Origin of the sequence: Brevibacillus parabrevis, from assembly GCF_003710905.1 — a bacterium.
Taxonomy (GTDB): domain Bacteria; phylum Bacillota; class Bacilli; order Brevibacillales; family Brevibacillaceae; genus Brevibacillus; species Brevibacillus parabrevis.
Window position 1 is genome coordinate 395639 of record NZ_RHHV01000012.1, and the last position, 56861, is coordinate 452499.

At 50.1% G+C, this 56861-nt stretch carries 64 protein-coding genes (2 of these 64 running past the window's edge); 62 read left to right on the forward strand and 2 right to left on the reverse strand.

The genetic code is table 11. From position 1 onward, the window contains the following. From rimM to EDM60_RS17865, 12 genes are all read left to right on the forward strand, one after another. Positions 1-442: the 3' portion of a ribosome maturation factor RimM gene (rimM, locus tag EDM60_RS17810; protein ID WP_063227667.1), read on the forward strand. The gene continues 77 nt to the left of window position 1, outside the view; only the last 442 of its 519 coding nucleotides appear in the window; the start codon falls outside the window, past its left edge; it ends in the stop codon at positions 440-442. Positions 443-454: 12 nt separating this feature from the next. Next, on the forward strand, positions 455-1213 hold the full coding sequence (trmD, locus tag EDM60_RS17815) for a tRNA (guanosine(37)-N1)-methyltransferase TrmD (protein WP_122965168.1): 759 nt from the start codon (positions 455-457) through the stop codon (positions 1211-1213). A 159-nt stretch (positions 1214-1372) separates the two neighbouring features. Next, a complete protein-coding gene (rplS, locus tag EDM60_RS17820; RefSeq protein ID WP_049738740.1) occupies positions 1373-1720 on the forward strand; it encodes a 50S ribosomal protein L19 in 348 nt (115 codons plus the stop codon). 91 nt (positions 1721-1811) lie between these two features. Next, the gene (gene lepB, locus EDM60_RS17825; RefSeq protein ID WP_122965169.1) at positions 1812-2375 is read left to right on the forward strand and encodes a signal peptidase I; all 564 of its coding nucleotides are present in this window, start codon (positions 1812-1814) and stop codon (positions 2373-2375) included. Positions 2376-2404: 29 nt separating this feature from the next. After that, a complete protein-coding gene (ylqF, locus tag EDM60_RS17830) occupies positions 2405-3304 on the forward strand; it encodes a ribosome biogenesis GTPase YlqF (RefSeq protein WP_063227664.1) in 900 nt (299 codons plus the stop codon). 67 nt (positions 3305-3371) lie between these two features. Next, positions 3372-4148, forward strand: coding sequence for a ribonuclease HII (locus EDM60_RS17835; protein WP_122965170.1), 777 nt, complete (start codon positions 3372-3374; stop codon positions 4146-4148). Positions 4149-4183: 35 nt separating this feature from the next. Then, positions 4184-6115, forward strand: coding sequence for a hypothetical protein (locus EDM60_RS17840; RefSeq protein ID WP_122965171.1), 1932 nt, complete (start codon positions 4184-4186; stop codon positions 6113-6115). Then, positions 6112-6402 (forward strand): EscU/YscU/HrcU family type III secretion system export apparatus switch protein, encoded by a 291-nt coding sequence (locus tag EDM60_RS17845; protein WP_122965172.1) that lies wholly within the window; start codon positions 6112-6114, stop codon positions 6400-6402. The genes EDM60_RS17840 and EDM60_RS17845 overlap by 4 nt, the downstream gene beginning before the upstream one ends. Continuing rightward, on the forward strand, positions 6399-6776 hold the full coding sequence (locus EDM60_RS17850; RefSeq protein ID WP_122965173.1) for a YraN family protein: 378 nt from the start codon (positions 6399-6401) through the stop codon (positions 6774-6776). The genes EDM60_RS17845 and EDM60_RS17850 overlap by 4 nt, the downstream gene beginning before the upstream one ends. Before the next feature lie 340 nt (positions 6777-7116). Then, positions 7117-8475, forward strand: coding sequence for an Ig-like domain-containing protein (locus tag EDM60_RS17855; protein WP_122965174.1), 1359 nt, complete (start codon positions 7117-7119; stop codon positions 8473-8475). Positions 8476-8569: 94 nt separating this feature from the next. Beyond that, a complete protein-coding gene (locus EDM60_RS17860) occupies positions 8570-9343 on the forward strand; it encodes a nucleotidyltransferase domain-containing protein (RefSeq protein WP_122965175.1) in 774 nt (257 codons plus the stop codon). A gap of 141 nt (positions 9344-9484) precedes the next feature. Further along, a complete protein-coding gene (locus tag EDM60_RS17865; RefSeq protein WP_122965176.1) occupies positions 9485-9676 on the forward strand; it encodes a hypothetical protein in 192 nt (63 codons plus the stop codon). Between the two features lie 115 nt (positions 9677-9791). Here the strand turns inward: EDM60_RS17865 and EDM60_RS28410 are convergent, their stop codons facing one another. Next, positions 9792-9980: a hypothetical protein gene (locus EDM60_RS28410; protein ID WP_141254105.1), complete on the reverse strand. Its 189-nt coding sequence runs from the start codon at positions 9978-9980 to the stop codon at positions 9792-9794. A gap of 356 nt (positions 9981-10336) precedes the next feature. Between EDM60_RS28410 and EDM60_RS17875 the strand changes: the two genes are divergently transcribed. Beyond that, positions 10337-11884, forward strand: coding sequence for a YifB family Mg chelatase-like AAA ATPase (locus tag EDM60_RS17875; RefSeq protein WP_122965178.1), 1548 nt, complete (start codon positions 10337-10339; stop codon positions 11882-11884). Between the two features lie 235 nt (positions 11885-12119). On the opposite strand, the gene EDM60_RS17880 is transcribed toward EDM60_RS17875, so the two are convergent. Next, positions 12120-12428 (reverse strand): protease inhibitor I42 family protein, encoded by a 309-nt coding sequence (locus EDM60_RS17880; RefSeq protein ID WP_122965179.1) that lies wholly within the window; start codon positions 12426-12428, stop codon positions 12120-12122. A gap of 449 nt (positions 12429-12877) precedes the next feature. Between EDM60_RS17880 and EDM60_RS17885 the strand changes: the two genes are divergently transcribed. The 49 genes from EDM60_RS17885 to EDM60_RS18125 form a co-directional block, all read left to right on the forward strand. Next, entirely contained in the window at positions 12878-13600 is a 723-nt protein-coding gene (locus EDM60_RS17885; protein ID WP_122965180.1) for an EAL domain-containing protein, read from the forward strand. A gap of 15 nt (positions 13601-13615) precedes the next feature. Then, the gene (locus EDM60_RS17890) at positions 13616-13987 is read left to right on the forward strand and encodes a hypothetical protein (protein WP_229049700.1); all 372 of its coding nucleotides are present in this window, start codon (positions 13616-13618) and stop codon (positions 13985-13987) included. Continuing rightward, entirely contained in the window at positions 13984-14796 is an 813-nt protein-coding gene (locus EDM60_RS17895; RefSeq protein WP_122965181.1) for a GGDEF domain-containing protein, read from the forward strand. The genes EDM60_RS17890 and EDM60_RS17895 overlap by 4 nt, the downstream gene beginning before the upstream one ends. A 116-nt stretch (positions 14797-14912) precedes the next feature. Beyond that, entirely contained in the window at positions 14913-15227 is a 315-nt protein-coding gene (locus EDM60_RS17900; protein WP_063227651.1) for a YbjQ family protein, read from the forward strand. Between the two features lie 135 nt (positions 15228-15362). Further along, entirely contained in the window at positions 15363-15719 is a 357-nt protein-coding gene (locus tag EDM60_RS17905) for an SCP2 sterol-binding domain-containing protein (protein WP_122965182.1), read from the forward strand. A gap of 139 nt (positions 15720-15858) precedes the next feature. Beyond that, entirely contained in the window at positions 15859-16752 is an 894-nt protein-coding gene (locus tag EDM60_RS17910; protein ID WP_122965183.1) for an AlbA family DNA-binding domain-containing protein, read from the forward strand. Between the two features lie 38 nt (positions 16753-16790). After that, entirely contained in the window at positions 16791-17846 is a 1056-nt protein-coding gene (locus tag EDM60_RS17915; RefSeq protein WP_122965184.1) for a hypothetical protein, read from the forward strand. Between the two features lie 188 nt (positions 17847-18034). Next, the gene (sucC, locus tag EDM60_RS17920; RefSeq protein ID WP_063227647.1) at positions 18035-19195 is read left to right on the forward strand and encodes an ADP-forming succinate--CoA ligase subunit beta; all 1161 of its coding nucleotides are present in this window, start codon (positions 18035-18037) and stop codon (positions 19193-19195) included. 44 nt (positions 19196-19239) lie between these two features. Continuing rightward, positions 19240-20142 carry a succinate--CoA ligase subunit alpha gene (sucD, locus tag EDM60_RS17925; RefSeq protein ID WP_122965185.1) on the forward strand — a complete coding sequence of 301 codons (903 nt, stop codon included), beginning with the start codon at positions 19240-19242 and terminating at the stop codon, positions 20140-20142. Positions 20143-20274: 132 nt separating this feature from the next. Beyond that, on the forward strand, positions 20275-21390 hold the full coding sequence (dprA, locus tag EDM60_RS17930; protein ID WP_122965186.1) for a DNA-processing protein DprA: 1116 nt from the start codon (positions 20275-20277) through the stop codon (positions 21388-21390). Between the two features lie 109 nt (positions 21391-21499). Continuing rightward, the gene (gene topA, locus EDM60_RS17935; protein ID WP_122965187.1) at positions 21500-23578 is read left to right on the forward strand and encodes a type I DNA topoisomerase; all 2079 of its coding nucleotides are present in this window, start codon (positions 21500-21502) and stop codon (positions 23576-23578) included. 39 nt (positions 23579-23617) lie between these two features. Next, positions 23618-24922, forward strand: a complete 1305-nt coding sequence (gene trmFO, locus EDM60_RS17940) for an FADH(2)-oxidizing methylenetetrahydrofolate--tRNA-(uracil(54)-C(5))-methyltransferase TrmFO (protein ID WP_122965188.1) — start codon at positions 23618-23620, stop codon at positions 24920-24922. A 73-nt stretch (positions 24923-24995) separates the two neighbouring features. Continuing rightward, entirely contained in the window at positions 24996-25937 is a 942-nt protein-coding gene (xerC, locus tag EDM60_RS17945) for a tyrosine recombinase XerC (protein ID WP_122965189.1), read from the forward strand. A 15-nt stretch (positions 25938-25952) separates the two neighbouring features. Continuing rightward, positions 25953-26495, forward strand: a complete 543-nt coding sequence (gene hslV / locus EDM60_RS17950) for an ATP-dependent protease subunit HslV (protein ID WP_122965190.1) — start codon at positions 25953-25955, stop codon at positions 26493-26495. Positions 26496-26514: 19 nt separating this feature from the next. After that, complete coding sequence (gene hslU / locus EDM60_RS17955) at positions 26515-27912, forward strand: ATP-dependent protease ATPase subunit HslU (protein ID WP_063227640.1); 1398 nt, start codon at positions 26515-26517, stop codon at positions 27910-27912. A 40-nt stretch (positions 27913-27952) separates the two neighbouring features. After that, entirely contained in the window at positions 27953-28732 is a 780-nt protein-coding gene (gene codY / locus EDM60_RS17960) for a GTP-sensing pleiotropic transcriptional regulator CodY (protein ID WP_005834266.1), read from the forward strand. A 373-nt stretch (positions 28733-29105) separates the two neighbouring features. After that, positions 29106-29519: a flagellar basal body rod protein FlgB gene (flgB, locus tag EDM60_RS17965; RefSeq protein WP_122965191.1), complete on the forward strand. Its 414-nt coding sequence runs from the start codon at positions 29106-29108 to the stop codon at positions 29517-29519. Positions 29520-29521: 2 nt separating this feature from the next. After that, on the forward strand, positions 29522-29980 hold the full coding sequence (gene flgC, locus EDM60_RS17970; RefSeq protein WP_122965192.1) for a flagellar basal body rod protein FlgC: 459 nt from the start codon (positions 29522-29524) through the stop codon (positions 29978-29980). Between the two features lie 19 nt (positions 29981-29999). Beyond that, the gene (gene fliE / locus EDM60_RS17975) at positions 30000-30299 is read left to right on the forward strand and encodes a flagellar hook-basal body complex protein FliE (protein WP_063227636.1); all 300 of its coding nucleotides are present in this window, start codon (positions 30000-30002) and stop codon (positions 30297-30299) included. Positions 30300-30328: 29 nt separating this feature from the next. Then, entirely contained in the window at positions 30329-31915 is a 1587-nt protein-coding gene (fliF, locus tag EDM60_RS17980; protein ID WP_122965193.1) for a flagellar basal-body MS-ring/collar protein FliF, read from the forward strand. Between the two features lie 12 nt (positions 31916-31927). Beyond that, on the forward strand, positions 31928-32941 hold the full coding sequence (fliG, locus tag EDM60_RS17985) for a flagellar motor switch protein FliG (RefSeq protein ID WP_122965194.1): 1014 nt from the start codon (positions 31928-31930) through the stop codon (positions 32939-32941). Beyond that, positions 32925-33743, forward strand: coding sequence for a FliH/SctL family protein (locus tag EDM60_RS17990; protein ID WP_122965195.1), 819 nt, complete (start codon positions 32925-32927; stop codon positions 33741-33743). Before fliG ends, EDM60_RS17990 begins: the two co-directional genes overlap by 17 nt. Continuing rightward, a complete protein-coding gene (gene fliI, locus EDM60_RS17995) occupies positions 33740-35059 on the forward strand; it encodes a flagellar protein export ATPase FliI (protein WP_122965196.1) in 1320 nt (439 codons plus the stop codon). Before EDM60_RS17990 ends, fliI begins: the two co-directional genes overlap by 4 nt. 1 nt (position 35060) lies before the next feature. Beyond that, positions 35061-35507 carry a flagellar export protein FliJ gene (gene fliJ / locus EDM60_RS18000; protein ID WP_122965197.1) on the forward strand — a complete coding sequence of 149 codons (447 nt, stop codon included), beginning with the start codon at positions 35061-35063 and terminating at the stop codon, positions 35505-35507. A gap of 12 nt (positions 35508-35519) precedes the next feature. After that, positions 35520-36428: a MotE family protein gene (locus EDM60_RS18005; protein WP_122965198.1), complete on the forward strand. Its 909-nt coding sequence runs from the start codon at positions 35520-35522 to the stop codon at positions 36426-36428. A gap of 63 nt (positions 36429-36491) precedes the next feature. After that, entirely contained in the window at positions 36492-37724 is a 1233-nt protein-coding gene (locus EDM60_RS18010; protein ID WP_122965199.1) for a flagellar hook-length control protein FliK, read from the forward strand. A gap of 24 nt (positions 37725-37748) precedes the next feature. Beyond that, entirely contained in the window at positions 37749-38144 is a 396-nt protein-coding gene (locus EDM60_RS18015) for a TIGR02530 family flagellar biosynthesis protein (RefSeq protein WP_063227628.1), read from the forward strand. Between the two features lie 98 nt (positions 38145-38242). Continuing rightward, positions 38243-39061: a flagellar basal body rod protein FlgG gene (flgG, locus tag EDM60_RS18020; protein ID WP_122965200.1), complete on the forward strand. Its 819-nt coding sequence runs from the start codon at positions 38243-38245 to the stop codon at positions 39059-39061. Positions 39062-39131: 70 nt separating this feature from the next. Beyond that, complete coding sequence (locus EDM60_RS18025) at positions 39132-39353, forward strand: flagellar FlbD family protein (RefSeq protein WP_122965201.1); 222 nt, start codon at positions 39132-39134, stop codon at positions 39351-39353. Between the two features lie 14 nt (positions 39354-39367). Continuing rightward, positions 39368-39823: a flagellar basal body-associated FliL family protein gene (locus EDM60_RS18030; RefSeq protein WP_122965202.1), complete on the forward strand. Its 456-nt coding sequence runs from the start codon at positions 39368-39370 to the stop codon at positions 39821-39823. A gap of 42 nt (positions 39824-39865) precedes the next feature. Next, complete coding sequence (gene fliM, locus EDM60_RS18035) at positions 39866-40861, forward strand: flagellar motor switch protein FliM (RefSeq protein ID WP_063227624.1); 996 nt, start codon at positions 39866-39868, stop codon at positions 40859-40861. Beyond that, positions 40854-42218 carry a flagellar motor switch phosphatase FliY gene (gene fliY / locus EDM60_RS18040; protein WP_122965203.1) on the forward strand — a complete coding sequence of 455 codons (1365 nt, stop codon included), beginning with the start codon at positions 40854-40856 and terminating at the stop codon, positions 42216-42218. Before fliM ends, fliY begins: the two co-directional genes overlap by 8 nt. A gap of 38 nt (positions 42219-42256) precedes the next feature. Continuing rightward, the gene (locus EDM60_RS18045; protein WP_005834238.1) at positions 42257-42619 is read left to right on the forward strand and encodes a response regulator; all 363 of its coding nucleotides are present in this window, start codon (positions 42257-42259) and stop codon (positions 42617-42619) included. Between the two features lie 23 nt (positions 42620-42642). Next, on the forward strand, positions 42643-43299 hold the full coding sequence (locus EDM60_RS18050; RefSeq protein ID WP_229049699.1) for a flagellar biosynthetic protein FliO: 657 nt from the start codon (positions 42643-42645) through the stop codon (positions 43297-43299). Next, positions 43296-44057: a flagellar type III secretion system pore protein FliP gene (gene fliP, locus EDM60_RS18055; protein WP_122965205.1), complete on the forward strand. Its 762-nt coding sequence runs from the start codon at positions 43296-43298 to the stop codon at positions 44055-44057. The genes EDM60_RS18050 and fliP overlap by 4 nt, the downstream gene beginning before the upstream one ends. A gap of 30 nt (positions 44058-44087) precedes the next feature. Continuing rightward, the gene (gene fliQ / locus EDM60_RS18060) at positions 44088-44357 is read left to right on the forward strand and encodes a flagellar biosynthesis protein FliQ (protein ID WP_063227620.1); all 270 of its coding nucleotides are present in this window, start codon (positions 44088-44090) and stop codon (positions 44355-44357) included. A gap of 3 nt (positions 44358-44360) precedes the next feature. Further along, positions 44361-45143, forward strand: coding sequence for a flagellar biosynthetic protein FliR (fliR, locus tag EDM60_RS18065; RefSeq protein WP_122965206.1), 783 nt, complete (start codon positions 44361-44363; stop codon positions 45141-45143). After that, a complete protein-coding gene (gene flhB / locus EDM60_RS18070; protein ID WP_122965207.1) occupies positions 45140-46237 on the forward strand; it encodes a flagellar biosynthesis protein FlhB in 1098 nt (365 codons plus the stop codon). The genes fliR and flhB overlap by 4 nt, the downstream gene beginning before the upstream one ends. Before the next feature lie 19 nt (positions 46238-46256). Then, positions 46257-48299, forward strand: a complete 2043-nt coding sequence (gene flhA, locus EDM60_RS18075) for a flagellar biosynthesis protein FlhA (RefSeq protein ID WP_122965208.1) — start codon at positions 46257-46259, stop codon at positions 48297-48299. Continuing rightward, positions 48296-49645, forward strand: coding sequence for a flagellar biosynthesis GTPase FlhF (flhF, locus tag EDM60_RS18080; RefSeq protein WP_122965209.1), 1350 nt, complete (start codon positions 48296-48298; stop codon positions 49643-49645). Before flhA ends, flhF begins: the two co-directional genes overlap by 4 nt. Before the next feature lie 4 nt (positions 49646-49649). Then, the gene (locus EDM60_RS18085) at positions 49650-50516 is read left to right on the forward strand and encodes a MinD/ParA family protein (RefSeq protein ID WP_122965210.1); all 867 of its coding nucleotides are present in this window, start codon (positions 49650-49652) and stop codon (positions 50514-50516) included. Positions 50517-50547: 31 nt separating this feature from the next. Then, a complete protein-coding gene (locus EDM60_RS18090) occupies positions 50548-51660 on the forward strand; it encodes a protein-glutamate methylesterase/protein-glutamine glutaminase (protein WP_122965211.1) in 1113 nt (370 codons plus the stop codon). Between the two features lie 20 nt (positions 51661-51680). Continuing rightward, positions 51681-53723, forward strand: a complete 2043-nt coding sequence (locus tag EDM60_RS18095; RefSeq protein WP_122965212.1) for a chemotaxis protein CheA — start codon at positions 51681-51683, stop codon at positions 53721-53723. A gap of 16 nt (positions 53724-53739) precedes the next feature. Continuing rightward, a complete protein-coding gene (locus tag EDM60_RS18100; RefSeq protein WP_063227612.1) occupies positions 53740-54216 on the forward strand; it encodes a chemotaxis protein CheW in 477 nt (158 codons plus the stop codon). A 5-nt stretch (positions 54217-54221) separates the two neighbouring features. Continuing rightward, entirely contained in the window at positions 54222-54848 is a 627-nt protein-coding gene (locus EDM60_RS18105) for a chemotaxis protein CheC (RefSeq protein ID WP_122965213.1), read from the forward strand. After that, positions 54835-55320 (forward strand): chemotaxis protein CheD, encoded by a 486-nt coding sequence (locus EDM60_RS18110; RefSeq protein ID WP_063227610.1) that lies wholly within the window; start codon positions 54835-54837, stop codon positions 55318-55320. Before EDM60_RS18105 ends, EDM60_RS18110 begins: the two co-directional genes overlap by 14 nt. A 2-nt stretch (positions 55321-55322) precedes the next feature. Then, positions 55323-55712: a hypothetical protein gene (locus tag EDM60_RS18115; RefSeq protein ID WP_122965214.1), complete on the forward strand. Its 390-nt coding sequence runs from the start codon at positions 55323-55325 to the stop codon at positions 55710-55712. Positions 55713-55728: 16 nt separating this feature from the next. Next, positions 55729-56517, forward strand: coding sequence for a FliA/WhiG family RNA polymerase sigma factor (locus EDM60_RS18120; protein WP_063227608.1), 789 nt, complete (start codon positions 55729-55731; stop codon positions 56515-56517). A 36-nt stretch (positions 56518-56553) separates the two neighbouring features. After that, a protein-coding gene (locus EDM60_RS18125; protein WP_122965215.1) for a FapA family protein crosses the window boundary here: on the forward strand, positions 56554-56861 show its 5' portion. Its footprint extends 1108 nt past the window's final position; only the first 308 of its 1416 coding nucleotides appear in the window; its start codon is at positions 56554-56556; its stop codon lies off the right edge, out of view.

Genomic DNA, 56861 nt, shown 5'->3' on the forward strand with positions numbered 1-56861 from the left:
AACAACTGATTTCCCTGATCAACGGTTTCGCAAAGGAAACGAGCTGTTTTTGTTCCATGCCTCTCTCTCTGCGCCGTTGAAACTGAAAATCGAGACCCGTCGCGCCCATAAAGACTTTGAGATTTTGAGTTTCCAAGGCTACTCCCACATTAACGATATCGAAAAATACAAGGGCGGAGAGCTGAAGATCCCGGAAGAAGCTTTGATGGAGCTGGAAGATGACGAGTTTTACATCCATCAGCTGATCGGTTGCGAGGTTGTCACGGACGAAGGGGAAGCGCTCGGCAAAATCGTCGATGTGATGCAGCCGGGAGCCAACGATGTGTGGGTCGTAAAAGGGCAGCGTGGCGAGATTTTGCTGCCGTTTATCGATGAGTGCATCAAAGAAGTGGACATTGCAAACAAACGCGTGGTCTGCCATCTGATGGAAGGCTTGTTGTAGGAGGTACTTCGGATGCGGATCGACATTTTTACGCTGTTTCCCGAAATGTTTGCGGGCGTCTTGTCCAGCAGCATTTTGGGAAAAGCTCGCGAGAAGGAACTGGTTGACTTTCAGGTCACCAACTTTCGCGATTTTTCCGAGAGCAAGCACGGTACAGTCGACGATACGCCGTACGGCGGCGGCGGGGGAATGGTGCTCAAGCCTGAGCCGTTGTTTCGGGCGGTAGAGGCTCTGCCAGGGGGCAAGAAGCCGCGCGTCATCCTCATGTGCCCGCAAGGTGTGACGTACAACCAGAGCCTCGCTGAGGAGCTGGCGCAGGAGGAGCATCTTGTGTTCATTTGCGGTCATTACGAAGGATATGATGAACGCATTCGCGAGCATCTGGTCACGGATGAGATTTCGATTGGCGATTATGTGCTGACAGGCGGCGAGCTGGCAGCAATGGTGGTGATCGACAGTGTCGTTCGCTTGCAGCCGGGCGCTCTCGGCAACCAGACGTCTGCTGTCGAGGATTCGTTTTCCACCGGGCTGCTCGAATATCCGCACTACACGCGGCCAGCCGAGTTTCGCGGCTGGAAGGTGCCAGATATATTGCTGTCCGGTCATCACGCCAACATCGAGCGCTGGCGCTTGAAGGAATCACTGCGCAGAACGAAGGCGCGCCGACCCGACTTGCTTTCGAAGCTTGAGCTGACTGGTGAAATGAAAAAGCTTTTAGCCGAGCTGGAGCGGGAACAGGGGCAGGAGAAAAGCGCAGAGGAAAAAAGTTAGAACGGGCCTTGTAGTTTAGCGCCTACTGTGTTAATATACTTCTTGTGGCAATTTTGCCCGCTGACTAAGGCGGTCCGCTACTCGTGACTCGGCTCCACTGGATGACCGAGACCATTTGGCAAGACGAGTAAGAACGTCTATCGGAAGGAGGGAATTTAAATGAACCAAGTTATCCGTGAATTGGAAAAAGAGCAATTGAAACAGGATATTCCTGCGTTCCGACCTGGTGACACTGTTCGTGTACACGTTAAGGTTATCGAGGGTCAGCGTGAGCGTATTCAGCTGTTCGAAGGCGTAGTTATTCGCCGTCGCGGTACAGGTGTCAGCGAAACATTTACTGCTCGTAAGATTTCTTACGGCGTAGGTGTTGAGCGTACGTTCCCAGTACACACGCCTAAGATCGACAAGATCGAAATCGTGCGTCATGGTAAAGTACGTCGTGCGAAACTGTACTATCTGCGCGATCGCGTAGGTAAAGCAGCTCGTATTAAAGAAATTCGTCGATAAGCGAAACGCTTAAAAAGGGGACTGGTCTGCTTGCCAGGCCTCTTTTTTCCATTTACAGGGTTGGACGAGCTATCTTGGGAGGGCGTAAGTGATGAGCGAAGAAGTAGCCTCCAGTCGCACGAAGAAAAATGAGCTATGGGAATGGACGAAGGCGCTCGGGATTGCCTTGATTCTCGCCTTTCTCATTCGTACCTTTTTGTTCGCTCCGTTTATTGTCGAGGGCGAGTCCATGGAAACGACGTTACATAACAGCGAGAAACTGGTCGTAAACAAGGCCATCTACTATTTGCAAGAGCCGAAGCCGGGAGATATTATCGTGTTTCATGCAGAGAAGACGCGCGATTACATCAAACGCGTCATCGCTGTAGCGGGCGATACCGTCGAAGTGAAAGGCGATCAGCTGTACATAAACGGCAAATTGGTTGAAGAACCATATCTTGCACAACATAAAGAACAAGCGAAACAACAGGGCGAGCCGTTTTTCACAAACGATTTTTCCCCTGTAGCGATACCTGCGGGTCACATTTTTGTGATGGGCGACAATCGGCTCAACAGCCATGACAGCAGGGCGATTGGTCCTGTCGCTGTCAGCACGGTAGTGGGCAGAGCGGAGTTTACGTTTTGGCCGTTCGCAAGTATTCGCATGACGAGATAAAAGCATAGCTTCAAGGTAGGTGAGACAACATGACGATCCAATGGTTTCCCGGGCATATGGCGAAGGCTCGCCGGCAAGTTACGGAAAAGCTGAAATTGATTGATGTGGTTATCGAGCTTCTGGATGCGCGGCTGCCTCTTTCCAGTCGGAATCCGATGATTGATGAGATTGTCAGTGACAAGCCGCGATTGATTTTGCTGAACAAGGCCGATTTGGCGGATGAAAAAGCTACAGACGAATGGATTTCTTACTTCCGCAAGCAAGGCATCCGCACGTTGCCGATCGACGCTTTGAGCGGAAAAGGCGTGAACAAGCTGCCAGAGCTGTGCAAGGAGCTGGCGGCCGAGATGCTGGCGAAGCGCAGTGAACGCGGCATGCAGGGACGCGCGATTCGCATCATGATTTTAGGAATCCCCAACGTAGGAAAATCTTCGTTGATCAACCGACTGTCCAAGCGTTCTGTAGCGGCGACCGGCGATCGTCCGGCTGTCACGAAGGCGCAGCAGTGGGTGAAGATGGGCGACACGCTGGAACTTCTCGATACACCGGGAATTTTGTGGCCCAAGTTCGAAGATCAGATGGTCGGACTGCGGTTGGCAGCAAGTGGCGCGATCAAGGACGAGCTGATCGACTTCACAGAAGTAGCTCTGTTCGTCATCGCCTATATGATGCATTATTATCCAGAGCGTTTGCTTGAGCGCTTCAAGCTGAAGGAACTGCCGGAAGACCGCGTCTCCATGCTGGAGGAAGTCGGAAAAAAACGCGGTTGCCTTATCTCTGGCGGCAACATCGACTACGATAAAGCAGCCGAAATCTTTTTGCGAGAGCTGCGCTCAGGGAAGCTCGGCCCGATTTCCGTGGAACGTCCGATCGATTGGGAGATGGACGAGCCGATCGGAAAGCCGCTGTCACTGACGGATCACGATTGACGTACACGAAAACCTGTCTATCCATAGATGATAGACGGTTTTTTTCGTAAGAAGGAGAAATGAGTCAATGAACCTGGCAGATATGTCGATAAAAGAAATACGAATGGCGATCGAAAAGTTGGACGAGATATCCAATGATTTTTTACAATGTTTACAAGCAGATAAACGGGCAGGTGTTCAGGCGCTGGCCAAGCAGGCAGAAGCGGCGATGGCGCGTCGGGCCAAGCTCGCGCAAATGTGGACAGAGATGACGGCATACGAGCGTGCGCTGCACGAAAAAGGATATTCACACGTGTTTGGAGTGGATGAGGTGGGCAGAGGGCCGCTGGCAGGACCTGTCGTCGCAAGCTGCGTTTGCTTGCCGCCCGATTTTTATTTGCCAGGCTTGAACGATTCCAAAAAAGTTCCGGTAGCTACGCGCGAAGCTTTTTACGAAGTGATCATGCGGGATGCCGTGGCGGTCGGAATCGGTATTGTCGATGCCGCCCGCATTGATGCCATCAATATTTTGGCCGCTACGAAGGAAGCGATGAAGGCCGCAATCGAGGATGCCGGAGTACCTGCTGACGTGCTGTTGATCGATGCTGTACAACTGAATGATGTCGCGTGCAAGCAAATTCCGATCATTGGCGGAGATGCGAAAAGCGTCTCGATTGCAGCAGCCTCCATCGTGGCGAAAGTGACCAGAGACAGAATGATGGCGGAATACGCCAAACAGTATCCGCAGTATGGCTTCGACAAAAATGCCGGCTACGGCACAGCGGAGCATTTGGCTGCGATTGCTACATACGGGCCAACCCCTCTTCACCGCGTGACATTTACCGGGGTGAAAGAGCACGCCTAACGACTACCGAGCGCTTTCCAGAGGAGGAGAAGTGTATGTTTTCCCCGTCGCAACTTATATCATCCCTTGTGCAAAAGACTCCTTCCGCCACAGTCAAGCCGGTGGAGCTGACGCCAGGACAAGTATTCAAAGGAACCGTCGTCAAGCATTATCCCGATCAAATGGCGCTGGTTCAGATCGGTGGAATGCAGGTCCAGGCAAAGCTGGAAGCGAATCTCGAAGCGGGTCAAAAGGCATGGCTGCAAGTACAGCCTTCAACAGGGGTCGTAACCTTGAAGGTACTGGATACGCCTGTTGAGGCACCTGGCAAGGAAGCTTCTCTGGAGAACTTGATGCGGTCGCTCGGGATTACGGAGACAAAAGAGAGCAAAGCGATTGTCCAAGCGCTGGTAAATGCCAATTTGCCTGTCACCAAGGAAGTCGTTCAGGCATTTTCGCAAGTGACGCAGCGCATCGGGATGGATGACAGTACAGTAGATGCGTTTCTTTTGGCAATGAAACGAAATTTGCCGCTCACACCAGATTCGGTTGCGGGTTTGAAGGCTTTTATGTCCGGCAAACCGCTGGGGCAGACGATCCAAAATTTTTTGCAGCAAGCCGCGATGTTTTTGGGCGAGGAGGCAAGTGGCGAGCACAAACTGCCGGGCCAGACGGCTCCTATGGGGCAGGCTCACTCAGCAGGAGTGACGAGTGCGGATATTCGTCAAGTGGTCAGCCAGTTGAAGGAAAAGCTGACGGCGCTGCCTTTGCTGGTAGCGGCTGGAGAGAACGGAGAGGCTGGGGCTGGCTCCAAACCAGTGACGCAGGGTGGAGTAGCGAGCACGGGCGGACAGCAGGCTGCCGGAAGCAATGCCAGTCAAAATGCGCCACAGACCATTATCGCGAATCCGCAGACAAAAGCGCCCACTGGCGGCTCTGCTCCAGTTGCAAGCGCACTGAATACAGCGCCAGGACAAGCTTTGACAGGGCAAGGGGCTGATCGTGCCGTTGCCCAAACCAATTTGCCCGGCGCTACGCAAGCTCTCGTGGCAGGGGAGAAGACGGTTGCTCCCGACATTTCTCCTGCTGTTCGACAAACGACTGCTGCTGTAGCCCCATCCGTACAACCGGAAACTCCGAACACTGGAGGCACGGCACTGGCTGGAGCGACTGGCAACAGTCAGATGTCTGGTGCGCCACATGTACAAGCGGCGAATCCGGGACAAACGGCCGGACTTTCTCCTGTTGACAAGCAAGCCGCTGCGACGGCAAGCGGTCAGTCGACCTCTGCGCTTGTCCAGCCAGCCGTGGCGGCAAATGCATCCGGTGCAGCATCCTCCAATCCGCTCGTGGAACTGTTCCGACACCTCGGGATTAACCACGAACGCGGGCTGATGGGTCAGGCACTGGGCCAACAGCAGACAGATGCAGGGACGCACAAGCAGATCGAGACAGTGAAATCGTTGCTTTTGCAGATCAACCAGGCTCCCGCACAGTCAGTGCCCGCTGCGCTTCGCGAGGCAGCTGATCAATTGTTGCAACAAGTAACCGGACAACAACTGATGATGGTTCAGCCAAGCAACCAGGCACTGTCCCAGATCGTGCTGCAAATTCCGATTCGCCAGGCAGAAGGGGAAGAGACCGCTTTTGTCCAAATCGAATCGAAGAAGCAGGGAAGTGGAAAGCTGGACCCGGAAAATTGCCGACTGTTTTTCCACCTGGAGCTGAAAGGCATGGGAACGACGATGATTGACGTCGGGATCGTCAATCGGATTGTGAACCTGCAAATCTTCAATGACTCCCCTTGGCTGGAGGCACTGGCTCAAGGCACAAAGGATCGGTTTGCCCAACAGTTGAACGATGTAGGCTATCATCTGTCCGCCATGCGAATCCAGCCTGTTCCTGACAGGCAAAGCAAGCCAGCAGGAAGCAGTCAGGCGCAAGGGGCCCTATTTGCCGACTACAGAGGGATGGATGTGCGCATATGAACCAATCCCCCAACCATGAAAACAAACGGAAACAGGCCGTCGCTCTCAAATACCAGGCAGGTGTAATGGAAGCGCCTAAAGTAGTGGCAAAAGGAAAGGGCTTCGTTGCCGAAAACATCCTGAAAACAGCCAAAGAGAACGATATCCCGATCCAGGAGGACCCTTCCCTGGTAGAAGTGCTGGGAAAGCTTGATCTCGATCAGCAAATCCCTCCCGAGCTGTATCAGGTTGTAGCGGAGATTCTAGCCTTTGTGTATCGGCTTGACAAGGGAGGCGCAAAAGGATGAGCGATCGCCGCAGGCTTCTCGGACAAAAAGGCGAGCAGCTGGCGATGCGTTATCTGGCGCAAAAAGGGTATCGGATCGTCGAGCAAAATACCCGGACGAAACAAGGCGAGATCGACCTGATTGTCCAAGACGACAAGACGCTCGTCTTTGTAGAGGTGCGCACGCGGAGCAGCTGGGCCTTTGGAACTGCGGCTGAGTCCGTGACGTGGAAAAAGAAGCAAAAGCTGCGACAGCTGGCGATGGCGTACATACAGGCCCAGCAGCAGCCGATCGCTTCTTTCCGCTTTGATGTCGTCGCCATTTTTCACCCTGGCGGCAACGACCGAAGCGAGCCGTCAGAGCCGGTAATTGAGCATTTTATGAATGCCTTTTAAAAAACGGGCTCCGGGCCACCCTGTTTTATGGGGATATGTCTACAGCAACCGTTGCATTGCCAGCGTACTATGTACTGTACTCGACGCGATGAAACTCCTCCAAGCATCATCATTCGCCTTCCAGGCATAGGCTGGAAGGCATTTTTTCTTTTCGCGGGCAAATGGCTCATCGAAAATGTGCCGATACATATAGGGAGCAACGACTTCTCCACAGACCCCTCGTCAAATAAAAGTTTTTTTGAAAAACAAATGTTTTTCTAAAAAACGTATGATTTTGATGTGACATTTTTCCAACTCGTGCGTCTTATTTGATGAAGGAAACAAAGTGGAGGGTAAAAAGATGAAAATGAAAACAATGAAAAACATTTCTCTCGCTGTAGCGACCATTTTTACGGTTCAGCTGTCTGTGACAGGCATCGCTTCCGCACAAGTATCGGCTCCGCAAGCTGTGAACAACAGTAGCTATGTGGCAAAAGCATCGGAAAAAGGCTTTGAGGCAAGCTCGTATTATGCAGAAGTGACTATCGGTCAACCATACAAGCTGAAGCTGACTTACAATGGACAACCACTGGACGGAGCGCTTGTTGCTTGGACAACTTCGAACAGCAAGCTTGCGACAGTCCATAATGGCATCGTGTCCGGCTACAAAGAAGGAACGGTTATCATTACAGGACGATACAATGGCGAATCCATTCGTATCCGTGCGTCGGTATCCAAAGAGCCAACATTGGATGCTTCCAGCTCATCTGTCAGCATTCGTAAAGGACAACAACAAACCATCACTTTAAAATACAACAACAAAACCATTGACGGAATCGATGCAAGCTGGTCTTCTTCCAACGAATCTGTGGCAACCGTAAAAAGAGGCGTTGTTACCGCAAAAGCAAGCGGAACGACAGTCATCACTGCCACCTATAAAGGAAAAAGCGTCGACATTAGCGTAAAAGTAACGGCGAATCAATCTGGCAAGCTGGAAGCCAGCGAGTCCAAAATTTCATTGAAAAAAGGCGAGCGTCAATCGATCAAGCTTACTTATGAGGATGAAAAGCTGGCTGGCTCCAAAGCGGAATGGAAGTCTTCCAAGACCTCTGTAGCTACGGTTGACGACGATGGCGTAATCACAGCCAAAGGCAAAGGAACAGCAACCGTTACAGCAGAATACAAGGGCTATAAAATCGAGATTGAAGTAAAAGTTGACAGTGGCGACGAGTCTGGCGACCTGGAAGCTAGCGAAACCAAGCTCAAAATGAAAAAAGGCGAAGAGGAAACCATTACTCTCCGCTATGACGGCGAAAAAATCAAAGGAAACAAAGCTGAGTGGAAATCTTCCAAATCCTCTGTAGCTTCTGTTGATGATGATGGCACGATCACTGCTAAAAACAAAGGAACAGCGACTATCACTGCGAGCTACAAAGGCGAAGAAGTGAAAATCGAGGTTACCGTTGGCACAAAAAGCGGCAGCGATTTGCTGGAGGCAGACGACACCAGCTTGAGCCTGAAAAAAGGCGACAAAGAAACGATTACGCTGAAATATGACGGCAAAAAGCTCGTTGGTTCGAAAGCTAGCTGGAGCACTTCCAAGTCTTCGGTAGCTACTGTATCCAATAGCGGAAAAGTAACAGCGAAAGCAAAAGGAACAGCAACCATTACTGCTTCGTACAAAGGCGAAGAAGTTGAAATTAAAGTAACTGTAAAATAACAGCCAAAAAAAGCTCGCTGGATCAAAGCTTGACGATTCAGCGGGCTTTTTGCATCATCATATCTAAATGAAGAGCAAATAGGGGGGAAGGACGATGAAGGAAGTCATCCAGCGAAAGCTGGCGGAGATGGAAAGAGAACATGCGCTGAAAATATTGTTTGCTGTCGAGTCCGGGAGCCGGGCCTGGGGTTTCCCGTCGCAGGATAGCGACTATGACGTGCGCTTTGTCTATATTCACAGGCCGGAGTGGTATTTATCGATCGACGACAAACGAGATGTTCTGGAGCTGCCGATTGATGAAGTCTTGGATATAAACGGCTGGGACATTCGAAAAGCGCTCAAGCTGTTTCGCAAATCGAATCCGGCGTTGCAAGAATGGCTCGCTTCCGAAATCGTTTATCAGGATGACCTCGGTTTCCGTGATGAGCTTATTCGTCTGAGCAGCGATTTGTTTTCACCGAAGACAGCCATGCACCATTACTTGAGCATGGCGAGCGGGAATTACCGAAAAGATTTGCAAGGCGATCATGTAAAAAGCAAAAAATATTTTTACGTGCTGCGTCCGCTCCTCGCTTGCGAATGGATCAAACAAAACAAAACGAATCCGCCGCTCCTGTTTCAACAGTTGGTATCCGAGATGGTGAGCGATTCGGCCTTGAAGCGGGAAATCGATGAGTTATTGCGCAGAAAAATGGCGGGAGATGAGCTTCGGATGGAACCGCGAATCGACGTCATTCACGAGTATATTGAGGGCAGCTTGGAGAGACTGACGAAAGATGCCAAGGAGTTTACAGACCGTCGGCAAGACTATACGCCTGTGCTCGATAGTGTGTTTCGGCGCTATTTGCAAACAGCTTGGCAAACGTAGTGAGAACGTCCAATGACGTCAGGGGAGCAGCACGTTCCATCCATTGTCGCTGTCGATACTCCGCCATTTATTTGGTATAATGCCGTTGTATATACGTTCTTGGCGCTACTATCATTTTTATCGTAAAGTGAGGATTTTCACATGAAGAAAAAGCTTGTACTTGTATTGGACGTGGAGAAAGCGGAAAAAATCGATATGCAACAGCTTGCCGACTCGATGTCGCAAGCGATTCAAAACGTGGACGGCATCGTGCTGCACGATCTCGTGATGTTTGACAACGACGAGAACAACGCGGACAAGCTGATTGCCAACATGAAAAAAGAGCTTTCCTGAGAGGCGCGGTCAACTCTCACAACGCAATGCGTTCCAACGATAATGAATCGAATTTGCAATTATGGGTTAGCCAAAAAGACTTGCCGATCAGGGGCAGGTCTTTTTTGGGTCTGTTTCAAGTTTCCTCATGTGAGTGCGCTCCTCGTGCCTTCCTATAAATTGGTTCGCCTTCGGTGTTTTTATCAGGTAGTGAAGCAGCCATTTGTACACTGATTTCCGTGTCAGCCATCCAATAGACTTGCATACCTTCAAAGGCTCTTCTAAGCAGTGAGGCAGCCATTTTTGCTCTGATCTCCATGCCCATCGATAAACTTGCTCCCCTTGGGTGTCTTTACCAAGGTAGTGAGGTAGCCGTTCATACACTGATCTCCGTGTCTATCAATAGACATGTCCACCTTCACTGTCTCTTCTAAGTAGTGAAACAACCATTTTGCACTAATCTGCGTGCCCACCAATAAGCTTGCTCGCCTTCGCTTTCTATTCCAAGCAGTGAAACAGCCATTTTGCACTAATCTGCGTGCCCACCAATAAGCTTGCTCATCTTCGCTTTCTATTCCAAGCAGTAAAACAGCCATTATGCACTAATCTCCATGCCCCACCAATAAACTTGCCCACCCCCACTTTCTTTTCCTACTCTTAAAAGGGAAGGGGGAGAGAAACATGTACGCATGCAGTTATTCTGGAACGGTTTTCGGAATTGATGGAATGGTGGTAACGGTAGAAACGGATATCGCCAACGGATTGCCGCAGTTCGATCTGGTCGGGCTTGGCGGATCAGCGGTTAAGGAAGCGCGCGATCGTGTGCGCGCTGCTTTGCGAAATGCAGGCTATGAGTATCCGATGCAGCGAATTACCGTCAATCTGGCACCAGCGGATCAGCGCAAGGAAGGCTCAGGCTTCGATCTTGCCATCGCGCTGGGAATTTTGCTTGCATCGAAACAATTGGCAACCAGACCAGAACGTATTCTCGTCCTCGGAGAGCTGGCACTCGACGGCTCTTTGCGCCCTGTCTCCGGCGTTCTTCCTATCCTGCTGGAAGCGAAAAAGACAGGCTTTACCCACGTCATCCTGCCGCAGACCAACGCGGCAGAAGCACGGCTTGTCGATATGATCGTCTTGCCAGCTGGCAATTTAACGGAAGCTGTCCATTACTGGAAAGAAGGACTCCAGCCGCAAAATCGGCAAGAAACAGCAAAGCAACCAGCAGCCTTCCGCAACATTTCCCACTCCAATCAAACTCCCGATTTATCCCATGTTTACGGTCAGCAATTCGTCAAACGCGGCTTGGAAATTGCGGCAGCAGGCTTTCATAACGTGATTTTGGTCGGTCCACCTGGCTGTGGCAAGACACTGCTGGCCAACTGCTTGCCGGGCATCATGCCCAAGATGACGATGGATGAATCGTACGAGGTGACGAAAATATACAGTATCGCAGGCCATCTTACGCGCGAGGGCGGACTGATTGAAGAACGGCCGTTTCGCGCTCCCCACCATACGATTACAGCAACAGCTTTGATTGGCGGCGGGGCGCAAATCCCCCGACCCGGTGAATGCAGCCTGTCTCACGGCGGAATCTTGTTTCTGGATGAAATGCCGGAGTTCTCCCGGCATGTCCTCGAAGTGCTGCGCCAGCCATTGGAAGCGGGCAAGGTTACGATTGGACGAGCCAAGCAGGTGTTTACGTTTCCGGCCCAATTTTTGTTGATCGGCTCATGCAATCCTTGTCCATGCGGATTTTTTGCTGCCAGGGAAAAACAAGTATGCTCTTGTTCGCCCCAGCAAATACACAAGTATCGTTCCAAGCTGTCAGGGCCGTTGCTCGACCGGATTGATTTGCACATAGAGGTGCCGCGTGTACCTGTTCAACTGCTGCACAATCGAAAAGCCGAAGAAACGTCGAAAGATATTCGAGCCAGAGTTGAACAGGCGCGCGCCATTCAGTGCGAAAGGTATCGGCACCGACCGGGAAATCCTTTTAACAGCATGATGAATGCGGAAGAACTGCGGAATTTTGCCAGACTGGACAAAGAAGGCCAAGAGATGTTGCAGCTCGCTTTTGAGACATTGGGATTAAGTGCGAGAGCCTACGACAGAATCGTCAAAGTAGCGCGAACGATCGCTGACCTGGATGGTTCCTCACACATTGATGCAGCGCATGTCGCGGAGGCGATCCGGTACAGGGCGCTGGACAGGGGAGTGCCGCTTTAACCTGCTAGAGCGGACTGTTTGACTGGCATGGCTGTTTTTAAAAAAAGAGGCAAGAGCAGAAACCGAAGCTGAAACTGTAACCCTAACCCTAACCCTAACCCTAACTGTAACGCAGGAAGCAGGAAGCGAGACTATTCAACATGCTAATAACACCAGTCCTATAGAACGCGCGTGCGTGTTTATCAAGTGTCAGTTTCGGCCCCAGTGCCCAGCCCTAGCCCCAGCCCCAGACACTCTAAACAATCGTCACGATATAAAAGACAAAGCTCGCGCAATCTGACTGATCCCAAGGCCGGCAATATTTAAAGGAAAGAGTAGTCACGCCGCGGTTGATTGCCCGAAACGCAAAGCGTTGATGACCGCCTTGCCCGATTCGTGCCGCTTGGGCAGGAGGGACAAATTCAGTGGATTGGAAAACGAGAAAGCGCTCGTCTACAGGATTGGATAGCGCCCACTGGTAACCAGTCGTAGGATTCGCCTCAAGTGCTATGGGAAACACATGCCCACTTTGGACTTGCAAAGTGAAGGTAGAGCTTAATGCCATGATCCATCGTCCTTTCCGGAAGAAAAAGTCTCCTGATACTGTATGTAAAAAGGAAGCAAATGCCCACATGTGCAAAGCATAGTATGAGTGAAAAATAATTGATACATATAGAAAAAAACGAAGGAAAGCATTGTGAAAAAAGGAACACGTCATACCGGAGCACATTTTTTTCGGCCGAATTAGTATGATTTGGAAAGGGATTTGCAAAATAATGGCGAATGTATAGGAATAAAGACACATAATGTCGAATGTTTTAGGGATTTTGTAATCTCTTTTGCCTAGTTTTTTCGTCAAAGGATTTCCAGAGTGTCGAGAGGCATTTTTACGGTCCAGACTGTTTGTTGAACTTCCCAGCACTTCCAAATGGTTTGGGCGTACATCCTATGCACCTCACACTTGGAAAGCTTTTCTCTGTGTACATATTTGCTAGGAAAGGGAAAGGAAAATTGATGGAGAGCATTGCGGAACTATTTGAGAAAAGAGAGTATTACCACGCCTTTCAACCGATATGCCAATTTCCGGAAAAAAACCGGATAGGGTATGAAGTGCTCTTGCGCAGCAAAGCGGGGCAGAACCCGGAGTTGTTGTTTTCTACGGCAAAGGAAAAACGAAAGCTGCCGGAATTGGACACCCAATCATTTCGGCATGCGCTCTCGACTTTTTTTCGTTCTTCCATGGAACACAATCATGAACTCCTGTTTGTGAACATTTTTCCCACCACAATTGTGGAGGACTCGTTTCCAGCGTTCATCGAGGAGATCAGACAAGCTTTTTTTCCGTATTTGACGCGAATCGTGCTGGAGATCAACGAGTCCATCATGGAGGGAGAATGCTGGCACGAACCTGTTTTTACGCGGCGCATCAGTGAATTGAAAGCAATGGGTTTTTTGATCGCTTTGGATGATGTAGGCGATGCAGCAAATATTTTTCACAAGATTACCGATCTTTCGCCGGATTTCATCAAAATCGATCGCTTTTATTCCAAGGAGCTTTCGACTTCGCAAGAAAAACAAAAAGTCGTAAAGCTGTTTGTCGAATTTTGCAAGCATGAACCTCAACTCATTCTCGAAGGAGTTGAAGAAGAAGAAGATTTTGCTTGCGCCTCTTCATTGGGAATTGCAATGGGTCAGGGATACCTTTTTGGCAAGCCCGGCCGTTTGCAGGAGGATTAAGAGGGGGGAGCAGAATTGGAGGAATTACTAATGTTTGGTGATAGTAGTGTATATTCGAGGAAAGCGACCCTTTCCTTAAAAATATCTGAATTTGAAGTCCCTCCCATGCAGGATTTGCTGATTATCGGGAGGAAAGCGCCAATCGGGCCGGAAGCAGTGCGGAGAATGGCAGAAGCCTTGTCGCCGGAGCAGTTTACTTTGCTGAAGATCGATCATCCCAAGATCGAAGCTGTCTTGTTGAGAAACTCGCTCTTGCAAATGATGGACGAAAAATTGCTAATGAAAATTATTTTGGAAGAATCAGAGCGGATGATCAGTGAATCCATGGTTTTGCGATCTGAGCTGAAAATTGCATTGTCGGTACAACGCGAGGTGGATTTGCTATGAACATCTCAGAGATCATGATTCCAACGATTCATTCCATTTCCTCTGACAAATCCGTCTCCCACGCAGCAAGGCTTATGAGCCAGTACCAGATGGATTCGCTCGTCGTCATTGACCATGGAGAGCTCGTAGGATTAGTGACTTCCAGAGATGTCCTCACTGCTCATCCGAATCGAATTGTCGCTGATGCTATGTGTAATCAAATGCATTATTTGCTGGCAGACCAAAATATTTGGGAAGCCCATCATTATTTTCTCAATGAAAATGTCAAATTGGCGATTGTCCTCGACGAAGAGCAGGTAAGCGGGATGATTACCAAGGAAACAGTAGAAATGAAAATAGCGGAATACAAGGACCCGCTCTCTGGCTTGTATCGGGCACCTTATATCCAGTTTATCGGGGAAAGCTATTTGCGTAAGCAGATTCCGTTTCATTTGCTGTTTATCGATTTGAATGACTTTGGCAGAATCAATAAGCAATACGGTCATCCGTTCGGTGATGATGTCATCCGGACCTATTCCGCTGTGCTTTCCTCGATTGCCGAGGATCAGGGAGACCATTTGTGCCGTTACGCAGGGGATGAATTTGTCCTGATCTCCACTGCACCAATCGCGTTGATCGAGCAGTACATCGATTTGATCTCCCGGCCGACAAACGTGCTGGACATCACGGTTTCCGCAGCCGTTGGGCATGTGAATGGATGTGAAGATCCTGATTTTTTCAAACGATCCTGGAGAGAACTGATCGCCCAGGCAAGCCTTGAGTCTTCTGCTATCAAAGCACAGAAGACTGCTTCGGCGCTTCCTTCGTAACAGAAGCGCCGGATAAGAGAACAGGATTGTGCATACACTTGGTGAAACCAACTCTGTTTTTATTCGTATTTCTTAATGACATAACGAGACGAGTTCGGTCAGGGGAGGCTCTTTACATGATTGTTACTACAACCAACACTGTGCAAGGAAGAGAAATCGAAGCGTATCTGGACATTGTCAGCGGAGAGGTCATTATGGGAGCGAACGTAGTCCGCGACTTTTTGGCAGGGATTACGGACATCATCGGTGGCAGAAGCGGATCGTACGAGAGTAAGCTGGCGGAAGGCCGGGAAATGGCTTTGAAAGAAATGAAGGACAAAGCTCGCGCACTGGGCGCAAACGCAGTAGTTGGCGTCGATCTCGATTTTGAAACACTCCGTGAAGGCATGATGATGGTCATAGCGACCGGAACAGCAGTACGTGTAAAATAAGCCGGCAGATGCCCGGCTTTCTTTTTTTGCGCTGTATGTGGTAAAAAGGCAGAAGCTGCTGGCCTGAGCCATGCTACGGACTGTTTAAAATGGCAGAGATGAGGTAAGCTGGACTAAGAGACTGAGGTGATAAATGTGTCTGTAGAAGCAACACTGGTCGAGCTTGCGCAAAAAATCAAGGCGAATCCCAAACCGATTCGCGGCTTTTTCGCCGTGTATCATTTTGTGCTTGGCGGGGAAGAGAACGGGACGTATGAAATCAAATTCGGCAACGATGAAGCGACCTATCGGCTAGGGATTACTGAGCAGGCAGGCTGCACGCTGGAGTTGTCCGGCGAAAATTTCATCAAGCTGGTACAGGGAACGCTTAATCCGGCTGCGGCCCTCGTCACGGGCAAATTGAAAATCAAAGGGGACATGGGGCTGTCTTTAAAGCTGCAGACTTTGCTGTACAGCTACCAGACATCCTCTCTAAGAGCAGGAAACGAGTGAACAGACAAACCAATCCGGCGGTGCTGTTAGCCGCCCGTCACAAGTCAGTCACGGAAAAAAACTGGTCAAATTCCGAATAGTTGCGTTAAAATATGACCAAACAATGACAAGTATTCCAAAGAAAAGAACGAGGGAAACCATGCGCCATATTTGTTCCTTAATTGCAATCGTACACGGACTGGATGGACAATCTGTGCGTTTTGACTTGTATCAGGAGATGAGAAGAGGGACAACCGAACGAGAGCTGCTCAGACAGCATGCCAAGCTCCCTCGGCACTATTTCGACTATTTGTTTCACTCCGGTGTGCTGGAGGTCGAGAACGATCCTCCTTACCAGCCCAGCGTGACAAAGCCTGCTTCCATCGGAATGAACATACGATCTTTGGGTGGAAATGTATTGTTTGACATGTGCTTCGCTCCCCAGACGTATAAATTATGGCAGAATACAGATGCGAGTCTGGAAGACCTGTCTTTGCCTGCTGATATCTTCGAAGAATACGTATACCGTTTGGGAGCGATCAGCCGATTTCGTTATCTTGGACGCATCGATGATCCGGTTGTAGCAACTTCTCTTGGCGAAAACGACATGATCGAGTTCAAGCGCGACTTTTTGCTGTCCAAAGGCGGAATTATTAAAACAGTTGTGGCATTTGCCAATTCGAACAACGGCAATCTTTTTTTGGGAATTACCGATGAAGGCAGCATTTGCGGCATTGATCACGAGATTGAGCAATACGGAGACCCGGATAAATACCTTTTGGCCATTACTCAGTACATTCAGGACAAGACGTCGCCATTTTTAACACCTTTCCCTAAAATCTCCCTGAAAAAAGTCGACGGAAAGCATGTTGTCGCTATTTTTGTGGAGGTTTCCTCCGAGCTGATTTGCGGGCTGGACAAAAACAGCGAGAAATACGTTGTGATCCGCACGAACAATCGCTCGGTTGTGGTAAAAGACCCGCATCAGATTGGCGAAATTTACGTCAAACGAAAACTTGGCAGTGAGATCAGCCGACGACTGGGACTTCTCTAGATTCATCGGGCAGGGCTGATACTCGAAGGAGGTTGCTGATGGTATCGTCTTTGCGTGCTTATTTGTTAGTCGTGATGGTTGCAAGCATGTTTGTTTCCGGTTGTGCGCAGTCTGACAAAGTTCCAGCTGACATGAACGATCGCATCGAGACGGAGCTAGGCGCCGTAGAAAAGGCGACAGTCATGTCCACAGACGGCCAGGAAGTCATGCTGGATTTGCCTACCTTCATGAAAGAACTGTCTAATCAAGGCAAGGATTTGCAGCTCTCAGAAGAAGCTTTGAAGCAGGAAGACGTGCGTTTTACGCTTGTATTGTACCGGAAGCAGTTAGCTCCGCTAGTGGTGGCGGTAGGAGAAGGAGCCAGCCAGTTTGGCGAAAATACATATCGGGGAGCAGGCGCTGTCGCTTTTTATCAATGGATTCAGAAGCTGACAGGAAAAGGCTTGCTGTCGCAAAAAATTGATACCGTGTTGCTCTCGGCTGACGATTTGGGCAAGACGAGGGCGCTTGGCGAAGCAGAAGCGGACCTGATCCGCAAGGTGCTGGCAACGGCCACGCCTGAGCCGGGGGCAGCGAACAAGCAATACGCGCTCTATCCGAATTACCAGATGCGAATCAACGCAACAGACAGGCCGCTCGAAGTGACGGTGCTCACGCCGACATTGATCAGTGTGCCTTTTGGAAAAGAAACCCATACGTTTCGCGTGGATGGAGGACTTTTCTCCAAGCTGACGGAGTGGATTCCTCCCGCGGATACAGGCGACAAAACGTTTGAGCAGCTGTTCAAGGCCAGCCAAATCCGAATTTCGGCTACGGGTGCTGCCGCTTCGGAAAACATCGAAGTGGAAGTAAGAAAAACGACAGTGGAGCAAGGGATCGCACACCAGGCCGTGCGGCTTTTACAAGCAGCCGATTTGTTAAAAGAAGCACCGAAAGATCCGGGGCACGAACAGTATCGCCTCTCCTTTTTTGTGAATGGAAAAGAGCGCGAAGTCGTCTTGTACGCCAATTATTTTCAACTGGACGCAAAATGGTATATTCACAGTGAAATCGCGGAAAATCAGTGGAAATTGTTTCAAAGTCTTAGAAAATGATGGTTGTTCCTCATGAAGTTTCGAAGTTATGGTCACGATAAGGACAACATATTACTACCACTTTTGCATTTTTTGTCGTAGAATAGTTACGTTGCACTGATAGTGGAGGCTTCGACCGGAGGAAGACGCAGATGTCTTTAGCCGGTCTAAAAGCTTGCCGATCTTTATCTGCCATAGGAGGATGGAGAATGAACATTCATGAGTATCAAGGTAAAGAGATACTTAAGCAGTACGGTGTAAAAGTTCCTGAAGGTCGCGTAGCGTTCACAGTGGATGAAGCTGTTGAAGCAGCGAAAGAACTGGGCACCCAAGTAGTTGTGGTAAAAGCGCAAATCCACGCTGGTGGCCGCGGTAAAGCTGGCGGTGTAAAAGTGGCGAAAAACCTGGATGAAGTTCGTACATATGCCAACGAAATTCTTGGCAAAGTGTTGGTAACTCATCAAACAGGACCAGAAGGCAAAGAAGTAAAACGCCTTTTGATCGAGCAAGGCTGCGATATCAAAAAAGAATACTACGTTGGTGTCGTTGTTGACCGTGCGACTGGCAGCGTTGTTATGATGGCTTCCGAAGAGGGCGGTACGGAGATCGAGGAAGTAGCTGCTCACTCTCCAGAAAAAATCTTCAAAGAAGTAATCGATCCGGTAACAGGTCTGAATGCGTTCCAAGCACGTCGCCTGGCTTACGCAATCAACATTCCAAAAGAACTGATCAACAAAGCAGCGAAGTTCATGCTGAGCTTGTACCAAGCATTTGTTGACAAAGATTGCTCTATCGCTGAAATCAACCCGCTCGTTGTTACTGGCGACGGTGAAGTAATGGCACTCGATGCCAAACTGAACTTCGACAGCAACGCTCTCTATCGTCATGCTGACATCGTAGCTCTGCGCGATCTGGATGAAGAAGACGAGAAAGAAATCGAAGCGTCCAAATTCGATCTGTCCTACATCGCACTCGATGGTAACATCGGTTGCATGGTAAACGGTGCAGGTCTGGCAATGGCAACGATGGACATCGTGAAATTTTACGGTGGAGACCCTGCCAACTTCCTCGATGTAGGCGGCGGTGCTACAGAAGAGAAAGTAACCGAAGCGTTCAAAATCATTCTGCGCGATGAAAAAGTTAAAGGTATTTTCGTTAACATTTTCGGTGGCATCATGAAATGTGATGTCATTGCAAACGGCGTAGTAAATGCAGCAAAACAAATTCAACTGGACAAACCGCTCGTTGTGCGCCTCGAAGGTACCAACGTGGATCTCGGTAAGAAAATCCTCAATGAGTCCGGTCTGAACATCGTTGCAGCTGAATCCATGGCTGATGGCGCTGAGAAAATCGTATCCTTGGTAAAGTAAGCAATTGCGAGTAGATACGTTAAAAAAGGTGGGAAAAATACGCGATGAGTATTCTCGTTAACAAAAATACAAAAGTAATTACACAAGGGATTACCGGTGCAACAGGTTTGTTCCACACTCGCGGAGCCGTTGAGTACGGTACACAAATGGTTGGCGGTGTAACACCTGGTAAAGGCGGCACTGAAGTTGACGGTATTCCAATTTTCAACACAGTAGCAGAAGCAGTAGAAAAAACTGGTGCAAACGCATCCGTTATTTACGTTGCTCCTCCATTCGCTGCTGACGCGATCATGGAAGCGGTTGACGCTGAGCTGGATCTCGTAATCTGCATCACCGAAGGTATTCCTGTCCTCGACATGGTAAAAGTAAAACGTTACATGGAAGGCAAGAAAACCAAGCTGATCGGACCTAACTGCCCTGGCGTTATCACTCCAGGCGAGTGCAAAATCGGTATCATGCCTGGCTACATCCATACTCCTGGTAAAGTGGGTATCGTATCCCGCTCCGGTACCTTGACGTATGAAGCGGTTCACCAAACATCTACTCGCGGCATTGGTCAATCCACTGCTGTTGGTATCGGTGGAGACCCTGTAAAAGGTATGGAATTTATCGATGTACTGAAAATGTTCAACGAAGATCCAGACACAGAAGCAGTGATCATGATTGGTGAAATCGGTGGTACTGCGGAAGAAGAAGCAGCTGAATGGATCGCTGCGAACATGAAAAAACCAGTTGTAGGTTTCATTGGCGGACAAACTGCGCCTCCAGGAAAACGCATGGGCCACGCTGGTGCGATCATTTCCGGCGGTAAAGGTACTGCGGCTGAGAAAATCGCCAAGCTCGAAGAGTGCGGTGTTCGCGTAGCGAAAACGCCAGCAGTTATCGGTGAAACACTGGTAGAACTGTTGACAGAGCGCGGTATGCTCGACAAAGTTCTCAACAAATAAGAACGAAGATAGCAGAAGTGGACAGGCACAGGCTTGTCCACTTTTTCTTTTTTTGAAGGAGGCCGCTGTCTTTCGGTACAATGACTCTCGAAACCGTTACACCAAACGGCGTTCCGCGGGAGGGAGTTTTGCATGCGTAAACCGAAAATCAGCGAGCGAGACTGGTTGTTCATCCTGACGATGATCTCTGGCCTGGGTCGCAAAAAAATTAGACAAATTCATGAGCTGGCAGGCTCTTTGCAGAATGCTGTCGATGAATGGCGTTTGGTCGGAGAAGAATTGCGGCTGTCGATCGAGCTAATTCAACAAGTTGATGCGCAAACCAATCCAGCTGTAGTCGAGCGGATGCTTGGCGAACGGGAAGCGAAAAAAGTCGGTTTCTTGTGCGTTTGGGACGAAGCGTATCCTGCTTCGCTCCGCCATATTCCTGATCAGCCATTGACCTTGTTCTACCGTGGGGATAGCAAGCTGCTTGAAGTGCCGTCTATCGGCGTTGTGGGCTCGCGGAAGCCTACGCCATACGGGCGGGCCAGCAGTGCGTTTTTGGTGAAGGAGCTGGTGCGTGCAGGTCTTGCCGTTGTCTCCGGCTTGGCGCACGGGATCGATGGGGAAGCGCATCAGGCTGCTCTTGCGGCAGGAGGAAAAACGATTGCCGTGCTCGGATGTGGACTCGATCATGTTTATCCGCCGAGACATCAAGCGCTCTATCAAAAAATTGAATCTTTCGGACTACTTTTGTCTGAGTATCCGCCGCATACGCCTCCTTTTCCCGGGTTGTTTCCGGAAAGAAACCGAATGATTAGCGGACTTAGTTTGGGTGTTTTGGTTGTAGAAGCGGCAGAGAAAAGCGGATCGCTGATTACGGCTGACTGTGCTTTGGAGCAAGGGCGCGACGTTTTTGCCGTTCCCGGACCTATTTTTTCATCGTTGAGCGCTGGCCCGCATAACTTGATCAAACAAGGTGCAAAGCTAGTAACAAGTGCAAGCGACATTTTGGAGGAATTGCCGATTGTGTTGCCACCAGATGTGCCGTCTGGAACAGCAGATGCCAAAAAGAGCCATGACAGCGAGCTGTCTCCAGAAGAAAAGGCAATCGTAGAATCGATAACGTACGATGGCGTTCATGTAGACGAGATTGTTCAGCAATTGGAACCGGATCGACGCAAAAGCATCCATCAGTTGATGCTCAGACTGGAGGCAAAAGGGGCGCTGACTGCCCTGCCAGGGGGGTATTTTGCACGGCGTTGAGGCTTGTGTCACATGTGCTGCGAACTCCCTACCCCTTGCAAGTGTTTGACAAATCGGATAAGCATATTTAATAATAGGGAAGATTCCTTACTAAAAGGGGAGGAAAAAAATGGCTGATACGCTCGTAATCGTAGAATCCCCTGCGAAAGCGAAAACCATTGGAAAATATCTGGGAAGCAAATATATCGTGAAAGCGTCCATGGGTCATGTGCGCGACCTCCCGAAAAGCCAGATGGGGGTAGATGTCAATCATGACTTTGAACCCAAATACATAACGATTCGCGGCAAGGGCGATGTACTCAAGAGCTTGAAGGATGCCGCCAAAAAAGTGAAAAAAGTTTATCTGGCTGCCGACCCGGATCGCGAAGGAGAAGCAATTGCTTGGCATCTGGCGCAGTATCTGAATCTGGATTTGAACCAGCCGCTTCGGGTTGTGTTCAACGAAATCACGAAAGACGCGATCAAAGAAGCGTTCAAGCATCCGCGACACATCAATATGGATTTGGTCAACGCCCAGCAAGCCCGCCGCATTCTGGATCGGCTTGTCGGTTACAACATCAGTCCGATTTTGTGGAAAAAAGTGCGCAAAGGCTTGAGTGCAGGGCGCGTTCAATCAGTTACGGTCAAGCTGATCATGGATCGGGAACGCGAAATTCAGTCGTTCATTCCTGAAGAGTATTGGACGATTGCCACCAAGCTCGCAAGCAATGGCAAAGAGTTTGAAGCGAAGTTTTACGGCTATGGGGACGAAAAGGTAGAACTGAAATCCGAAGAAGATGTCAAACAAGTGTTGGACAGAATGAAGGACCAGCCGTTTGTCGTGCAAAAGGTGACCAAGCGCGAACGCAAACGCAATCCGGCTCCGCCGTTCATCACCAGCTCCTTGCAACAGGAAGCAGCCCGCAAACTGAATTTCCGCACGGCCAAGACCATGCGCATCGCCCAGGAGCTGTACGAGGGGATCGATGTTGGCAACAAGGAAGGCGCAGTCGGTTTGATTACGTATATGCGTACAGACTCGACACGCTTATCCGAAACCGCACAAAATGAAGCGAAAGAGTACATACAGGAAAAATTCGGCGCTGATTACATACCGGCTGAACCTCGCGTCCAGGCCAAAAAAGAAAACGCTCAGGATGCGCACGAAGCGATTCGTCCTACGTCTGTGTCTCGCACACCGGATGAAATCAAAGAATTTTTGTCGCGGGATCAGTTGCGTTTGTATCGCCTGATATGGGAACGGTTTCTCGCCAGCCAAATGTCTTCGGCTGTACTCGATACGATGAGTGTGGATATAGATGCAGGGGGCATCATGTTCCGGGCGACTGGCTCGAAAGTGAAATTCCCTGGATTTATGAAGGTTTATATAGAAGGAAACGATGACGGGACAGAAGAAGAAAGCTTCCTGCCGCCGATTGATGAAGGGCAGACCCTTGAACATCAAGAAATCACCCCGGCCCAGCACTTTACGCAACCGCCGCCGCGATACTCCGAGGCACGTCTTATCAAAACGCTGGAAGAAGGCGGCATCGGACGGCCTTCCACTTATGCGCCTACCTTGGAAACAATCCAAAAGCGCGGCTACGTCGCTTTGGAGGAAAAACGCTTTATTCCGACGGAGTTGGGTGAGATCGTCATTACTTTGATTGAGGAGTTTTTCCCGGAGATTCTCAATGCGGAATTTACGGCTCACATGGAGTCTGATCTGGATGAGATCGAGGAAGGCACTGCCAACTGGGTCAACATTCTCGATGCGTTCTACGGAGGCTTTGCCAAGCGGGTAGCCGTAGCCGAGGAAGAGATGAAGGAAGTCGAGCTGAAAGACGAAGAGTCTGATGAAACCTGCGAGCTTTGTGGTCGCGTGATGGTCTACAAGCTCGGACGTTTTGGCAAGTTCCTCGCTTGTTCCGGCTTCCCGGATTGCCGGAATACGAAACCGATCGTCAAAGAAACGGGAGTAAAATGCCCACAATGTGAAACCGGACACATTATTGAACGTAAATCTAAAAAGAGCCGTATTTTTTACGGTTGCAACCAATACCCGGAATGCGATTTTGTATCGTGGGACAAACCGATTGCCCGTCCTTGCCCGAAATGCTCAAGCCTGATGGTAGAGAAAAAGCGCAAGAAGCAAGGGGTCAGCGTCGTCTGCACCAAATGCGATTACCAGGAAGAAGCAGACTCCTGATTGGACGAGGTACAATTTGTAGCTTGGAGGAAAAACAGCATGACAACACCAACTATCACAGTCGTAGGCGCAGGGTTGGCAGGAAGTGAGGCTGCCTGGCAAATCGCCAAGGCAGGGATTCCTGTCAAGCTGTACGAAATGCGGCCGAAAACCCAAACGCCTGCCCATCATACAGACAAATTCGCGGAACTGGTTTGCAGCAACTCCTTGCGAGCGAATACTTTGACCAATGCAGTCGGCGTATTAAAAGAAGAAATGCGTCGGCTGGACTCGGTCATCATCCAGGCTGCTGACCGTTGCGCCGTTCCGGCGGGTGGAGCACTCGCGGTAGACCGACATGAGTTTGCCGGCTACGTTACCGATGCGGTGAAAAATCATCCGCTGATTGAAGTGATCACCGACGAGATCACGGACATCCCGGCTGACGGGATTGTCGTCATTGCGACTGGCCCGCTGACATCGCCAGCCTTGTCCCAAAAGCTGAAAGAGCTGACTGGGGAAGAATACCTATATTTCTATGATGCTGCAGCCCCAATTATCGAAAAAGACTCGATCGACATGAACAAAGTGTTTGTCGCTTCCCGTTACGATAAAGGGGAGGCTGCCTACCTGAACTGCCCGATGACAGAGGAAGAATTTAATCGCTTCTACGATGAGCTGATCGCAGCCGAAGCTGTTCCGCTGAAGGAATTTGAAAAAGAAATTTTCTTCGAGGGCTGCATGCCGATCGAAGTAATGGCAAAGCGCGGACGCCAAACGATGGTTTTCGGACCGATGAAGCCAGTCGGTTTGACCGATCCCCGCACAGGCAGAAAGCCGTATGCAGTCGTTCAGCTTCGCCAGGACAACGGAGCGGCTACTTTGTACAACATCGTCGGCTTCCAAACCCATTTGAAGTGGCCTGAGCAAAAGCGCGTCTTCTCGCTCATCCCGGGACTGGAAAACTGCGAAATCGTGCGCTACGGCGTCATGCACCGCAACACCTTTATCAATTCTCCCAAGCTGCTTCGTCCGACCTATCAGTACAAGGAACGCGATACATTGTTCTTTGCAGGGCAAATGACCGGAGTGGAAGGCTATGTGGAATCGGCTGCATCCGGACTGCTCGCAGGCATCAACGCTGCGCGACTGGCAAAAGGGGAAGAGTTGATCGTCCTCCCGCCTGAAACGGTAATGGGCAGCATGGCGCGGTATATTACGACGGCTGATCCGAAACATTTCCAGCCGATGAATGCGAATTTCGGACTGGTTCCAGAGTGGCCAGAACGCATCCGAAACAAGCGTGAGAAAAACGAAAAGCTCGCTGAGCGGGCGCTAGATACAATTCAGAATTTTACACAATAACGACACAATTAACGTTGATATCCGAATTTCGTCTGTGTTACTATATAGGTGCTTCGAGGAGGGTGCATCCCATATGGACATTTCGCAACAAATTTCTGCGGATCTTGCGATGTTTACCCGTTATTTGCGAGTAGAAAAAAACGCCTCTCCTCATACGGTAAAGCAGTATATGGCAGATATCAGCGAATTTGTCTCCTTTATGGAACAGCACCAAATCTCCGTATTTGCTGCTGTTTCTTATTTGCATGGTCGATCCTTTCTCGCACACTTGGCGGGCAGGGGGTTATCCCGGCGAAGTGTTGCGCGTAAGCTCTCCAGCTTGCGAAGCTTGTATCGATTTTTGTTGCGTGAGGGTCAGCTGGAACAAAATCCATTTCAACTCGTCTCCACTCCGAAAATGGAGAAGAAACTCCCCTCCTTTTTGTATCCGCAAGAGGTTCAAGAGTTTTTTGATCTGCCAGATACATCAACGCCTTTAGGAATACGTGATCGGCTGATATTTGAACTGTTGTACGCGAGCGGCATGCGCGTTTCGGAACTGGTGACCTTGTCAGTTGACGACATCAATCCGAGCATGGGCGTCGCGCTTGTATATGGAAAAGGGGCAAAAGAGCGGTATGTGCCTGTGGGAAGTTATGCCTGCGATGTTCTTAGGCAATACCTAGAGTATGGAAGAGAAAAACTGTTGGCCGGAAGAGTAGATCACGGCAACCTGCTGGTCAATTATCGCGGAGAACCGCTATCTGACCGCAGTGTTCGCCGGATTGTAGACAAATACGTAGATATGTGCGCTTCTCATTTGCGTGTCTCACCGCACACCTTTCGTCATACGTTTGCGACCCATATGTTAAATGGAGGGGCTGACCTCCGTACGGTCCAAGAACTGCTGGGACATGTCAATGTCTCCACGACACAGGTATACACGCATGTGACCAAGGAGCGACTTCGCCATGTATATGACACCGCTCACCCGCGGGCTAACCCGAATAGTACAGGTTCCGCCAAACGGACATAACGGGAGGAATCAGTAATGGAACAGTTTCACGCAACAACCATATTCGCTATTTCGCACAATGGGGCAATCGCAATGGCCGGAGACGGTCAGGTTACCTTTGGAAACAGCATGGTCATGAAAAATGGTGCTAAAAAAGTAAGAAGGCTCTATCGTGGAGAAGTTTTAGCAGGTTTTGCTGGCTCAGTTGCTGACGCAATCACGCTGTTTGAAAAGTTTGAAGGCAAGCTTGAGGAATACCACGGCAACCTTCAGCGAGCGGCTGTCGAGCTGGCGAAGGAGTGGCGGCTGGATAAAGTGCTGCACCGCCTGGAAGCCATGATGATTGTGGGCAACAGAGAGCATCTTTTGCTCATCTCCGGGAACGGGGAAATCATCGAACCGGATGACGGCATTCTCGCGATTGGCTCTGGCGGCAGCTTTGCCCTTGCTGCCGGGCGCGCGCTGAAAACATATGCGCCGCATCTTGGTGCCCGAGAAATTGCAGAAGCATCACTTCGAACTGCTGCCGAGATTTGCGTGTTCACGAACAACAATCTTGTGGTGGATGAGTTGAATTGAGCGAAAGGGAGGAACTTCTGTGCTGAATCTTGAGCAATTAACTCCGCGTAAGATCGTAGAGCATCTGGACAAATACATCGTCGGGCAGGCACAAGCGAAAAAAGCGATAGCTGTAGCCCTTCGCAACCGTTACCGGCGCAGCCTTTTGCCGGAACAGATGATTGACGAGGTCGTTCCTAAAAATATTTTGATGATCGGGCCAACCGGGGTGGGTAAAACCGAGATTGCCCGCCGCATTGCCAAATTAACCGGCGCGCCGTTCATCAAGGTAGAGGCGACCAAGTTTACTGAAGTTGGCTACGTAGGACGCGATGTAGAGTCGATGGTGCGAGATCTGGTGGAAGCCTCCATCCGAACTGTGAAGCAGGAAAAAATGGAGTCAGTGAAAGAAAAAGCAGAAAAGCTCGCGAATGAAGCGATCGTCAATGTGCTGGTTCCATCCCGCAAACCGCAAAGCTCGTTCAAAAATCCGCTGGAGATGCTGTTCGGCGGACAACAGCAGCAACAACAAGAGTCGCATGACCAGGAAGAGGCTTCCGTCCTGCAACAGCGCAGACAGGTGGCTTGGCAACTGGCGAATGGACAGCTGGAAGAACAAATGATCGAGATAGATGTAGAAGATCAGTCGCCAAACATGTTTGACATGTTCCAAGTTCCGGGTACAGAACAAATGGGGATGCAAATGCAGGATATGCTCGGCAGCCTGATGCCTAAACGGACGAAGAAGCGAAAATTGCGAATTAAAGATGCCCGAAAGGTATTAATTCAGCAGGAAGCGCAAAAACTGGTGGATATGGACGAAGTTACGCAGGAGTCGATTCGTCGGGCTGAACAGCATGGCATTATCTTTATCGACGAAATCGACAAGATTGCGGGCAAGGACGGACGTGGTCCGGACGTATCCCGCGAAGGTGTGCAACGGGATATTTTGCCGATTGTGGAAGGCTCTACGGTCATGACGAAGTATGGACCTGTGAAAACAGATTACGTCCTGTTCATCGCAGCCGGAGCATTCCATATGGCCAAACCGTCCGACCTGATTCCTGAGCTTCAGGGACGTTTTCCGATTCGGGTCGAGCTGACGAGCTTGCGTATCGAAGATTTTGTGCGAATTTTGACAGAACCGAAAAATGCGCTGCTCAAACAGTACGTCGCCCTGTTGGAAACAGAGGGAGTTCAAGTGGAATTTACGCCGGAAGCCATCCAGGAGATCGCCAAAATGGCTGCTGAAGTGAACCAGAGTACAGACAATATCGGCGCGAGACGCTTGCACACCATACTGGAAAAGCTGCTGGAGGATCTCTCGTTTGAAGCCCCGGAAATTCATCTGGAAGTTGTACAGATCACCCCGGATTACGTCCGTCAAAAGCTGGGAACAATCGCGGGGAACAAAGACTTGAGTCAATACATTTTGTAAGCATTGGATAGGTAGTAACATACATTGGGAGGAAATACAGATGGATCTACTGTCGAAAACTAGAAGAATTAACCGCATGTTGCAAAAATCTGCGGGTCATGCCGTTAATTTTAATGAAATGGCGCAAGTATTGAGCGATGTGATTGAAGCAAATACGTTTGTCGTAAGCCGCAAAGGGAAGCTGCTTGGCTTTGCGATCCACCAAGAGATGGATAACGGACGTATGCGCAAAATGCTGGAAGAGCGCCGTTTTCCGGAAGAGTATAGCCAAGGCCTTTTGAAAGTGGAAGAAACGTCTGCAAACCTGGACGTAGAAAGCCCATACACCATTTTCCCTGTGGAAATGAAAGATGTATTCCGCTCCGGTTGGACGACTCTCGTTCCGATCATGGGTGGTGGCGATCGCCTCGGTACGCTGATTCTCGGCCGCATCAACGATCAATTCGTGGACGATGACCTGATCTTGGCAGAAGTGGGCGCAACCGTAGTAGGAATGGAGATTTTGCGTGAGCGTTCTGAAGCGATTGAAGAAGAAGCGCGCAGCAAGGCTGTCGTTCAAATGGCGATCGGTTCCCTGTCCTACAGTGAATTGGAAGCTGTCGAGCACATCTTTGAAGAGCTGGAAGGCAAGGAAGGCTTGCTCGTAGCGTCAAAAATTGCGGATCGTGTCGGCATTACCCGCTCCGTTATCGTGAACGCGCTGCGCAAGCTGGAGAGTGCGGGCGTAATCGAATCCCGCTCCCTGGGGATGAAAGGAACATTCATTAAAGTATTGAATGAAAAGCTGCTTCCTGAACTGGAAAAGCTGAAAACCTCGTAAGATTTTCTAGAATAAAAGTTTAGCCAAAGTGAACTTCAAGGTATAGCAACAGCCGTTGCTGTACCTTTTTTCATGGGTAATTATACCTAGTTGCAACACTGTCCGACAATCTTTTACCAGAAATTATGCATTGATTTTTCGGGATAAGTGCAATCACAGCGCATTGAATATGGTTTGCATGTAAAAACAAGTAAAAAAACAGGAAAGTTCAGGGATTTAGTGCCATTGAATCATTTTGAAAATCGCCATCAATAGGGGCTTTTTTCACTATTACGATTTTGCTATGATTGAATCGTATCTTGGCTGTCGAAAATACAGGAATTATAGGCAGATTTGCGAAAACGAATTGACACATATTGGGGGAGAAGGCTACATGCTGGATAGTTATCATCTGCAGGTCCTTGAGAGATCGATGAACGCCGCTACACTGCGCCATCGGACGATCACAAACAATCTTGCCAATATCGATACCCCTCAATTCAAAAGTCAACAGGTAATTTTTGAGGGCTATCTGCAAGAGGAACTAAATGGGAAAATAGGAACTGGAAAGCTTGCGGCCTATCGAACCAATGAACGCCACATTCCATTTAGCAACGCTGGCGGGTTCGCGATGCCACAGGTCGTTTCCAATCCGAATAGCTACGTTCAAAACAGTGGGAATGATGTGGACTTGGAGTCGGAGACAACGGAGCTGGCGAAAAACCAAATCTGGTATAGCGGCCTGACGCAGCTGACTGCGGGCCATTTCCAGAAACTGCGCAGTGTCATTGAGGGTGGAGGGAAATAACGATGAGCTTGTTTCAAGGAATTAATACAAGTGCTTCAGCCTTGACTGCAAATCGGTTGCGCCTGGATACGATTGCGTCGAATATTGCGAATGCAGAAACGACGCGCGCAACTTTTGTCGATGGCAAGTGGCAACCGTACCGTCGAAAAATGATCGAAATGTCACCGCGCTCAAGCGAGTCATTCGACAGCTTTCTGCAAGCGGCGGTTGGAACGGTGTCTGGCAGAGGAGGAGAACAAGGGGTGCGGGTCACAGCGATTCAAGAAGACAACACTCCGTTCAAGCGCGTATACGATCCTTCCCATCCGGATGCAGATCAAGACGGCTACGTGCTCATGCCAAACGTTGATCCGATGAAGGAAATGGTGGACCTGATTTCCGCTTCGCGATCCTACGAGGCGAACGTCACTGCTTTAAACGCAACGAAAGCGATGATGTTGAAGGCATTGGAAATCAAATAAAGCGGGTGAACAGTAAAAGATGGACATAAACGCACTTTCACAAGCGGTTCCGGTCAAGATGCCTGTCGCAAACAAAATGCCAACCACCGCGGAAGTCACAAAAGAATTTGGAGCCTTTTTGACAGACGCCATGAACCAGGTGAATCAGGCGCAGGTAGAGTCGGCCAATCTGGCAGACAAATTCGCGGCTGGCGAAATTACGGATCTGCACCAACTGACTGTTGCAGGCCAAAAAGCTTCCGTGATGCTGCAAATGACGATGCAAGTCCGGAATAAAGTGATTGAGTCTTACCAAGAAATCATGCGCATGCCGATTTGATTGTCGTTTTATCCAGTGAGAGGTGAAACATGAACGAACGTTTAGCTTTATACAGAAATCAGCTTACGTCTAAATGGAACCAGTTTTCCAAAAAGCAAAAATGGATGATTGTCGGAATCTCGCTTTTTCTGTTAATTTCGCTGGGCTTATACATATACATCGCTTCTCAGCCGGTCTACAAGCCACTCTACGATCAGAGACTTAGTGAACAGGAAATCGGCGCGATCAAGAAAGAGTTGGAAGGTCAGCAAATTCCATACAGGATTACTGGAAATGGGACAAGCATTGAAGTACCGGAAAAAATGGCCCAAGACGTCATTGTCGATCTTGCCGCACAAGGAATCCCCAGCCAAGCAGGCATCAACTCCGAAGTTTTTTCCAATACGTTGGGTGTTACGGACAGACAGTTCGATGTGATGAAAAAAGAAGCCTTGCAACAAGAGCTGCGCAAGATGCTTGAAAGAGTAAAAGGCGTTCGCTCGGCACAGGTAATGATTACACTGCCACAGGAAAGCGTTTGGGTAACAGAGACACCGGATACGGCAACTGCTTCCGTCATCGTCGATGTAGAACCAGGCACGACCCTGGAGCAAAAGCAGATTAACTCGCTCTACCTGCTCGTTTCCCGAAGCGTTCCGAAGTTGCCGATCGATGCGATTGCCATTACGGACCAATATTCGAATCCGCTGGAGCGCGCAGAAGGCGAAGAAGCAGAAGGAAGCTTGAGCAGCTTTAAACAACAAGAAGCGATCAAGTCCGAGGTTGAAAAGAAGATTCAACAAAATCTGTACAACCTGCTTGGTACAATCATGGGTCGCGATAAAGTGATTGTTCACGCTTTTATCAAAATGAACTTTGATAAAGAAACTCGCGTGGAAAATCTCGTGGAAGCGCCTGACAAAGAGAACAACGAAGGACTTATCATCTCTTCTCAAAAATTATCAAAAGCTTTCTCGGGTCAAGGCCAACCGCCAGGGGGCATCGCAGGTACAGGCGCGAATGCCGTTCCAAACTACCCGGGGAACAATCCTCAAGGAAGCAACAGCCAGTATGAAGAGTTGAATGATACAATCAATCGCGAAGTCAATCGGTTTACTCGGAATATTACGTTGAGCCCGTACAAAATCGAAGACTTGACGATCAACGTCGGGGTTGAGCCTCCGAATGGCACAGAATTGGATGCGGCTACACTTGAAAGCATCAAGCAAGTGCTGCGCAATGTTGTGCGTGTAACGTTAAGCGACAAGGCTGTCGATTTGAGCGAAGAAGAACTGGACAAGCATATTTCCGTTCTTCCGCGTCAGTTCTCTGGAAAAGTGGCTGTCGAAGAATCCAGCGCACTCAGTCCAGCTGTATTGTGGACCGTTGGTGGTATTGCCGTTTTGGCACTCGCCGCTGTTGCCTTCCTCATCATCCGCCGCCGCAATCAAGCGAAGCTGGAGCAGGAAGAAGAAATGTCCGATTTGCTGGCACCTGGTCAACCTACCGAAATTCCGGATCTGATTTATCAGGAAGACGGAGATCAGGTTGTGGTCAGAAAACAGCTTGAAAAATTGGCGCGAAGCAAGCCGGATGAATTTGTTGTTCTGCTTCGTACTTGGTTAGCAGAAGATTAAGGAGTGAAAGATATGGCTCGCGGCGCTAAAGAGTTGTCTGGACGACAGAAGGCGGCTATCCTCCTCATCTCACTAGGGCCGGAAATCTCTGCCCAGGTGTTCAAGCACTTGCGTGAGGATGAGATCGAGCAACTGACGTTGGAAATTGCCAACGTTCGAAAAGTCGATACAGAAGAAAAAGATAAAATCTTGGCCGAATTTCATCAAATCGCCGTAGCAAAAGAAGTAATCTCGCAAGGCGGGATCACCTACGCGAAAGAAATCTTGCAAAAAGCTTTGGGCGAGACGAAAGCGATGGATATTATCAATCGCTTGACTGCCAACCTGCAAGTACGGCCATTCGATTTTGCCCGGAAGGCTGATCCAGGCCAGATTTTGAACTTTATCCAAAACGAGCACCCGCAAACGATTGCCCTGGTTCTTTCTTATCTCGAACCGCAGCAAGCAGCGATGATTTTGTCCGCGCTTCCGCAAGAGCGGCAAGCTGAGGTAGCGAAGCGGATTGCCATGATGGACAGCACTTCTCCGGAAGTAATTGCACAGGTAGAACAAGTCCTCGAACAGAAGCTCTCGGCCACTGTCACGCAGGATTATACGCAAGCAGGCGGGATCGAAGCAATCGTGGCTGTACTCAATGGTGTCGATCGTGGGACGGAGCGCACGATTCTCGATTCTCTCGAAATTCAGGACCCCGAATTGGCCGAAGAAATCAAGAAACGCATGTTTGTATTCGAAGATATCGCTACACTGGACAACCGTTCGATTCAGCGCGTAATCCGCGATGTAGAAAATGCGGATCTGCAACTTTCTCTCAAAGTGTCCAGCGAAGAAGTTCGGGAAGTTATTTTCCGCAATATGTCCAAACGGATGGCGGACACTTTCAAAGAAGAAATGGAATTTATGGGACCAGTTCGTCTGCGCGACGTAGAAGAAGCACAATCTCGTATCGTTGCCATTATCCGTCGCTTAGAGGAGGCTGGTGAGATCATCATCGCCCGCGGTGGAGGAGATGATATCATTGTCTAGGATTATCAAAGTGGCTAATTATCGGCCTTCGGAGGACGCTGTTCTCCTCTCGGTGACGCCTGTACCACTAAAGACGGAAAATGATCCCGAAAGGTTGCAAGAAAATCTACAAATTTTACAACAAGCTGAAATTGAGGCCAAAACGATCCTCGCAGATGCCGAAGAAACCGCGCAAAACATCCTTCAACAAGCATCCGAGCAGGCTGAGCAACTGAAGCAGGAAGCACTCCTGGAGATCCAGCAATGGTGGGAACAAAAGCAGCAGGAAGCTTCCGAATTGTTCAGCTCTGTGCAGGAGCAAGCGGTTGTTGAAGGACAGGAAAAAGGTTTCGAGGAAGGGAAGCGCCAAGCGTATGAAGAGGAGATAAAAGCACTTTCTGACGCGCGCGCAATTCTGGAGCAGGCGTACAGCAGCAAGCAGCAGATTATAGCCGAAGGGGAACCTTTTTTAGTGGAACTTGCCCTTGATGTTGCCAAAAAAATTATCGGGCAAGAATTGCAGCAAAATCCGGAACAAGTCATGGAGATTGCCAAAAAAGCGCTGCGACGCTCCCGGGTTCACGGGGAGATAACGATATGCGTCAATCACAACTACTTTGATTACGTTTCTGACCACCGAGCCCAATTGCTTGCCCTGCTGGACGGTCAGGCGGAGCTTTCCGTCTATCCTGACTACACGATTTCCGATGGCGGGTGTGTGATTCGGACGCCGCTCGGAAGTGTGGATGCAAGAGTGGATACACAGCTGGAAGAGATCAAACAAGCATTGCTTGCGATTGCCGGAGGAAGTGAGTCCCGATGAGTTTCCTAGACATAACGAAGTACAAGCAGGCGCTGGGTGAGATTGATCCGATGCGCGTGAATGGAAAAGTGACGCAAGTTGTGGGGCTCACCATCGAGTCTCAGGGACCAGAAGTAAAGCTCGGCGAAATTTGCCATCTGTATCCGGCAAACAGCAAAGAGCCGATTATCGCTGAAGTAGTTGGCTTTCGCGAAAATAAAGTGCTGCTCATGCCGCTGGGCGAGCTGACAGCAATCGGACCGGGCTGTGATGTAGTGGCTACGGGGCGATCGCTGGAAGTGAAGGTAGGCCCGGAAATTTTGGGATCTGTCCTCGACGGCCTCGGTAGACCGTATCAAGGAGCGTTGCCGTTTGGCTTGAGTTCCTATCCCACGAACAATCTGCCGCCCAATCCGATTTTGCGGCCGCGCATTAAAGAGCCGCTAAGCGTGGGCGTACGCGCCATCGATGGATTGTTGACTGTCGGAAAAGGACAGCGGGTCGGAATTTTTGCCGGATCAGGGGTAGGGAAAAGTACCTTGATGGGAATGATTGCCCGCAATACTACGGCGGACATCAACGTCATCGGACTGATCGGGGAGCGCGGCCGCGAGGTCATGGAGTTTATCGAGCGCGATCTGGGGGAAGAAGGTCTAAAGAGGTCTGTCGTAGTCGTTGCGACCTCCGACCAGCCTGCGATGATCCGCATCAAGGGAGCCTTGATTGCCACATCGATCGCCGAATACTTCCGTGACCGCGGGTTGAATGTGATGCTCATGATGGACTCGGTAACCCGTTTTGCCATGGCGCAGCGGGAAGTAGGACTTGCTATCGGAGAACCGCCGGCAACACGCGGCTATACACCGTCTGTGTTCGCGCTGATGCCCAAGCTGATGGAGCGGGCAGGGACAGCCGACAAAGGCAGCATTACGGCGTTTTACACGGTGCTCGTCGACTCCGACGACATGAATGACCCGATTGCGGATGCGGCGCGAGGAATTTTGGACGGACATATTGTGCTCGACCGGAAAATCGCGCAAAAAGGCCACTTTCCTGCCATTGATGTGATGGCGAGCGTCAGCCGTGTCATGTCAGAGATCGTTACAGACGATCACAAGGAAGCGGCAAGACAGTTGAAAAAACATTTGGCCACTTTTCGCGAGGCGGAAGATTTGATCAATATCGGAGCGTACAAGCCTGGCTCGAACCGCGATATTGATGCTGCCGTCCGCTACAAAGACATCATTACAGAGTTTACGGCTCAAGGGACACATGAGCCCTCGACATTACAAAGCGCGGTCAAGGCGCTGTTAGCCCATTTCGGAGGAGTGAACTAATGTGAAAGTGTTTCAGTTTCATCTCCAAAAAGTTCTCGATCTGAAGGAAAAAGAGAAAGAGCAGGCAGAGTGGGCATTTGGGAAATCGGTTCAACGCAAGAACGAAGAAGAGTGGAAGCTCGCGCAATTGACAGTGCAGCATGATGAGATGACCCATATGCTTGAGGAAACGCAAATGCAGACATGCAGTGCCGCCCAACTGATTTCAATCACGCAGTATCAACAGTCGGTTGCCAGATCGATAACGAGACAGCAGCGAACGTTGCGCGGATGTGAGCAGGATGTGGAACGATGTCAGTCCCATTTGACGGAGAGAATGAAGGAATCAAAGCTATGGCATCGATTGCGTGAAAAATCTCTCTACCAATTTCTCGACGAACAGCGTCAGCGCGAACAAAAAGAATTGGATGAAATCGGCACTCAGCTCTATCTTCGCCGCAGCAACTAAGGGAGGTACCAGATGGAAGAAATCCAAGAAGAACGGGAATACGGCAGGTGGGAATGGTTTTTCTACATGATTGTCATTCCTGCACTGTTTGCCAGCCTCCTTGGCGGCGTACTCCTGAGCTTGCTGGGAGTAAACGTGCTAGGGAATGTTCTCCACTGGGCTAACTCCATACCGTACGTGGAAAAGCTCGTCCCGGACGAATACGCGGCTACACCCGGTGAAGAAAAGAAACCCGACACCGAGAAACAGGTTGCGACTTTGCAGCAGGATCAGGCGAAAAACCAGCAGCAAATTTCCGTGCTGAAAGAAGAAGCAGCCAAAAAGGATGCAACGATCCAAGCGTTGGAAAAGCAAGTGCAAGACTTGAACAAGCTTATGGAAGATCGCAGGGCCACCGAGGATGAGCGTCAAAAGCAGTTTGCTGATCTCGCCAAGGTGTACACGACCATGTCAGCGAAAAATGCAGCAGCCATCATCGAAAATCTTAGCCTGGATGAGTCTGTCACGGTCATGACCAAAATGAAGCCAAACCAGCGCGCTGACATTTTGGCCAAAATGGACCCGAAAAAAGCGGCTGACATTTCCATTCTGCTAAAAGACTCTGTGGTCAACAAAGATGATGACATCGCTGCTCTCCAGGAGCGCGTTCAAGTGTTGACGAAAGCACTCAGCGAAACGCGCAGCGGTACTTCCGCGAGCGCTAACGATCAAGTGTTGAGTGACACGTTTGCTCAGATGCCTGCGGAAGATTCCGCGGCGGTCATTCGCTCGCTGATGGCGACGAACAAGAGCAGAGCCTTGTCACTGATCAAAGAAATGCCTGCGGACAAACGGGCGCAAACTCTCTCAGCGATCGCCAAAGAGGACAAGAAAGAAAAAGACAATTTGGCGGCTCGCATTACGGAAGAGTTGCTTCGATAACAAAAGCTTCGCTTCTCGTTATCGTTAAAATAAGCAACAAATCAACCATAAGGAGGTGACGAGATGAATGTAGCCAATCTGACTCCGCCGGTAGGCTCGGCTGGTAGTGTAACATCTGCCACTGGTACTGCGGGCAATGGAGAAGCTGGCTTGGGACAACTGTTTTCGCTGCAAATGCTGCAATCTTTTGAAGCGATGCTCGATTCCAAAGGCGCCGTTGCGGCTCCAGAAGGCTTGTCAGAAGACGACCAGAAATTGCTGGATGAACTGATGGCGCTGATCGCTCAACTGCTTGCCGCCAGTCAACAAGGCAATCAAGAATTGAATGGACAAGTAGAAGAGAAAGCAGCAGCCGTTGAACAGCTTTTGGGAAAAGCGTCTGGGCTTAGCCAGGAACTTCAGGCACAGTCCGGAATGGATCTGAAACAGCTTTTGTCCAAGCTTTCGCAAAGCGAGACTTCTTCCGAGGAACTGAACAAGTTGGCCGCACTTCTCGAGTCCCTGAAGAACCAGAAAGGCAATGAAAGCAAGCAAAAGAACGGGGTTTTGCAACTGCGTTCCGAAGCGGTTCCCGTTCTGAATGCTTCGCAGCAAGAAGGGTTCAAGACAATTTCGCCTTTGCGAATGAATCAGGGCTTGGCTGCCTACAAGCTGGAGGCGGGAGTAGCCACGCAAACGGTTCAACCTGCACTTTCCGGCAGCCTGTTGAACCAAGAAGGAAATCAGGAAGACGGCGGCTTGACGATGGCCAACCAAAACCCGGTTGTCGCCCAGCAAACGACGCAAACGCAAAACGCTTCCTTCCAACAGTCACAAGCACAGCCGCATCATGTGAATGCGAACCAATTGCCGCAGCAGCTCACACAGCTGTTTGTCTCGAAGTTGCAACTTGGCGGGCAAAACGGTGTGCATGAAGCTAAGCTGATCTTGAACCCGCAATCACTTGGACAAGTAGACGTGACAATTACGTCGCACAATGGCGTGATCACTGCTCAGTTCCACGCTGAAACGCAGGCAGGCAAAGATTTGCTCGACAATCAGCTTCCGCAATTGCGGATGGCATTGACGCAGCAAGGCTTGCAGGTGGATCGACTGGAAGTCAACCAGCAGCAGGACACCGCATTCAACTTCCAGCAGCAGCGTGAGCAAGCTGGACAACAACGAGAAAACCAGCAGCAACAGAAAGAGGAAGAGCAAGAGTTTGCTCTGGACGCACTCGTAGACAGCAGTGAAACGAGCGAGTCGCTCTGGAATCGCCTGCGGGAATCGGCCCGCGGAGTGAACGATCTCGTCTAGGATTGGAATGAAGGAGGAAGCAGCATGAACCAATTTCGTGTCGCGCAGCCCTATTTCCCTCCGAAAACGAATCACGTCACCAAAACGGCTGCCCAAACAGCTCAGGGGACTGGCAAATCGTTTCAACAGTATTTGACGGAAGCGACATCGCCAACTGCCAAGACACAGCCACTATCGTTCAGTCAGCACGCTATTAGCCGCTTGCAGCAGCGTGGAATTGCCCTTGGCGGACAGCAGATGGAGCGTTTGGAGTCAGCGGTTCAAAAGGCAGCCTCCAAAGGCGCCAGAGAATCTCTTATCATCATGGATAACGTGGCTTATGTCGTGAGTATCGTAAATCGGAAGATCATTACCGCTGTGGACGATGGCAGCATGAAAGACAACGTATTTACAAACATAGACAGCGCCATCTTCGTATAAATGGCCTGTACGGGCTGGACCTCCCAGGAGGAAGCCTGATGGTTACCGAACGACAGAGGTAATCTAGACAAGCGAGAAAGCAGAGGAGGAAACAGATCATGCTTCGTTCCATGTATTCAGGTATCTCAGGTATGCGTGGCTTTCAAACAAAGCTCGATGTCATTGGTAACAACATTGCGAACGTAAACACAGTGGGCTTCAAAAAGGGCCGCGTGATGTTCCAAGACATTTTGAGCCAAAACGTGCAAGGCGCCGGTGCTCCTACTGACGGAGGAAAAGGTGGTACCAACCCGACTCAAATCGGTCTTGGTTCATCGATTGCATCGATTGATACCGTGTTTTCTGCGGGAAGCCCGATGACGACCAACTTGCCAACGGACCTTTCCATCGAGGGTGACGCCTTCTTCATGGTGACTCCGGATGATGGCGCAACGATCTACTATACACGCGCTGGTAACTTCACCCGCGATTCCCAAGGGTTCCTGGTAAACCCGCAAGGACTCAAGCTGTTGAACTCGGACGCTGCTCCGATTCAAATCAACCAGGCTGACGGGATTGTCTCTTACTCGATCGGCAAGGACGGCGTAATCACTACCGTAGATGAAGCCGGAACGCTCGCTTCCGACAATACGGTCGGTGTCATGACCTTCAACAACCCAGGCGGTTTGAAAAAGGTCGGCAACTCCCTGTATGAGAACACAGTGAACGCGGGAGCGCGCGATGAAGATCCAATGACACCTGTTACCCCAGGTACAGCAAAAGTGAGCGTCATTGCCGGACAACTGGAAATGTCCAACGTTGACCTTTCCGAAGAGTTTACGGAAATGATCGTCGCGCAGCGCGGCTTCCAGGCCAACTCGCGGATCATTACCACTTCCGATTCCGTTCTCGAAGAATTGGTGAACCTGAAACGATAACTTCTTGCAGTGGGTTAGGGAGGGGAAGCGATTGACTCCTTCCCCTGCTTGATCCCAGGAGGAGCACACGATGATCAAACTGACCCGTTTTAACGGCACTGCTTTTTATCTGAACATTACTCACATTGAAACTGTTGAAGCGACACCAGACACTGTGATTACGTTGTTCAACGACAGGAAGTACATCGTGAAGGATTCTATCGAATCGATCGCTGAACGTGTTCAGGCTTTTTATCAAAATGCTCATCCGATAGCGACTGCACCCAAGCTGCCGGACGACTTAAATGAATAGCGGGAGGCATTGCGATGTTTCAAAATCGTTTGTTTAACATGGCTCTAATTATCATCATCGCGATTTCGCTACTGGGAGTAATCTCGTTTGTCCTTTGGCAAACATACCTCTCTCCGGCCGCTCAGACGGCCAGCACGGAACAAACAGAAATGAAGCCTTTGTCCGCGAAGGAAATGAAAGAGTACTCCGTTGACACAGGCGAAATTACGACCAATCTGCTGACGAACAACTACATGATCGTGCGCTTTAGCATCACAGCGGACAGCTCGGATGCGAAAGCGGAGCTGGAGCAACGTTTGCCCCAGGTCAATCAGGTCATTATCAAAACGTTGGCTGGCCTGACGCCAGAAGACATAAAAGGAACAGAAGGCGTAAACAAGCTGGAAGCAAAAATTATGAATGAAATCAGCTCCCTGATGCAAGAGGGCAAGATCGTGCAAGTTGTGACGACCAAGCGCGTCTTGTCATAAAGGAAGCGATCACACGGATACATAGCAAGGAGGTGACGACATATGGCCGAGGTTCTCTCACAAAGTGAGATTGATGCGTTGTTGGCCGCTCTATCATCTGGCGAGATGGATGCCAACGAGCTGAAAAAAGAAGAGACTGAGCGCAAAGTCAAAGTGTATGATTTTAAACGCGCGTTGCGGTTCTCCAAAGATCAGATCCGTGGCTTGACGCGAATCCACGAGAACTATGCGAGGCTGTTGACTACTTATTTTTCAGCTCAGCTCCGTACCTTCGTGCAAATTACGGTTGCCTCCGTCGATCAATTGCCGTATGACGAATTTATCCGCTCCATTCCCAAGATGACCATCTTGAACATCTTCGAAGCTCCACCTTTGGAAGGACGAATGGTCTTGGAAGTCAATCCAAACATCGCCTATACCATGCTGGATCGGCTTCTTGGTGGCCAGGGTGCAATCCCGGAAAAAATGGGTGCACTTACGGAAATTGAAACAACGGTGATGGAGCGAGTATTCGGCAAAGCGCTGGATACTTTCCACGAGGCATGGAAGCAAATTATTGAGCTTGATCCGTACCAGGAAGGACTGGAGATGAATCCCCAGTTCATGCAGATTGTCTCGCCAAACGAGATTGTCGTCGTAATCTCGTTCAGTACCAAAATTGGAGATACGACAGGAATGATCAACCTCTGTCTGCCTCACGTTGTACTGGAGCCAATCATGACCAAGCTCTCCGGGCAATACTGGTTCTCCAAGCAGAAAAAGACGCGGGATGAGGATGAGCGCCTGCGGGTCGAAGAGCGAGTCAAGGTTGCCAAACTGCCGATTATTGCAGAAATGGGAACCGCTACAATTACAGTCGGCGATTTCTTGCAACTGCAAAAAGGAGACGTCATTCAATTGGATCAGTCGCTTGATACCAAGCTGAAAATCAAGATTGGCGATCAGCTGAAATTCCTGGGACAACCAGGGACACTCAAAGGCAGAATGGCTGTGCAGATTGATGAAGTCATAGAGGAGGGGGAGGAACAAAATGAGTAGAGATATGCTTTCTCAAGACGAGATTGACGCGCTGCTTCGCGCGAACAACTTGGTTGAGGACGAAGAGGAAGCAGGACCCATGGAGAGTCAGGATGTGGCCGATTTTCTTTCCCCATTTGAACAGGATGCGCTTGGCGAAATCGGAAATATCTCCTTCGGTAGTGCAGCGACTGCGTTATCGACTTTGTTAAGCCAAAAAGTAGATATCACCACGCCGACGGTTTCCGTTGTCAATGTGGATGAATTGGAAAGTGAGTTTCCGATTCCCCATGTAGCGGTCCACGTTGAGTACACCGACGGTTTCAAAGGGATTAACCTGCTGGTTATTCGGATGGAAGATGCGGCTGTCATCGCAGACTTGATGATGGGCGGCGACGGCAGACCTGCCAATACAGAAATGTCCGAGCTGCACATCAGTGCGGTACAGGAAGCGATGAATCAGATGATGGGTTCTGCGGCGACGTCCATGTCGACGATTTTTAACCAGTTCATCAATATTACGCCTCCAGGCATCGACGTCATGGATTTGGCCCAAGGCAAGGGCGGAGACAGCTTCTCGGACGATGACAGTCCGTTGGTCAAAGTTTCCTTCCGTCTGAAGGTCGGGGAACAGGGAGAATTGATTGACTCCAATATCATGCAGCTTTTGCCGCTTTCGTTCGCGAAGAAGATGATCGATCGACTGGTTGGCGGATCAGAAGGCGAAGCAGCAGCAGCGCTTGTAGCGGAGACAGAAATGCCTTCTATACCGGCAATTACCCAGTCGGCTCCACCAGCCCAACCTGTGCATCAGGAGCCTGTACAGAGCCACGTACCGCCTGTAGCGCCGCCTCCTGTGCAGCAACCGCCACAGGTGCAGCAACAACCGCCTGGAGGCTATGCTCCACCGCCTGCATACCCAGGCCAACCGATGTATCCAGATCCTTATGCGCAGTATGCGATGCCACCGGGCTATGCGCCGTATCCAGGTGCTTATCAGCAACCGCCAATGGCACCGCCACCGCCTCAGCATTTTGGCAGTCCTGCGGTTAACCAGGCAAACGTCGTTCCGGCACAGTTTGCGCCGCTTGGAACAACGCCTATGTATGCAGGAGACAATCAAAACTTGAACCTTTTGCATGACATTCCGCTGCAAGTAACCGTTGAATTGGGACGGACCAAGAAGCTGATCAGAGAAATTCTTGACTTGTCTGCTGGTTCCATCATACAGTTGGACAAGCTGGCAGGTGAACACGTGGATATCTTGGTAAACAACAAGCTGATTGCCAGGGGCGAGGTTGTCGTTATCGACGAGAATTTCGGGGTTCGCGTAACAGATATCATCAGCCAGTTTGATCGTGTTCAAAAATTGCAATAAAAACAAATCAAGAGTCAAGTATTGGGGAGGATCTATCCATGTCGAACAAAGTATTAATCGTTGATGATGCAGCATTCATGCGTATGATGATCAAGGAGATTTTGTCCAAAAACGGATACAGCGTCGTAGGGGAAGCTAGTGATGGCGCACAAGCAGTAGAAAAATACAAAGAATTGGGTCCGGATTTGGTTACGATGGATATTACCATGCCGGAAATGGACGGAATTTCCGCTCTGAAGGAAATCAAAAAACTCGATCCAAACGCACGTGTGATCATGTGCTCTGCGATGGGACAACAGGCAATGGTTATTGACGCCATTCAGGCGGGGGCAAAAGACTTCATCGTGAAGCCATTCCAAGCGGATCGCGTATTGGAAGCGATCAAAAAGACTTTGAGCTAATGATGAAGATCCGGAATGCAGGGATGAGACTATCCTGGGTCTTCTGTCTGATCCTGTTGCTGTCTGTCTTAGCCCTGCCCATTGCCGTCCATGCGGAAGGTACTGTTGCCGATGCGTACAACCAGAAGAACACAGAACAGAGCAATGCGCCCGCCGGCGGCGAACAGCCGGCGGCCATTCCGGGCAGCGGAACAGGAAGTATGATCGGCTATCTGGTTCAAGTCGTTTTTTCACTAGGCTTTATCGCTGTTCTGATCTTTTTCCTGCTCCGTTTCCTCGGACGGCGTCAAGTCGGACAAAGTCAAGGGCCGATCAAGATCATCAGCGCAGCCGCTCTCGGCAACGGGAAGACGCTGCAAGTCGTCATGATCGGAGAGTCCTTGTACATTGTAGGTGTGGGTGATAACGTCCAGTTGCTTAGACGAATCGAACCGGGTGAAGAAGTGGATCTGATCTTGTCTGATGCCGAGATCGGGCCCATAAAAAATCCGCTTTCGCTAAGCTGGCTGCCCTTTGGCAAAAAAAAGCAGGCTGACGAAGAGTTGCTGTTCTCATCCGATGTGGATGGAAAAACGTTTCAAGACCTGCTGAAAGGCCAATGGGACAACGTGAAAAAACGGCCACTCCACTCCGAATCGTGGGACAAAGAGGAAGCTTCCGACAGAGGGGACCGAAAATGAAACATTTTTTGCAGGTGCTCGTGCTTGTCGCTGTGATGCTCCTGGTACCAGAGATAGCGCTTGCTGCGCCAGCGGGATCACCGCTTATTCCGAGCATTGATTTGCAAATTGGCGGCGGCAATGGGACACCACAGGAGACATCTTCAGCGATCCAGATTTTGCTAATTTTGACGGTGCTCTCTGTTGCGCCAGCTATATTGCTCCTGATGACAAGCTTTACCCGAATCGTCATTGTCTTGTCTTTTGTGCGAAATGCCTTGGCGACACAGCAAATGCCGCCCAACCAGGTACTGGTGGCACTCGCGCTGTTCCTGACGTTTTTCATCATGGCACCGACCTTCGGGAAGGTGAACGAAACGGCTGTACAACCGTTTATGCAGGGCAAGCTGACACAGGAACAGGCATTCAACGCGGCTGTCATTCCTTTTAAAGAATTTATGGCCAAGCAAACACGCGAGAAAGATTTGGCGCTGTTTTTGGAATTTACCAAAGCGGAGAGACCGAAGACGATTCAAGATATTCCGCTGACTGCTCTCGTACCTGCTTATGCGATCAGTGAATTGAAGACAGCTTTTCAGATCGGGTTTATGATCTTCATTCCATTCCTCGTGATCGACATGATCATATCCAGTATTTTGATGGGGATGGGGATGATGATGCTGCCGCCCGTCATGATTTCATTGCCGTTCAAAATTTTGCTATTCATTATGGTGGACGGCTGGTATTTAGTTGTGAAGTCGCTCTTGACCAGTTTTTAGCGGCATTCCGAAGGGACCAGGAGGGTAGACATGACACAGGAATTATTAATGCAAATTGCCCAAAACGCTGTTTATACCATCCTGCTGATATCCGCACCCGCACTCGGGATTGCCTTGCTGGTCGGATTGATGGTCAGTGTTTTTCAGGCAACGACACAAATCCAGGAGCAGACCCTTGCATTCATCCCTAAAATTGTTGCCGTGTTCATTACCATCTTGGCAGTGGGACCGTGGATGCTTCGCGTCATGCTTGATTTTACGATGGGGATTTTTGGCAACCTTCATCGTTTTGTCGGATAGCTTATGAATCTTTATCTCGTATATTTGCCCGTTTTCTTGCTCGTGTTTGTCAGGATGAGTGCCTTTTTCGTCGCAGCTCCCTTTTTCTCGATCAAGGGTGTGCCAGCCCACTTTAAAATTGGCTTGGCATTCATCGTTGCCCTGATCAGCTTTCAAACGTTGCCTGTACAAGGACAAATTCCTCTGGACCTGACGTTTGTACTGTATGTGATGAAGGAAGCGCTGATTGGCGTCATACTCGGTTACATTTGTGAGTTGATGTTCATCGCCATCCAAGTTGCCGGAGGACTGATGGACATGCAGATGGGTCTGGCCATGGCAAACGTGATCGACCCGAAAACAGGCGCGTATGTCCCGATTACGGGTAACTTCAAAAACATGCTCGCTGTCTTGTATTTTTTCAGTATCAACGGACATCACATGCTGCTGCGCGGCATCATGAGCAGCTATCAGGTAATCCCGGTTGATAAGATGTGGGCTGCTTTTGGCAGCGAGGCTGTGATGATGACGGCGGTAAAAGTGTTTCAGAACATGTTTCTGAGCGCCTTTATGATGGCGGCACCCATCGTGGTCGCACTGTTTCTCGTAGACCTCTCTCTTGGTATTATCGCCAAATCCGTCCCGCAGTTTAATATCTTTGTTGTCGGATTGCCCATCAAACTGCTTGCAGGCTTCCTGCTCCTGATTGTCGTCATGCCCGCCTTTTTATTGACGCTAAGCGGATTGTTCGACCACATGTTCCGGGCACTCGCGGAAATGATGAAATCGCTCGGAGGATCACCATGACGCAGAAGAGGTTCCTTTTACCCGTAGACCTGCAATTTTTTAGCGGAGAAAAAACGGAGAAGGCGACTCCCAAGAAAAAAGAAGATGCACGAAAAAAGGGGCAGGTGGCCAAAAGCCAGGATCTGTCGCCCTCCATCGCGCTAACAGGATTCTTTTTTTTGCTGATGATGCTCGGTTCATCCATGCTCGGTACGTTTCAGAACCTCATGCGTGAAGCGCTGATTACTTTCACGAGCTGGCAGTTGAACGAAGAGAATCTCAAAGTGATCGTCATGACAATGACCTTCGAGGCGATAAAAATTGTGGGGCCTGTCCTGGGGCTGTCTTTTTTGCTTGCTTTTGCTGTCAACTACATGCAGGTGGGATGGATGATCAGTACAGAGCCGCTCCAGATGAAACTGGAGAAGTTGGACCCGATTAAAGGAGCCAAACGCATTTTTTCCATGCGATCAGTCGTTGAGCTTCTGAAGTCGCTGTTAAAAATCAGTGCTTGTATGTACGTCGCCTATGTTATTTTGTGGAATTCAAAGGAACAAGTAACCCAGCTTTCTTTGCTCTCACTGGGGAGCGTCCTGTCGTTTACGGCAAACGAAGTAGCCAAGCTCGGGATTTACATCGGTTTGCTGCTGTTCATCCTGGCGATTATGGATTACGCCTACCAGAAATATGAACATGAAAAGAATTTGCGGATGTCCAAACAGGATCTTAAAGACGAGCACAAGCAGGCGGAAGGGGACCCGTTAATCAAAGGGAAAATTCGTGAAAGGCAAAGGAGCATGGCGCTTCGCCGGATGATGCAGGAACTGCCCAAGGCAGACGTGATCATCACGAACCCGACCCACTTTGCCGTCGCAATCCGCTACGATGCCAGTGCAATGAGCGCGCCTACTGTATTGGCCAAAGGCCAGGATTACATGGCGCTGAAAATCAGAGAAGTGGCCAAGAAGCACCGGATTGTTACGATGGAAAACAAGCCCCTGGCCCGGGCTCTCTATAGTCAAGTTGAAATTGGACAACAAATTCCCGAAGAGATGTTTAAAGCGGTCGCGGAAGTTCTCGCGTACGTCTACAAGCTGCAAGGGAAAGTGAAATAACGAGGAAGGAGGATGAACAGTGGGATTTCGAATCAAGGAAGTAGGTACGATTTTATTTGTAATAAGCATTGTTGTCATGATGGTAATCCCACTCCCTTCTGGGCTGCTTGATCTGTTGCTGATATTGAACATCTCCCTTGCGTTGACGATCTTGCTTGTGTCGATGTACACAAAAGAAACACTGGAGTTTTCCATCTTTCCGACAGTTCTGCTGATTACGACGTTGTTTCGTCTCGCCCTGAACGTATCCACTACACGGAACATCTTGTCGCACGGGGAAGGCGGGCAAGTCATTGAAACCTTCGGAAGCTTTGTTGTCGGAGGCAACCAGGTCGTCGGATTTGTCGTGTTTCTGATTCTGATCATCATTCAGTTCATCGTCATTACAAAAGGTTCAGAGCGTGTCGCAGAGGTAGCTGCACGTTTTACGCTGGATGCGATGCCAGGTAAGCAAATGAGTATCGACGCAGATTTGAATGCCGGGATGATTACGGAAGCAGAAGCGCGAGTGCGGAGAAAAAAGATCGAAAACGAAGCAGACTTTTACGGGGCCATGGATGGTGCGAGTAAATTCGTAAAAGGGGATGCAATCGCGGGAATTATCATTTTTATTGTAAACATCATCGGCGGCTTTATTATCGGGATGCTCGTGCATGGCTTCAGCTTCCAGGAATCCGCTTCCCGTTTCACTACCATGTCGGTCGGGGACGCGCTGGTCAGCCAGATTCCTGCCTTGCTTATCTCGACTGCTGCAGGTATTATTGTCACTCGCTCCACTTCCGGAGAAGGTCTGGGAGAGGACATCGCTCGGCAAATGTTCTCCTTCCCGCGTCTGTTGTACATCGTGGGAGGCTGCATGCTCTTGCTCGGCCTTTTCACGCCAATCGGTCTTCTGCCAGTTTTGCCCGTGTCGGGGATTATGGGATTTGCCGCATGGCGCATGGACAAAAAGCAAAAAATCGAGATTCAGGAATCGGCGGACAAGGTGGAGGAGCAACAAATCGAAGAAGTGCGCAGCCCGGAAAGCGTGGTCAACCTGTTGCAAGTCGACCCGATCGAGTTCGAGTTCGGCTACGGTCTGATTCCGCTGGCAGATGTGAAACAGGGGGGAGACTTGCTGGATCGCGTGATCATGATCCGCAGGCAGATTGCGTTGGAGATGGGGATTGTCGTTCCCGTCATCCGCATTCGCGACAACATTCAGTTGCGGCCAAATGAATACATGATCAAGATCAAGGGCAACCAGGTGGCAAAAGGGGAAATTTTGCTCGATCACTACCTTGCCATGAGTCCGGGAATAGAAGATGATTCCATTGTCGGGATCGAAACAGTAGAACCTGCGTTTGGATTGCCCGCATTATGGGTAACAGAAGAAAATAAGGAGATTGCAGAGCTTTCTGGCTACACGGTAGTCGATCCGCCGTCTGTGGTGGCGACACACCTTACCGAAATCGTCAAGCGCCATGCGCATGAGCTGCTTGGCCGCCAAGAAACGCGAGCGCTTATCGACAACGTTCGAGAAGTGGCGCCGGTTTTGGTGGACGAGCTCATTCCGGGACTGCTGTCGATTGGCGATGTGCAGAAGGTGCTCCAGAAGCTTTTGCGGGAGAAAGTGTCCGTGCGCAATCTTCAAGTCATTCTCGAAGCTTTGGCGGATCATGCCTTGTTTACCAAAGACCCGGATGTGCTCACCGAGTACGTGAGACAGGCGATGTCCAGGCAGATTACGTTACAGTTTACAGAGCCAGGGCAGCCTTTGCGGGTAGTGACAGCAGGCGCTGGTCTGGAAAAAGCAATCTCCGAGCGGGTGGAGCAGTCGGAGCAAGGAAGTTATCTGGCGATGGACCCTGATACATCGCAACGAATCTTCCAGGGTATGTCGGCAGAAGTGAGCAAAATGATCAACTCCGGTCAACAGCCGATTCTCCTTTGTTCTCCGGCGATCCGCATGTATCTGCGTCAGCTGGTTGATCGAATGATGCCCGACGTTCCTGTATTGTCATACAGCGAGCTTGAGCCACATGTTGAAGTGCAAAGCGTAGGGATGGTGAACATTTCGTGAGAGTAAAACGTTACATTGTCGATTCGATGCCAGAAGCGATGGAAAAAATCAGACTCGATCTGGGGATAGACGCAGTCATCCTGAACTCCAAATCGATCAAGACGGGCGGATTGTTCGGTATGTTTGGCAAACAAAAAATCGAAGTGATCGCTGCCGTCGATGAAAAGGTGCCCGAGCGCGGGAACACCTTGGTCGCGGATGAACATCGGTCGAAGGACGTTTTCTCCTCCAAAGGACAGGCCGGCACCTACACGGCACAACAGGCTTACCGGAAGGCGAATCTGGCTAAGGAGCCTGCCGAGAAGACCGCGACTTTGCCCAATGAGCAAAGAGCAGAAGCTGCTTCGAAAGCAGCTCCACCGATGGTAGCTCCTCGAACGGAAGCGAGAGAACAGCCATCGGTGCAACAGGCGGAAATTCCGGCGCAAGTGCCCCATGTATCACCGGAATCAACAGGTGCTGCCGGAAACAAAGCGGCAAATGACGCCCTTGCCAATGAAGTGCGCGATATGCGGCAAATGTTCCAAAAGCTTTTGGTCAATGACCTGAGCCAACAGCTCCCGCCTGCTGTTCAAGAAGTGCGCAGCCGGCTGGTGAGCCAGGAAGTAGGGGAAGAGGTTACCGCGGAAATCATCCGCAAGCTGCTGGAAGCGAAGAAGCCTGAGGAAACGTGGGATCAGGAGACAGCTTTCGGCGAGGCGCGAAGCATCATTTCTTCCATCGTTGCCTCGTATGCGCCAAAAACATCAGGGATTCGCAGGGATGTGCAGTACGCTTTCTTTTTTGGCCCTACAGGCGTTGGCAAAACAACGACGATCGCCAAACTGGCAGCGAGCAGCATGTTGAAGGAAAAGCGCAAAATCGGCTTTATCACCGCGGACACGTACCGGATGGCTGCGGTGGAACAACTGAAGACGTACGCGAACATCTTGAATGTGCCGCTCGAAGTGGTGTTTTCTCCGAAGGAAATGGTTCCGGCCATGGAGCGTTTAAGCGACTGCGACCTGATTTTTGTCGACACCGCAGGCCGTAACTTCCGCAACGATGAGTACGTGCAAGGCATCCGGGAACTGGTGGAGCATGGGAAGAACAGCATGAATTACCTCGTGCTGAGCCTCAGCTCGAAGTACAACGATATGAAGACGATCGTGGAAAACTTTGCAGAGGTGCCTGACAAGCAGGTCATTTTTACCAAGGCAGATGAGACAAACAGCTACGGTTCCGTTTTGAACATTTGTCACGAGAGCAAGCTTGCACTCTCCTACTTCACTACGGGACAAAACGTCCCAGATGATATCGTAGTGGCTACACCAGAGCTGGTAGCAACGATGATTATGGGAGATTGACTGGATGAGAGACCAAGCAGAACAACTTCGGATGCGCATGCAGCAGTCAGGTGCGAAAGAAAAAACGACGCGGCTGGTGACCGTAACGAGTGGAAAAGGCGGGGTCGGCAAATCCAATTTCAGTTTGAATTTTGGACTTGGATTGCTCGAACGGGGTCATAAAGCCGTATTGTTCGACGTCGATCTCGGGCTTGCCAACCTCGATGTATTGATGGGAATTACCCCGAAAAAGCACTTGTTTCACTTGCTTGAGCCGGACACGGATGTGTGGGAGATCATCGAGCATGGGCCAGGCGGACTGGAATTTATTGCCGGAGGTTCGGGCTTCACTCAGATCATGCAGCTGGACGAAGCCAAGCTGGATCGCCTGTTTACTAGGCTTGAACCGTTGCAGGGCTATGCGGATACGATCATCTTTGATACGGGAGCAGGCTTTTCCAAAGAATCGTTGCGCTTCATGCTCTCGTCTGACGAAGTCATTCTGGTGACGACGCCAGAACCGCCAGCGATTACGGATGCCTATGCCGTCATTAAGATGCTTCACGCGCGAAACCCTGCGATTGTGATTCGTCTGGTCATTAACCGGGCTTCCTCGGAAAGAGAAGGCAGAATGACAGCGGACAAGCTTGCGATGGTAGCCAAACGTTTTCTGGATATGGACATCCAGTCGCTCGGATATGTTTCAGACGACCCGCACGTATCAAAAGCTGTCAAGCAGCAGCGTCCTTTTCTACTTACATATCCGCAATCGCAAGCCGCAAAGAGCATTCGGAACCTGGTTGACCGATACTTGGACAGCCCGACCGGACAGGATGCGAAAACAAATGGACTGAAAGGCTTTCTTGCGAGGCTGAAACACTTCATACGTTGAGACACATAGGTAGGAAGGGAGTGACATTCGATTGAGCAAAATTCGAGTTCTGGTCACAGATGATTCTGCATTCATGCGTAAAGTTATTAGCGACATTTTATCAGGTGATCCTGAAATTGAAGTGATTGATCGAGCAAAGAACGGACTCGAATGCGTGGAGAAATGCAAGCAACTCAGTCCGGATGTCCTCACCCTGGACATCGAGATGCCGGTAATGAACGGCTTGGAAGCGTTGGAAAAGCTCATGGTTGACTGTCCAGTTCCAGTGGTCATGCTGAGCAGCCTGACACGCGAGGGAGCTGAGGCGACGATTCAGGCTCTGGAGCTTGGAGCATTTGACTTTATTACCAAGCCTTCCGGACCGATCTCACTCGATATCCACAAAGTGGCGGATCGGCTGATCGAAAGAGTCAAAGCGGCAGCTGCTGTAAAAGGCCGCATGCGCAGGACGCTCAGACCGAGTCGGCCTGCCGCGCCGGAACCAACGCGCCAAAGTCCAATTCCTGCCCCCGCTCCGTTGCGCCCTGCGCAGCCGGTGATCAATGCTTTGCCTCGCATCCAAAACAACGGGAAAGCAAGGTTGGTCGTGCTGGGAACATCGACAGGCGGACCGAAAGCGCTGCAAAATGTGCTGACGGCAATTCCGGCCGGGTTCCCTGCACCGATCGCGATTGTCCAGCACATGCCGGCCGGGTTTACGAAGTCGCTGGCGCAAAGGCTCGACTCTCTGTGCCAGATTCGGGTGACAGAGGTAACCGACGGGGAATGGCTGGAGCCGGGCACGGCCTATATTGCACCGGGCGGATATCACTTTGAGGTACAGCAGGTGAGTGGAAAGCTGCAAGCGCTATTGCACCAGCAAGAGCCACGAGGAGGCCATCGTCCTTCCGTAGATGTCCTTTTTGAATCTGTGAGTCGATTGACAAATGTAGACAAATGGGCAATTATCATGACAGGCATGGGAAATGATGGGACCAAAGGTCTGAAGCAAATGAAGGAGTTTGGACCTGTTACCAGTATTATCGAAGACGAGTCGAGTTGTGTCGTATTCGGGATGCCACGAGCGGCGATCCAGGCAGGACTGGCAGATCATGTGGCCCCATTAGAAAAAATTCCAGAGCTGTTGTGCAAGCTCTTGCACTGATTTTGGGAGGTGGATCACCGATGGATATGAATCAGTATTTGGACATGTTTATTGAGGAATCAAAAGAACACCTGCAAGCAATCAACGCCAACTTGTTGCTGCTGGAAAGTGATCCGGGAAACATTGGGCACGTGAAGGAGATTTTTCGTTCGGCGCACACGTTGAAGGGAATGTCGGCGACCATGGGTTTTGAAGACATGGCCAGCCTGACGCACGAAGCGGAAAATGTGCTCGATCTGATCCGCAACCAAAAACTGACGATTACCAGTGACATTATGGATGTGATCTTTCATAGCGTGGATTTGATTGAGAGCATGGTAATCGACATTACGGAGGGCGGAGATGGTTCCGCTGACGTATCCGCTCCGGTGAAAAAACTGAGAGCGATTGTGGCTGGCGACTATACGGCTGACCAGGAAGTAGCGGCGGCGACAGCGGTAGCCGAGGCAGAAGCAGTGGAAGCTGCCGAAGAGGAAGGAACGCCAGCCGAGGATCACGAGCTGGACGATTACGCTCTGATGGTGCTCAAGCAGTCCAAGGAGCTGGGCAACAACCTGATGTGGATCACGGTGACGCTCAATGAGAACTGCCTGCTGAAAGCGGCGCGCTCCTACATGGTGTTCGACCAGCTCGAATCCATGGGTGAAGTGATCAAGACGAAGCCATCGGTAGAGGATATCGAGAACGAGCGTTTCGAGCAATCTTTTGAGATCGCCTACGTCACCATGCAGTCGGTCGAAAAAGTGCGCAGCACGATTCTCAACATTTCGGAAATCCAGGATGTTGTCATTGAACCGATTCAATTGAAAAGTGAAGCGCCACCTGCTCCGGTAGTCACAGAAGTTGCCGCGCCTGTAGAGAAAAAGCCGGCAGACAACGCCCAGACAGCTGCTGCGAAGAAAGCGACGGCTGGCGGAAAAACAATTCGCGTCGACATTGATCGCCTGGACATTTTGATGAACCTGTTCAGTGAGCTGGTCATCGATCGTGGTCGTCTGGAACAGCTTGCACGCGAGATCGGAAAAAGCGAGCTGCAAGAGACTGTGGAGCATATGAGTCGCATCAGCGGCGATTTGCAAAACATCATTCTGACCATGCGCATGGTTCCGGTCGAGCAAGTGTTTAACCGCTTCCCGCGTATGATTCGCGATTTGCAAAAAGATCTACATAAAAAAGTGAATCTGGAAATCATCGGGGCGGAAACCGAGCTGGATCGCACCGTTATCGATGAAATCGGCGACCCGCTCAACCACTTGCTGCGCAACTCGCTCGACCACGGAATCGAATCGCCTGCCGATCGGAAAAAAGCAGGGAAACCGGAGGAAGGAACTATCGTACTGCGTGCGTTCCACAGCGGCAACCACGTCTTTATCGAAGTCAAAGACGACGGCGCAGGCATCAACAAGGAAAAGGTGCTGAAAAAAGCGCTTGAGCGCGGCATCGTCAATCCGGCGAACGCTGACAGCATGTCGGACAAGCAGATTCATGAACTGCTGTTCGCAGCAGGCTTCAGTACCGCTGAAGTGGTTTCGGATATTTCTGGTCGCGGTGTCGGTCTGGATGTCGTCAAATCGAAAATCGAATCGCTTGGCGGAAGCGTAGGTGTTGAATCCGTTCGCGGACAAGGCACGACCTTCCTGATTCAGTTGCCGCTGACGCTCTCGATTATTTCCGCCATGCTCGTACAAGTCAAAGACGAGAAATATGCGGTGCCGCTTTCCTCTATTATTGAAACAGCCGTGTTCAAGAAAGATCAGATCATGATGGCCCACCGTCAAAAAGTAATCGACTTCCGGGGACGTGTCGTTCCACTCGTTTCGTTGCAAGACATTTTCCAAGTGCCGGACAACGGAGCGGATAAAGAAGATGAAGTGGCGGTTGTCATTGTGCGCAAAGGCGAGAAGATGGCCGGACTGGTCGTTGACTCCTTCATCGGGCAACAAGAGATCGTCCTCAAATCGCTTGGCAAGTACATGGTCAACGTCTTCGCGATCTCAGGCGCTACGATCCTGGGTGACGGACAGGTCGCACTCATCATTGATTGCAATGCACTGATTAAGTAGAGGGAGGGGCAGTCACATGCTCGATCAAAAAGAAATCGTAAGCGAAGTCAAAGTGATTGTGTTCCGTTTGAAAGATGAAGAGTACGGAGTAGAAGTCAACCAGGTGAAATCCATCGAAAAATTGGAGCACATCACTCGCGTTCCACGCACGCCTCCATTTGTCAAAGGCGTAATCAACCTGCGTGGAGTGGTGACGCCGATCATCGACCTGCGCAATCGCTTCGGATTGGAAGAAAGCCTCTATTCCGAATCGACGCGCATCATCATCGTAGCGGTAGGCGAGCTGGAAGTCGGGCTGATCGTCGATGCAGCCAACGACGTTATCGATATTCCGGTCAACGCGATCGAGCCGCCGCCTGAGGTTGTAGGCGGCGTGGAGGCGGCTTACTTGCGAGGAGTAGCAAAACTGGACAAGCGGCTTTTGATTTTGTTGAATCTCGATAAAGTATTGAGCACAGAGGAAATTAAACAGCTGGACTCAATTGAGGGGTAAGAAAGATGGCCTATTTCACAAAGTTTGGAGATTTCCAATTTGACGTGCTGCGGGAAATCGGGAATATCGGTGCAGGACATGCTGCAACGGCGCTCTCCAAGCTGATGCAAAAAGAGATCGACATGAAAGTGCCCCAGGTCAACATCATCCCGTTTGACAAAGTGGCAGATTGTGTCGGCGGAGCCGAAGCAGTTGTCCTTGCCGTATTTTTTCGTGTGGAAGGCGATTGTCCGGGAAACATGTTCTTCATTCTCGATCTGGATTCCGCGAGATACCTGCTTGAACAAATTACGGGAATCAGCAAGGATGTCTATGAATGGGAAGAGCTAGAGATTTCTGCGCTTCACGAGATCGGCAATATTTTGACAGGTTCCTATCTCTCCTCGCTGGCGGATTTTACACAGCTTAATTTGCAGCCTTCCGTGCCTGCACTCGCTGTGGATATGGCTGGAGCTATTCTTAGCTACGGACTGATAGCGTTGGGTCAAGCGGGTGACTTTGCCCTCACGATTGACACAGCATTTTTTGAAGGCAACGAGAAAGTCAAAGGGAATTTTTTCCTTATACCTGATCCTGAATCGCTTCCTATTCTATTTCGTTCATTAGGGGTTCCGTTCGATGGAGATTATTAAGATAGGTATGGCCGACCTCGGTGTGGCAAAGCCGCCGAGTAAATTACGAACTACTGGTCTAGGTTCTTGCGTAGGGGTTGTCCTCTACGACCAGACCCATAAAATTGCAGGAATGGCACATGTTATGCTTCCAGAGTCTTCGCTGGCCAAAAGCGGAGAACTGACGATTGGAAAGTACGCAGATACAGCTATTCCCCATCTGATCAATCTGATGGAAAAGGCAGGGGCGCAAACCCGAAACATCGTTGCCAAAATCGCGGGTGGAGCACAAATGTTCGCTTTCTTGGGAAACAGTGATACGATGCGGATTGGGCCGAGAAACGTCGAGGCTTGCAAGCAGGCTTTGAAGGACGCACACATTAAAATCGTGGCAGAAGATACAGGGGGAAACTGCGGTCGGACGATAGAGATGGATGCCACAAATGGAGTTCTTCAAATCCGTACGGTAAATCAAGGTGTGAAGGAAGTATAAGAATGTTGGGAACCATTTGGATAAATACAGGCATGGGGTTGCTCGCTTTTGTCATTACATTGTGCACGGCGCTTGCGAGTAATGTCTGGTTGGTCTCCTTGGAGCGAGCCGGCATTGCTCTGGTGATATTCTTCCTTGCCGCTTTCCCGATTCGCTTTGTGCTGGCGCTCGTTACGCAAACACCAGCCCAGTCTGCAGAAGCAGGCGGCCAAGAGGAGTTGAATGCTCCTCTGGCCGATGGCGGGGATGAGGCGAATCCGCCAGGTCAAACGGGAGAGCAAGCGGCAGCAGAAGCATTTTCTCCGCTGTCCTTCACCAAGCTGGAAACGATCCATCCGTCAGAGGACCCAGCCACCGTTGCAGAGGTCGTTAGGCGCTTAACAGATGAGTAAAGGTTGGTGACTATTCGTGGCACGGCTAACCAGTCAAGAAAAAGCAAAAGAGTTCGATAAATGGGTCATGTGGAAGCAAGAGGGCAGTCGCGAGGCGGAAGTTGACCTGATCACTAAATTTTTGCCGCTGGTGGACAAAGTGGCGAATCGTCTGGCGATCAATTTGCCAGCGAATGTGGACAAGGACGACTTGATTAGCTACGGACGATTTGGGCTGTTGGATGCTTTGGCCAAATTCGATCATACGCGGGGACTGCAATTCGAGACGTATGCCATGTGGCGCATTCGTGGAGCCATGATTGATGGCCTGCGTGAAAATGACTGGATTCCTCGCACCGTTCGAGACAAAGCCAAAAAAATCGAAGAAGCGTACACCACTTTGGAACAGCAGATGCTGCGAATGCCAACCGATCAGGAAGTGTCCGAATATCTCGGAATAAGCGAAAAAGATCTGCAGCAGGTGTTTTTGGAAACCTCTTTGGCTAGTATGGTCTCCATTGACGAGGCAGTAGGGGAAGAGGACGAGCAAAAAACCGCAAGACATTCCTACATCGTGGACGAGCTGACTCCTCGCCCGGAATCGGTAGCAGAAGTCAGCAGCCTGAAAGAAGTGTTGGTCGGTGTGATTGACAAGCTTCCTGAAAAAGAAAGACTCGTCGTCTCCCTGTTTTATTTCGAGGAGCTGACGCTGTCGGAAATTGCTGAGATCATGAGCTTGTCGCCTTCACGCATTTCCCAGCTTCATTCAAAGGCGCTTTTCCGACTTCGTTCCGCATTGTCAAGATGGAAGTCGCAATTACTGTAAACAGAAATTTACCCAAGCTTGAGAGGGGTAGAATGTATGGAAGGGATCGGGAATTATAGACTAGAGGTCAAGTTATCCGCAGACAAATTAGAAGCAGATATCATTTTGCGCGTAGATGAAGAAGACATCGACAACATTGTCGTCGTGGAATCGGATATTTACAACGCATTGCAACAGCAAAAAGTGAAGGCTGGCATTTTGGAAGACGTCGTGCAGGGGCTATGTACTTTTCCGGCGAAGTATGCCAATGCCAAGGTTACCATTGCACGCGGAGTGGCTCCAGTCCCAGGCGCAGACGCCATCATCGAGTACCCGTACTTGGCGACTGTTTCAGACAATGAAGG

Excerpts from the sequence above, each read along its gene's own strand:
- trmD (WP_122965168.1), top strand. The coding sequence starts at position 455 with ATGCGGATCGACATTTTTACGCTGTTTCCCGAAATGTTTGCGGGCGTC.
- rplS (WP_049738740.1), top strand. The coding sequence starts at position 1,373 with ATGAACCAAGTTATCCGTGAATTGGAAAAAGAGCAATTGAAACAGGAT.
- lepB (WP_122965169.1), top strand. The coding sequence starts at position 1,812 with ATGAGCGAAGAAGTAGCCTCCAGTCGCACGAAGAAAAATGAGCTATGG.
- ylqF (WP_063227664.1), top strand. The coding sequence starts at position 2,405 with ATGACGATCCAATGGTTTCCCGGGCATATGGCGAAGGCTCGCCGGCAA.
- EDM60_RS17835 (WP_122965170.1), top strand. The coding sequence starts at position 3,372 with ATGAACCTGGCAGATATGTCGATAAAAGAAATACGAATGGCGATCGAA.
- EDM60_RS17840 (WP_122965171.1), top strand. The coding sequence starts at position 4,184 with ATGTTTTCCCCGTCGCAACTTATATCATCCCTTGTGCAAAAGACTCCT.
- EDM60_RS17845 (WP_122965172.1), top strand. The coding sequence starts at position 6,112 with ATGAACCAATCCCCCAACCATGAAAACAAACGGAAACAGGCCGTCGCT.
- EDM60_RS17850 (WP_122965173.1), top strand. The coding sequence starts at position 6,399 with ATGAGCGATCGCCGCAGGCTTCTCGGACAAAAAGGCGAGCAGCTGGCG.
- EDM60_RS17855 (WP_122965174.1), top strand. The coding sequence starts at position 7,117 with ATGAAAATGAAAACAATGAAAAACATTTCTCTCGCTGTAGCGACCATT.
- EDM60_RS17860 (WP_122965175.1), top strand. The coding sequence starts at position 8,570 with ATGAAGGAAGTCATCCAGCGAAAGCTGGCGGAGATGGAAAGAGAACAT.
- EDM60_RS17865 (WP_122965176.1), top strand. The coding sequence starts at position 9,485 with ATGAAGAAAAAGCTTGTACTTGTATTGGACGTGGAGAAAGCGGAAAAA.
- EDM60_RS28410 (WP_141254105.1), bottom strand. The coding sequence starts at position 9,980 with ATGGGCATGGAGATCAGAGCAAAAATGGCTGCCTCACTGCTTAGAAGA.
- EDM60_RS17875 (WP_122965178.1), top strand. The coding sequence starts at position 10,337 with ATGTACGCATGCAGTTATTCTGGAACGGTTTTCGGAATTGATGGAATG.
- EDM60_RS17880 (WP_122965179.1), bottom strand. The coding sequence starts at position 12,428 with ATGGCATTAAGCTCTACCTTCACTTTGCAAGTCCAAAGTGGGCATGTG.
- EDM60_RS17885 (WP_122965180.1), top strand. The coding sequence starts at position 12,878 with ATGGAGAGCATTGCGGAACTATTTGAGAAAAGAGAGTATTACCACGCC.
- EDM60_RS17895 (WP_122965181.1), top strand. The coding sequence starts at position 13,984 with ATGAACATCTCAGAGATCATGATTCCAACGATTCATTCCATTTCCTCT.
- EDM60_RS17900 (WP_063227651.1), top strand. The coding sequence starts at position 14,913 with ATGATTGTTACTACAACCAACACTGTGCAAGGAAGAGAAATCGAAGCG.
- EDM60_RS17910 (WP_122965183.1), top strand. The coding sequence starts at position 15,859 with ATGCGCCATATTTGTTCCTTAATTGCAATCGTACACGGACTGGATGGA.
- EDM60_RS17915 (WP_122965184.1), top strand. The coding sequence starts at position 16,791 with ATGGTATCGTCTTTGCGTGCTTATTTGTTAGTCGTGATGGTTGCAAGC.
- sucC (WP_063227647.1), top strand. The coding sequence starts at position 18,035 with ATGAACATTCATGAGTATCAAGGTAAAGAGATACTTAAGCAGTACGGT.
- sucD (WP_122965185.1), top strand. The coding sequence starts at position 19,240 with ATGAGTATTCTCGTTAACAAAAATACAAAAGTAATTACACAAGGGATT.
- dprA (WP_122965186.1), top strand. The coding sequence starts at position 20,275 with ATGCGTAAACCGAAAATCAGCGAGCGAGACTGGTTGTTCATCCTGACG.
- topA (WP_122965187.1), top strand. The coding sequence starts at position 21,500 with ATGGCTGATACGCTCGTAATCGTAGAATCCCCTGCGAAAGCGAAAACC.
- trmFO (WP_122965188.1), top strand. The coding sequence starts at position 23,618 with ATGACAACACCAACTATCACAGTCGTAGGCGCAGGGTTGGCAGGAAGT.
- xerC (WP_122965189.1), top strand. The coding sequence starts at position 24,996 with ATGGACATTTCGCAACAAATTTCTGCGGATCTTGCGATGTTTACCCGT.
- hslV (WP_122965190.1), top strand. The coding sequence starts at position 25,953 with ATGGAACAGTTTCACGCAACAACCATATTCGCTATTTCGCACAATGGG.
- codY (WP_005834266.1), top strand. The coding sequence starts at position 27,953 with ATGGATCTACTGTCGAAAACTAGAAGAATTAACCGCATGTTGCAAAAA.
- flgB (WP_122965191.1), top strand. The coding sequence starts at position 29,106 with ATGCTGGATAGTTATCATCTGCAGGTCCTTGAGAGATCGATGAACGCC.
- flgC (WP_122965192.1), top strand. The coding sequence starts at position 29,522 with ATGAGCTTGTTTCAAGGAATTAATACAAGTGCTTCAGCCTTGACTGCA.
- fliE (WP_063227636.1), top strand. The coding sequence starts at position 30,000 with ATGGACATAAACGCACTTTCACAAGCGGTTCCGGTCAAGATGCCTGTC.
- fliF (WP_122965193.1), top strand. The coding sequence starts at position 30,329 with ATGAACGAACGTTTAGCTTTATACAGAAATCAGCTTACGTCTAAATGG.
- fliG (WP_122965194.1), top strand. The coding sequence starts at position 31,928 with ATGGCTCGCGGCGCTAAAGAGTTGTCTGGACGACAGAAGGCGGCTATC.
- EDM60_RS17990 (WP_122965195.1), top strand. The coding sequence starts at position 32,925 with ATGATATCATTGTCTAGGATTATCAAAGTGGCTAATTATCGGCCTTCG.
- fliI (WP_122965196.1), top strand. The coding sequence starts at position 33,740 with ATGAGTTTCCTAGACATAACGAAGTACAAGCAGGCGCTGGGTGAGATT.
- EDM60_RS18005 (WP_122965198.1), top strand. The coding sequence starts at position 35,520 with ATGGAAGAAATCCAAGAAGAACGGGAATACGGCAGGTGGGAATGGTTT.
- EDM60_RS18010 (WP_122965199.1), top strand. The coding sequence starts at position 36,492 with ATGAATGTAGCCAATCTGACTCCGCCGGTAGGCTCGGCTGGTAGTGTA.
- EDM60_RS18015 (WP_063227628.1), top strand. The coding sequence starts at position 37,749 with ATGAACCAATTTCGTGTCGCGCAGCCCTATTTCCCTCCGAAAACGAAT.
- flgG (WP_122965200.1), top strand. The coding sequence starts at position 38,243 with ATGCTTCGTTCCATGTATTCAGGTATCTCAGGTATGCGTGGCTTTCAA.
- EDM60_RS18025 (WP_122965201.1), top strand. The coding sequence starts at position 39,132 with ATGATCAAACTGACCCGTTTTAACGGCACTGCTTTTTATCTGAACATT.
- EDM60_RS18030 (WP_122965202.1), top strand. The coding sequence starts at position 39,368 with ATGTTTCAAAATCGTTTGTTTAACATGGCTCTAATTATCATCATCGCG.
- fliM (WP_063227624.1), top strand. The coding sequence starts at position 39,866 with ATGGCCGAGGTTCTCTCACAAAGTGAGATTGATGCGTTGTTGGCCGCT.
- fliY (WP_122965203.1), top strand. The coding sequence starts at position 40,854 with ATGAGTAGAGATATGCTTTCTCAAGACGAGATTGACGCGCTGCTTCGC.
- EDM60_RS18045 (WP_005834238.1), top strand. The coding sequence starts at position 42,257 with ATGTCGAACAAAGTATTAATCGTTGATGATGCAGCATTCATGCGTATG.
- EDM60_RS18050 (WP_229049699.1), top strand. The coding sequence starts at position 42,643 with ATGAGACTATCCTGGGTCTTCTGTCTGATCCTGTTGCTGTCTGTCTTA.
- fliP (WP_122965205.1), top strand. The coding sequence starts at position 43,296 with ATGAAACATTTTTTGCAGGTGCTCGTGCTTGTCGCTGTGATGCTCCTG.
- fliQ (WP_063227620.1), top strand. The coding sequence starts at position 44,088 with ATGACACAGGAATTATTAATGCAAATTGCCCAAAACGCTGTTTATACC.
- fliR (WP_122965206.1), top strand. The coding sequence starts at position 44,361 with ATGAATCTTTATCTCGTATATTTGCCCGTTTTCTTGCTCGTGTTTGTC.
- flhB (WP_122965207.1), top strand. The coding sequence starts at position 45,140 with ATGACGCAGAAGAGGTTCCTTTTACCCGTAGACCTGCAATTTTTTAGC.
- EDM60_RS18085 (WP_122965210.1), top strand. The coding sequence starts at position 49,650 with ATGAGAGACCAAGCAGAACAACTTCGGATGCGCATGCAGCAGTCAGGT.
- EDM60_RS18095 (WP_122965212.1), top strand. The coding sequence starts at position 51,681 with ATGGATATGAATCAGTATTTGGACATGTTTATTGAGGAATCAAAAGAA.
- EDM60_RS18100 (WP_063227612.1), top strand. The coding sequence starts at position 53,740 with ATGCTCGATCAAAAAGAAATCGTAAGCGAAGTCAAAGTGATTGTGTTC.
- EDM60_RS18105 (WP_122965213.1), top strand. The coding sequence starts at position 54,222 with ATGGCCTATTTCACAAAGTTTGGAGATTTCCAATTTGACGTGCTGCGG.
- EDM60_RS18110 (WP_063227610.1), top strand. The coding sequence starts at position 54,835 with ATGGAGATTATTAAGATAGGTATGGCCGACCTCGGTGTGGCAAAGCCG.
- EDM60_RS18115 (WP_122965214.1), top strand. The coding sequence starts at position 55,323 with ATGTTGGGAACCATTTGGATAAATACAGGCATGGGGTTGCTCGCTTTT.